Raw genomic sequence first — 56118 nt, 5'->3', positions numbered from 1 at the left:
TCTCACCAGCGGTGCATGGTCGCCGAGGTCATGGGCCGTCACGTCGGCTGGATCGCGCTGCACGCCGGCATGGCCGCCGGTGCCCACGTGATCTGCATCCCCGAGGTCCCCATGTCCATCGACGAGATCACCGAGCTGGTCACGCGGGCACACGACCGCGGCCGCGCTCCGCTGGTCGTGGTGTCGGAGGGCTTCACGCTCACGGGCATGGAGGAGGCCTACAGCGACAAGGGCCTCGACGCCTTCAACCGCCCGCGCCTCGGCGGGATCGGCGACCTGCTGGCCCCGGAGATCGAGCGGATCACCGGCATCGAGACCCGCGCCACGATCCTGGGGCACATCCAGCGCGGCGGCTCGCCCTCGGCGTTCGACCGCGTGCTGGCCACGCGCCTGGGCCTGCACGCCGCCGACGCGATCGTCGACGGCGCCTGGGGCCAGATGGTGGCGATGCAGGGCACCGACATCGTGCGCGTGCCCTTCGCGGATGCGCTGGGCGAGCTGAACACGGTGCCGCGCTACCGCTACGACGAGGCCGCCGCGCTGTTCGGCTGACCCGCCGCGGCTCAGGCGTCGGCGAGGCCGAGCGTGTCGAGCAGCCAGGCGAGCTCGAACGCGCGCTCACGCCAGGAGTTGTAGCGCCCGCTCACGCCCCCGTGCCCGGCGACCATCTCGCACTTGAGGAGCACGTCGGTCGCCCCGGCCTCGCGGAGCCGGGCCACCCACTTGGCCGGCTCGACGTACAGCACTCGCGTGTCGTTGAGTGATGTCACGGCGAGGATCCGCGGGTAGTGCACACCCTCGCGCACGTTCTCGTACGGCGTGTACGACTTCATGTAGGCGTACACCTCTGCGTCGTGCAGCGGGTCGCCCCACTCGTCCCACTCGATCACGGTGAGGGGAAGCGACGGGTCGAGGATCGTGGTCAGGGCGTCGACGAACGGCACCCCGGCGAGCACTCCGGCGAACAGCTCGGGGGCCAGGTTCGCGACCGCGCCCATCAGCAGGCCGCCCGCACTGCCGCCCTCGGCGACCAGCTGCGCGGGCGTCGTCGTGCCCTCCGCGACCAGGTGCCGTGCGCACGCGACGAAGTCCGTGAAGGTGTTGCGCTTGTGCAGCAGCTTCCCCTCCTCGTACCACTGCCGTCCCATCTCGCCGCCGCCGCGCACGTGGGCGACCGCGAAGACCACGCCGCGGTCGAGCTCCGACAGCCGCGCCACGGAGAACCCCGGGTCGATCGAGTGCTCGTACGAGCCGTAGCCGTACAGGTGCACGGGGCGCGCCTCGGCACCAGGCTCCCCGAACGACCGCTTCCAGACGAGCGAGATCGGCACGCGGGTGCCGTCTTCCGCGGTCGCCCACTCGCGGCGCTGGCCGTAGGCGGAGGGCTCATAGCCGCCCAGGACGGCCACCTGCTTGCGCAGCACGAGCTCGCGCGTGGCGAGTTCGAGCTCGTACACAGTGCCTGGCGTCACGAAGGAGGTGTAGCCGAGCCGGAGGAAGGGGGCGTGCCACTCGGGGTTGCCGCTCACGCCGGCGGAGTAGAGCGGCTCGTCGAAGCGGAGCTCCTCGACCGCATCGGTCGCGTAGTCGAGCAGGCCGACCCGTTCGAGCCCCTCGCTGCGGTACTCCACGGTGGCGAAGTCCCGGAACGCATCGACCCCGAGGAGTCGCCGTCCCGGCTCGTGGGGGAGGATCACGCGTCGCTCGCCCTGCGGGTCCGCGACGGTCACCGACACGAGCTCGAAGTCCAGGGCGCCGTCGTTGTGCAGGATCAGCAGTCGGTCCTCGCCGTCGACCACGGCGTGCTCCAGCGAGTACTCCACACCCTCGCGACGCGGCCACACCAGCTGCGGCTCCGCGGTGATGTCGCCGGACAGGTCGACCAGGCGCTCCTCGCTCGTGATGCTCGACCCGACCGCGATCACGAGGTACCGGCGGCTGCGGGTGATCCCGGCGCCGAGCCAGAACTTCTCGTCGGGTTCGTGGAACAGCCGCACGTCGTCTGCGACGGGGGTGCCGAGGCGGTGCAGCCACAGGGTGTCCGGGCGCCAGGCCTCGTCGCGCGTGGTGTAGAGCACCCCCGTGCCGTCGGGGGTGAAGAAGGCGCTGCCGGTGTTCGGGATCTCGTCGTCGAGCGTGGTGCCCGTCGCGAGATCGCGTACGCGCACGGTGTAGAGCTCGTCGCCCTCGAAGTCGGTGGACCACAGGAGCTTCGTCGCGTCATCCGTGGTGTCGAAGGCTCCGAGCGAGAAGAACTCGTGGCCCTCCGCCTCGGCGTTGCCGTCCAGCAGCACGACCTCGCCGGGCACCGGGACGCCGGGCTCCAGGCGCGGGGGAGTCCAGTCGTCGGGTTCCGCGGCCGCGCGGCAGTGGATCGCGTACTGCGCGCCCTCCTCGGTGCGGCTGTAGTACCACCAGTCGCCGCGGCGGGTCGGCACCGACAGATCCGTCTCCTGCACGCGGCCCTTGATCTCCTGGAACAGGGTCTCGCGCAGTCCGGCCAGGTGGGCGGTCTCGGCCTCGGTGTGGGCGTTCTCGGCCTCGAGATGAGCGATGACCTCGGGGGAGTCCTTCTCGCGCAGCCATTCGTAGGGGTCTTCCACGGTGTCCCCGTGGTGCGTGCGGAACGTCGGACGGCGGGCGGCGATCGGGGCGTCAGTCACCGCTCCACGCTATCCCAGGTCGAGTTGACCGGCACGGGGGACGGTGGGAGGATTTACCGGGGCCGGTAAACGGAAGTCAAACCCACGGTGAACTCTTCGTTCGTCACGTCGATCCCGTCGACATTCCCTTTCCTCAAGACCGAAAGCGAACGGTGGAAACCGCAGCCCTCATTGTTGTGCTCGTCATCGCGCTGGCACTCTTCTTCGACTTCACGAACGGCTTTCACGACACCGCCAACGCGATGGCCACCCCCATCGCGACCGGTGCCCTGAAGCCCAAGACCGCGGTGCTGCTGGCCGCCGTGCTCAACCTCGTCGGTGCCTTCCTGTCCACGGAGGTGTCGAAGACCATCTCGGGCGGCATCATCCGCGAGGATGCGATCCTCGAGGCGGGGGCGCAACTGTTCCTGTCGCTCATCTTCGCCGGCCTCATCGGTGCGATCACGTGGAACATGCTCACCTGGCTGCTCGGCCTGCCGTCGAGCTCCTCGCACGCGCTGTTCGGCGGCCTCATCGGCGCCACGCTCGTCGGCGCGGGCCTCGGCGGCATCGACTTCGGCGCAGTGCTGTCGAAGATCGTGCTCCCCGCGCTGATCGCCCCCATCACGGCGGGCATCATCGCGTTCGCAGCCACCAAGATCGCGTACTCGGTCACGCGCCGCTACGACGGCAAGCCGGACGGACGCGACGGCTTCCGCTGGGGTCAGATCTTCACGTCCTCGCTGGTCGCGCTGGCGCACGGCACGAACGACGCGCAGAAGACCATGGGTGTCATCACCCTGGCCATGATCACGATCGGCTGGCAGTCGGGAGCCCACCACGAGCCCGAGCTGTGGGTGATCGTCGCGTGCGCCTTCACGATCGCGCTCGGCACGTACCTCGGCGGGTGGCGCATCATCCGCACGCTCGGCAAGGGGCTGACCGATGTCAAGCCGGCGCAGGGCTTCTCCGCCGAGAGCTCGACCGCGGCCACGATCCTCGCGTCCAGCGCGCTGGGCTTCGCGCTCTCCACGACCCAGGTGGCGTCCGGCTCGGTCATCGGCTCGGGGCTGGGTCGCCGCGGCTCGACCGTGCGGTGGCGGACGGCCGGACGCATCGGCGTCGGCTGGCTGCTGACGCTGCCGGCCGCCGGCGGTGTCGGCGCCCTCGCGGCCCTGCTGGTCGTGTGGCTCGGCCCATGGGGCGTCGCGATCGATGCGGTCCTTGCGCTCGCGATCATCCTGGGCCTGTTCCTGCGGTCGCGGCGCAACGCGGTCACGCACGCGAACGCGATGAGCGATGTGGCGGAGTCGGGTCTCGCGATCGAGCTGCCGGACACGCCCCCGCCCACGCGCCGTCAGCAGCGCATCGAGCGCGCGAAGGCCGAGGCCAAGGCGCGTGCCGAGGCCAAGGACCGCGCGAAGGCCGAGGCGAAGAACAAGGCCAAGAAGAAGGCGGAGGCCAAGGCCGGTGCCAAGGCGGCGAAGACCGGCGCTGCACCCGTCGCCCCGGCCCCGGCACCGGAGTCGGCCGCCGACGAGGCCACGATCACGCGGAACGGGGACTCGGCATGAGCGTCACGATCGACTGGCTCGCGTTCTTCCAGGTGTTCGCCGCCGCCCTCATCGGCGCCGCGGCCATCGTCACCTTCTACGCGCTGGGACTGCGGCTCCTGGTCCGCAGCGGCCGGGCCCCCGTCGTGAGCCCCGCCGAGTTCACCGACGCGATCACCGTGATCTCCGAGAAGGAACTCAAGCGCGCGGCAAAGCAGGCGGCCAAGGCGGCGAAGAAGAGCCCGCTCACCGAGGGACAGAAGACTCTCGCGCTCGTGGGTGCCTACGTGTGCTTCGTGCTGTGCGGTGCGGCGGTCATCGGCGGCATCCTCCTCCTCGTCCTCGGACACTGAGACACCGCGGCCCTGGCGCGTCCGGACCTGGCGTCGGGGCGTGACCCTAGGCTGAGGTCATGTCCGCGGCACCCGGAACCCCGTACGTCTTCGGCAGGCACGACCCGGCCTCCCACGTCCTGATCCACGTGAGCGACCCGCACTTCCTCGCGGGAGGGGCACTGCTCGGCGGGAGCTACGACGTGCAGGCCTCGTTCGACCGCACCCTCGCGGCGATCCGCGCCGTGCATCCGGCGCCCGCAGCCATCGTGGTCACGGGCGACCTCGCAGACCTCGGTGAGCCCGACGCGTACCGGCGACTGCGAGCCGCGCTCGAGCCGGTCGCCGCGGACCGGGGCACACCGATCGTGTGGGTCGCGGGCAACCACGACGAACGCCCCGCGCTGCGCCGTGAGCTTCTCGACCGGGAGCCGACGGAGGAGCCGGTGACGGGCGTGTGGGAGCTGGACGGACTGCGGCTCATCGCGCTCGACACGAGTGTCCCCGGATGGCACCACGGAGACCTCGACCCCGGTCAGCTCGAGTGGCTGGCCGGACTGCTCGCGGAGCCGGCGCCGCACGGCACGCTGCTGGCGATGCACCACCCGCCGCTGCCGAGCCACCTGCCGCTGTTCGACATCCTCGAGCTGCGCCACCAGGACGAGCTCGCGGAGGTGATCCGCGGCACCGACGTGCGCGGGATCCTCGCGGGACACCTGCACTACTCCTCGCACGGGGTGTTCGCCGGCGTCCCGGTGAGCGTGGCCTCGGCGACCTGCTACACGATGAACGTCGCCCGGCCGGCACCCGACGTGAACGGCATGGACGCGGCGCAGTCGTTCCAGCTCGTGCATGTGTATCCCGACACGATCACCCACACCGTCGTCCCGGTGGTCGACGCTCCCACGGGCGACTTCTTCTCCTCCGAGTGGCTGGAGCGGATGGCCGCCCTCACGCCGGAGCAGCGGCTCGACGCGTTCTCCCGGAAACCGCCGCGCCGACCGGCGTAGACTGGTCGCATCCCCCACTTTTCCATTCGCCACGACCCACGAGGATGTGACATGGCTTCTGCCGCGCCTGCACTTACACGTACCGAGACCGATTCGCTGGGGAGCATGGAGATCCCCGTCGACGCCTACTGGGGGATCCACACGGCCCGCGCCGACGCGAACTTCCCGATCTCCAAGCGGCCGATCTCCGTGTACCCCGACCTGGTGATCGCTCTGGCGATGGTCAAGCAGGCCAGTGCGCGGGCGAACAAGGAGATCGGCGTGCTCGATGCCGAGCGTGCCGACCTGATCGACCGCGCGGCGCAGCGGGTGATCGACGGCGAGTTCCACGAGCAGTTCACGGTCGGCGTCATCCAGGGCGGTGCCGGCACCTCGACCAACATGAACGCGAACGAGGTCATCACCAACATCGCGCTCGAGATGGCCGGACGCGAGAAGGGCGACTACGCGTTCCTCTCGCCGATCGACCACACCAACCGCAGCCAGTCCACCAACGACGTGTACCCGACGGCGGTCAAGATCGGGCTGTCGCTCACGCTGCGGTCGCTGCTCGACGAGCTCGACGCCCTGCGCATCGCGTTCCTGGGCAAGGCGAGCGAGTTCCACGACATCCTCAAGGTCGGGCGCACCCAGCTGCAGGACGCGGTGCCGATGACGCTCGGCCAGGAGTTCCACGGCTTCGCCACGACGCTGGGGGAGGACCACAGCCGTCTCACCGAGAACGCCTCGCTCATGTTCGAGATCAACATGGGCGCCACGGCGATCGGTACCGGCATCACCACGCACGTCGACTACGCGCCGGCCGTGCTCAAGCACCTGCGCGAGATCACCGGGCTCGACCTGGAGACGGCGACCGACCTCGTGGAGTCCACGAGCGACACCGGCGCCTTCATGTCGTTCTCGTCGTCGCTCAAGCGCAACGCCATCAAGCTCTCGAAGATCTGCAACGACCTGCGCCTGCTCTCGTCGGGTCCGCAGGCGGGCCTCGGCGAGATCAACCTCCCCGCCCGCCAGGCCGGCTCGAGCATCATGCCGGGCAAGGTGAACCCGGTGATCCCCGAGGTCGTGAACCAGGTCGCGTTCGCCGTCGTCGGCGCGGACACCACGGTGACCATGGCGGTCGAGGGCGGACAGCTGCAGCTCAACGCGTTCGAGCCGGTCATCGCGCACTCGATCTTCCAGTCCATCACCTGGATGCGTCAGGCCATGTGGACCCTGCGGGTGAACTGTGTCGAGGGCATCACCGCCAACCGCGACCGCCTCGGGGCGATGGTGGGCGCGTCGGTCGGCGTGATCACGGCGCTCACCCCCTTCATCGGCTACGCCGCCGCGGCCGCGCTCGCGAAGACCGCACTGCTCACCAACCGCAACGTCGCCGATCTGGTGGTCGAGGCGGGCCTCATGTCGCGCGACGAGGTGACCAAGCAGCTCTCGCCCGCGCGCCTGTCGGGCCTCGAGGCCGTGACGGCGGCCATCCCGATCGTCACGCCCGACGACCTCATCCAGATCTGACCCGCTGCACGCCGAACACGCAGAAGGGGACGGGAGCCGCGGCTCCCGTCCCCTTCCGCGTGTCCGGTGTCAGCCGAGGATGCGGCAGTGCGTGGTGAGCTCGCCGATCCCGTCGATGCCGACCGTGACCGTCGAGTGGTCGCGGAGGAAGATCTGCGGGTCGCGCGAGTAGCCCGCACCGCCGGGGCTGCCGGTGGAGATGAGCGTCCCGGGCAGCAGCGTGAGCGACTGCGACAGATGCGCGATCAGCTTCGCGACCGAGCGCACCATCTGGTCGGTGCTCGCGTCCTGCACCGTGTGCCCGTCGACGACCGTCCAGATGTGGAGGTCCTGCGGATCGGGCACCTCGTCGGCCGTGACCGCGAAGGGACCGGTGGGCGTGAAGCCGTCGAACGACTTGCAGCGCGACCACTGCGCCTCGGAGAACTGGATGTTCCGCGCGGTGATGTCGTTCACCACGGTGTATCCCCACACGTGCGACAGCGCGTCGGCTTCGCTCACGTCTTTCGCGGGGGTGCCGATCAGCACGCCGAGCTCCGCCTCGTAGTCGACGGCTTCGCTGAGGCTGCGCGGCCAGGAGGTGACGTGATCGTGCCCGGTGAGGGAGTTGGGCCACAGCGTGAACACCGTGGGCGCCGCGTCGGTCTTGAGTCCGAGCTCGCTGGAGTGCGCGGCGTAGTTGAGGCCGACCGCGAGCACGGCGGGCGGGGCGAGCACGGCGGAGTCGAAGCTCCAGTCGCCCAGCGGGTGACGCGGAGCGGTGCCGTCGGCCAGGGCGGTGCGCAGCTCGTCGAGGGCGACGTCACCCCGCTCGATCAGCTGCTGCAGTGTGGCAGGAGCGTCGGACAGGAGATCGGAGACGAGGATGGCGTCCGTGTCGTCCACCACGGCGAGGACCGCGCGGGGGGAGTCGGGACGGCGCAGATGAGCGAACCGCATGGTTCTACGCTACCGGGTGGCCGCGGCGGGGCGGATGGAGGACTCGACCAGACCCGGGCGGTATTGCTTGTGCCCCATAAGCTTTGGCTATGACTTTCGGAGGACCGGCCGACCCCCAGCAGCCCGGGCGATACACGCCGCCGCCCGCCCAGCAGCCCACCCCGTCGGCGTACTCCGCGGCGCAGTATGCGCAGTCGCCCTATCTGCCGGCGACCTACGGGCAGCAGCCCGGCTATGCGTCCGCACTGGCGCAGCCGACGCCGTACACCCCGCCGGCGCCGGTCGCGCCGTCGCCGGCGGAGTCGCTGCCCGCCCTGCCGGTGACCACGAAGAAGGGCAGGACGGTCTCGCTGTGGCTGTTCGCCTTCCTCGGGTTCCTGCTCCTGGCGCTGATCGGCTACTTCGGCTGGGCGCTGGGGCCGACGGCGTCGGCCGTGGGGCTCGTTCTCGCGCTGATCCCTTTGGCGATCGTGTTCCTCGGGGTGCGGATGATCGACCGATGGGAGCCGGAGCCGAAGCGTCTCGTGATCTTCGCGATCGCGTGGGGCGCGGTCGCGGCGGTCGGCCTCACGCTCCTGGTCGACGTCGGGATGACGATCCTGCTCGGCCCGGTGCCGGAGGCGGTGGCCGCGGTCGTACAGGCGCCGATCGTGGAGGAGTTCTGGAAGGGCGTCGGGGTGTTCCTGGTCTTCCTGCTCGCCCGCCGTTCGTTCGACGGCCCGGTCGACGGCGTGGTGTACGGCGCGCTGGTGGGGGCCGGGTTCGCGTTCACCGAGAACATCCAGTACTTCGCGGTCAGCCTGATCGAGGGTGGCGGCGAGCAGCTCGGCGCCACGTTCGTGGTGCGCGCGCTGCTGTCGCCCTTCGCGCACGCCATGTTCACGTCGCTGACGGGGTTCGCGATCGGCCTCGTCGCGCGCCGGCACGCCTCCGCCGGGGCGGCCCTCGGCGCGGGACTGCTCGGGTGGTTGGGCGCGGTCTTCCTGCACGCGCTGTGGAACGGCTCGGCGACCTTCGCGGACTTCTTCGGCCTCTACTTCACGCTGCAGGTCCCGCTGTTCATCGGCTTCATCCTGGGCATCATCGCGCTGCGGCGGGAGGAGGCGCGGCTCACGCGAGCCCGGCTCGCCGAGTACGCCGCCGCAGGATGGTTCACGCCGGAGGAGGTCACGATGCTCGCGACGCCGTCCGGTCGCAAGGCGGGATTGACGTGGGCGGCGCAGCTGCGCGGCGACCGTCGTCCGCTCATGCGCGAGTTCATCAAGGACGCGACGGCGCTGGCGGCGGTGCGGCAGCGGGCGATCACCGGCCGCGACCCGCTGGCGGTCGAGGACGAGAGGGCGCTGCTGATCCGCACGCGCGCGACGAGGGCCGCGCTGCTGGCCTACTGATCCGCCCTGAGCAAGACTCAGCGCCCGGTGCTGCGGCGATGCCTGCATGTCTCCCGGGCGCTGAGTTGATCTGCCACCAGGGTGCACCCGGCCCCTCGGACGTGTCAAGGGGCAGGGCGCGAGGCCACCCGCCCGGTCGAGGTGTTCGCTGTGAGCAGGTCCCGTCGCGTTGACCGGGCGCGCGGGGGTCCGCTTGGATGGAGCCATGACTGATCGCACGAAGCCCGAGTTCGACGCCCCGACCGCTCCTGCCCCCGCAGAGCTGGTCATCCGCGACATCATCGAGGGTGATGGTGCCGAGGCCAAGCCCGGTGACACGGTGACCGTCCACTACGCCGGTGTGGAGTTCGAGTCCGGCGAGGAGTTCGACTCCTCGTGGGGCCGTGGCGAGACCATCCAGTTCCCGCTGCGCGGCCTGATCCAGGGCTGGCAGGACGGCATTCCCGGCATGAAGGTCGGCGGACGCCGCGAGCTGATCATCCCGCCGCACCTGGCCTACGGTCCGGTCGGCGGCGGACACTTCCTGTCCGGCAAGACGCTGATCTTCATCATCGACCTCGTCGCCGTGGGCTGACCCCGACGCGACATCTCGAGCGCCTCTCCTCTCGCCAGGAGGGGCGCTCCGTCTTTCCGGAATGCGTGTGCATGCACGGGAATACATTCGCGTGAATGTAGGTTGGGCTGGAGGACGCCGCGATCGCGGCCCTGTCCGTACGCCGCCTCCGCGCGGCCGATGTCTCCGAGGAGAAACCCATGACCAGCATCGACATCCCCGGCTACCGCCCCGGCACCTGGGTCCTCGACCCCGCGCACAGCGAGGTCACCTTCAGCGTCCGTCACATGATGATCTCGAAGGTGCGCGGCACGTTCGGCGTGAAGAGCGCGACGCTCGTGGCTCCGGAGAACCCGCTCGAGGCCAAGGTCGAGGCGAGCGTCGACGTGACGTCGGTGGACACGAAGGACGAGGGCCGCGACCAGCACCTCCGCTCGGCGGACTTCTTCGACACCGAGAACTACCCCACGATGGAGTTCGTGTCGACCGGTGCGCGCGTCGAGGGCGGCGACCTGCTGGTCGACGGCGACCTCACGATCCGCGGCATCACGAAGCCGGTCACGTTCGAGCTCGACTTCGGCGGCTTCGGCAGCGACCCGTGGGGCAACTACAAGGCGGGCGCCTCGGCGAAGACGGTCATCAACCGCGAGGACTTCGGCCTCACCTGGAACGCGGCGCTCGAGACCGGCGGCGTGCTCGTGGGCAAGGACGTCACGATCAACCTCGACCTGCAGGGAGCGCTGCAGCAGGACTGATCGCCGCACGGCTTCAGGAACCCCGGGTCCGTCAGGGCTCGGGGTTCTCTGCGTCATAGGAGCGGAAGCGGCGGTTGCGCCCGGCGATCAGCGCGACCAGCGCGATCACCAGGATCCCGCCGAGCAGGGGAGGGAACCACAGCGTCGTGAGCGTGGCGAGCGTGCCGGCGTAGAGGGCGCCGATGCGCGGGCCGCCGGCGACCACCACGATGAACAGCCCCTGCAGGCGTCCGCGCATCGTGTCGGGCACGGCCGCCTGCATCATCGTGTTGCGGTAGATCGAGCTGACGTTGTCGGAGGCGCCGGACAGCGCGAGGGCCACGCAGGCGGCGATGATCAGTCCGACGTGGGGTGTGTCCTCGTCGGCGGGGGAGGAGAAGGCGCCCACGAGCAGCACCACACCGAACAGCAGGATCGATGCACCATAGGCTTCGACCGCGCGTGCGATCCCGCGACCGTGCCAGCGGTACTGCACGACCCGGCCCGAGAACAGGCTCGAGGCGAAGGTGCCCGCCGCCACGGCTGCGGTGAGGATGCCGGTGGTGACCGCGCCGCCGCCCAGCAGCAGCGTGCCCAGCGCGGGGAAGAGGACGAGGGGCTGGCCGAACGTCATCGCGATGATGTCGACGACGTACTGCATCCGGATGTTGCTCGCGCGGCGGAGGAAGCGCCAGCCGTCGACGAGCGAGGCGAGACCGGGGCGGACGATCTCGCCTTCCGGACGCACCGAGGGCAGCGTCCACAGGCCGAGGAACATCGACAGCATCAGCACGACGTCGATCGAGTACGTCCAGCCGTAGCCCGTGAGGGCGACCAGCAGGCCGGCCAGGGCGGGACCGGCCATGACCGTCAGCCCGAAGGCGACACCGTTGAGCGCGGACGCCGCGGCGAGCTGTTCGCGGGGGATGAGGCGGGGGACGATCGCGGTGCGCGTGGCCATGCCGACCGAGTTGGCGGCCGAGTTGATCATGCTCAGCGCGTACAGCCACCAGATCGTCTCGGCACCGGTCCACGTGAGCGCCGCGAGGAGAGCGGTGGAGGCGAACGTCACGGTGGCGGCGATGAGGGCGACGCGACGGCGATCGAAGGCGTCGGCGAGCATGCCGCCGTACAGGCCGGCCAGGACCATCGGCAGGAGCCCGGCCACCGCGATCATCGACACCGCGAACGTGCTCCCCGTGAGAGCGAACACGTGCAGCATCACCGTGACGATCGTGAGCTGGCCGCCGATGCCCGCGAGCGTCGAGCCGATCCACATGCGTGCGAAAGCGGGGCTGATCCGCAGCGGCGTCAGGTCGATCAGATGTCCTCGTCCCGCGTTCACGCCACGCACCTCTCCCGCACTCCTCGAGCGTAGTGGAGTGCGCGGGAGCGCTGGTCGGCCGTGTCGCTCGGGGCTCGCCCGGGCTGGTAGACTCGTCAGGTTGCCGTTCGATCGGCCGCGGATAAAGAGAGCTCACGCATCAGGCGTCGGGCGCCGCGCAACAAGCAGAGAGGGGATCGAATCTATGGCACTGGAAGCAGACGTCAAGAAGGCGATCATCGAAGAGTACGCGACGCACCCCGGTGACACCGGATCCCCCGAGGTGCAGGTCGCAATGCTGACGCAGCGCATCAAGGACCTCACCGAGCACCTCAAGGAGCACAAGCACGACCACCACTCGCGTCGTGGTCTGTTCCTGCTCGTGGGTCAGCGCCGTCGTCTGCTCGGCTACCTCCAGGACATCGACATCGAGCGTTACCGTTCGCTGATCGAGCGTCTCGGACTCCGCCGATAAGGCAGAGCGAACCCAGCGTTCAATCGCGCAGAACATTCTTGAGAAGGCCGCCCCACGGTGTGGGGCGGCCTTCGTCATGTGCAGATGCGTTGTAGCTCTGGTTGCCACCCGTGCAACTTTCCGATAGGAAAGTCATGGAGCTTTCCAAGTGGAAAGCGGGGAGGTCGCCATGGAGCAGAAACCGATCGCAGGTCAGGACGCTCTGGTGCCCCCGGACTCGGAGACGGCCCGGCGGTACCTCGAGGCGGCGGAGGCGGTGGTGGACCGCCGCGAACATGCAGTCGACCGACGTGCTCTCGCCCGGCTGCAGATCGGCAACGCCGTGGTCATGGCTGCGTATTTCGTCGCCTTCGCGCTTGTTCTCCGGCGAGACGACGTGCTGGCGTCGCAGATCGTGCTGTTCACCCTTCTGGTCTGGGGACAGCTGTCCACGGGGATGGCGCAGCGCACGGGCATGCAGTGGCGGATGACGCGTTCGCGGTGGCCGCTGCTGGTCGGCGGCGCAGCGATCATCATCGGTGCGCTCGTGGTGTTCGGCTTCGCTGCTCTCGATACGCGACTTCCTGTCGGGGTGGTGCTCATCCCGGCAGTCACGGTGCTCGTCGGAGTCGGAGGGCATGGCGTCGCGCGGCTCATACGGGCTGCGGGCGACCTGGGTCGTCCCCGTCCGGCTCCCCGTTCGTTGCCGCACCGGCTTCGATGGGGCACCGTCCTCATAGGCGTCGCGTTCGCCGTGCTGACGATGCTCGCAGGATCGCCGGACGACGTGCTGAGGAGCATCATCACCCTGCTCGTGATGCTGTGCCTCGTGGGGTGGATCGCCGCCTCCGCCTCAGACTTCGGTCTACCCGCAGTCGGCGCGTCCTGGCGCTGGCCGCACATCACTGTCTTCTTCATCGCCGCCTGCATGCCCGTCGGCATCGTCCTGGGATCCGGATCGCTCGGCAACGCAGGACTCGTCGGCGTGTGCGCGGGCGCCGGCGTGCTCGCGTCCTTCGTGGCGGTCTCCTTCGTCGCGGGGCACGGCGAACGTGCGTGAGCCCGCGTCTGTCCCACACCCGCGCACGCGGCTGGACGACAACTTTGCCTCGCCCATCCGGTTCTCCCTCATGGCCGGACTGGGCGACGGGATGGAACTCGACTTCGCGGCCCTGCGGGAGATGCTGCAGTGCGGCGACTCGCCCCTGAGCAAGGCGATCGCGCACCTGCAGGCCGCCGGGTACGTGGTCGCGCGCAAGGGCGCGGTCGGGGGGCGCTCGCGCACCTGGGTGCGTTCGACGAAGGCAGGGCGCGATGCCTTCGCCGCGCACCTTCAGGCACTGCGTGAGATCGTGGCCCTCGGTGCCGGGCAGGAACTGTGACGCCCGTCAGACGGTCACGAGGTCGGGGTGATGGATCGCCGCGACATCGGGGTGCGCACGAAGCCGGGACTTAAGCGCGTTCTCGCCGTAGGTCGCGTGGATCCGATTTCCCGGGTCATCGGTGACCCCGGTCGCCTGAGCGGCGAGGTCGGCGGGGAGCTCGAGCAGCGGGAGCTGCTGATCGAGTGCGGGGTTGAAGAAGAACGGGATCGAGATGCGCTCCTCGGGTGCCCGCGGTGAGATCACGCGGTGGTTCGTTGCCTTGAGGTAGCCGCCGGTGGCATACTCCAGCAACTCTCCGATGTTGACGACGAATGCGCTGGACACCGGGGGAGCCGAGACCCACTCGCCGTCACGCTCGACCTGGAGGCCCCCCTTTCCGGGCTCGACCCACAACAGCGTCAGCACACCGGAGTCCTTGTGCGCTCCGACGCCCTGCTGTGGTTCCGGCTCGTCCGTGCCCGGGTATCGCACGATCTTGATCAGGGTCGACGGATCGCGGAACGTCTCGTCGAAGTAGGTCTCGTCCGCGCCGAGAGTGACAGCCCAGGCGCGCAGGAGTTTGCGTGCGATCTCTGTCAGGGAGTCGTGCCACTCCGCGACCACGGCCTGGAGCTCGGGCTGGGCCGCTGGCCACAGGTTCGGGCCGATCAGGCGGTTGAAGGCGGGGCCGTCGCTCACGGGCTCGCGCTCCGGGCCGATGTCGATCTGCTCGCGCCAGTCGACCTTGCCCTGGGTCCGCTCGCCGCCGACCCGGGTGTAGCCGCGGAAGTGGGGGCTGTTGACGTTCTCGATCGCGAGCTTGTCCTCTTCGGGGAGGGCGAAGAAGTCGAGTGCGGCGCGGTGCAGGCGCGCCTCCAGCTCGGGAGAGACGCCGGTGCCGGTGAGGTAGAAGAAGCCGACGTCGTGGGTCGCGGCACGCAGCTCGTCGCGGAACCGCGCCGCGGCCTCGGGGCCCTGGTCGAGCTGGGAGAGGTCAAGGATCGGGAGCGAGAGTTCAGCCATGGACCGAGGGTATGTCGAGGTTCTCGGGCCGCGGGCGAGTGTTGCGTCGCGTTACTCGGGCGGGTGTCCCGGCACCGGCGGATGTCATCCGGTCGGGGGAACGGGTGTCGCGGTGCTAGAGTCTCGTTGGTAAGGGATGCCTTACCTCAGTCTTCATCAGAGGGACACCGTCCGTGCTCGCCACCTTCCTCATCGGCCTCCGCGAGGGGCTCGAAGCCGCACTCGTCGTCGGCATCCTCGTCGCCTACCTGCGGCGTCTCGACCGGCGTGATGCGCTCCCGAAGCTCTGGGCGGGCGTCGGTCTCGCGGTCGGGCTCGCTCTGGCCATCGGCGCGGTCCTCACCTTCGGCGCGTACGAGCTCACGTTCACCGCCCAGGAGCTGATCGGCGGCGGGCTGTCCCTGCTCGCGGTCGCGATGGTCACCTGGATGATCTTCTGGATGCAGCGGGCCGGACGCACGATGAAGGCGACCCTCGAGGGCGGCGTCGACCGCGCGCTCACCGCGGGCGGACTCTGGGCGCTCGTCGCGATCGGCTTCGTCTCCGTCGCCAGGGAGGGTATCGAGACCACCCTGCTGCTGTGGTCGATGGTGCAGTCGTTCGGCGACGCGCCCTCCGCGCTGCTGGGCGCGCTGCTCGGTCTGCTCGCCGCGGTGGCCCTCGGCTGGCTGATCTCGCGGGGCGCGCTGCGCCTCGACCTGCGCCGGTTCTTCGCCTGGACCGGCGGGTTCCTCGTGATCGTCGCCGCCGGCGTGCTCGCATACGCCGTCATGGATCTGCAGGAGGCGGGGGCGCTGCCCGGTCCGTTCACGGCCGCCGCGCCGATCGACGCGGCCACCGGCGCGGTCGCCGTGGGGGCGGCCGGCTTCCCGTTCGGCTGGGCCTTCGACGTGTCGTCGGCGATCGCGCCCGGTGGACCCCTCGCCGCCGTGCTGCAGGCCACCATCGGCTTCATGCCGGCCATGACCTGGCTCCAGGTGACCGCCTGGGTCCTCTACCTCGCCATCGTCGGCACGTTCTACGTGCGTGGCCTCCGCCCGCGGCGTCGCTCCGCGGCACCGACGCCGCGCCCTCGCACCGAGGCGACCCCTCTCTCACAGCAAGGAGCAGCATGACCATCTCGTCCCGGTCCCTGGGGGTGCTGGCCGTGACCGGCGCAGCCGTCCTCGTCCTGAGCGGCTGCGTCGCGAAGGAGGACACCGCGGCCACGGCCGCCTTCGACGTGTCGTCCACCGACTCCGACTGCGCGGTCTCGGCCGCCACCGCGGAGAGCGGCACCCTCACGTTCGACGTCTCGAATGACACCGACCAGGTGTCGGAGTTCTACCTGCTCGCGGACGACGGCCTGCGCATCGTCGGCGAGGTCGAGAACATCGCGCCGGCGGCGTCGCGTACGCTCACGGTCGTGGTGCAGCCCGGTGACTACTTCACGCTGTGCAAGCCGGGCATGGTGGGCGACGGCGTGGGCAAGGCCGCCTTCACCGTCACGGGCGACCCGGTGGCCGTCGACGGGCCGGACGCCGAGCAGAAGACGAAGGCGGTCGACCTGTACGCGGCGTTCGTGAAGGATCAGGTCGGTCAGCTCGTGCCGGCGGTGGAAGAGCTCGTGGCCGCGTACCAGTCCGGCGACGACGCGACCGCCCGCACGCTCTTCCCGCAGACCCGCGCCTTCTACGAGCGCATCGAGCCCGTGGCCGAGGCGCTGGGCGACCTCGATCCGCGCATCGACTTCCGCGAGGTCGACGCCGTGGCCGACGGGCTCGACTGGACCGGCTTCCACCGCATCGAGAAGGACCTGTGGGTGCCGGCGCAGGACGCCCTCAACGCCGACGGGGAGACGCCCGCGTGGCAGGGCTGGGCCCCGTCCACGCCCGAGGAACGCGCCGACTACGGCGACCTGCTGCTCGCCGACGTGCAGGAGCTGTACGACTACGTGCACTCCGACGACTTCACAACGACCCTGGAAGACCAGGGCATCGCGGGTGTCTCCAATGGCGCGATCGCGCTGCTCGACGAGGTCGCGACCGGCAAGATCTCCGGCGAGGAGGACTGGTGGTCCGGCACCGACCTGTTCGACTTCGCGGCGAACGTCGAAGGCTCCAAGATGGCGTTCTCCCTGGTGCAGGACTTCGCCACGGCGCAGGGCGACGACGGCGCCGCGCTGGTCGACGAGATCGAGTCGGGGTACGCCGCGCTCGAGTCGTCGCTCGCCACGCACGGCTCCCTCGCGGACGGGTTCGTCGGGTACGCCACCCTTACGGCGGACGACAAGCGCGAGCTGACCGACCTGATCAACGCCCTGGCCGAGCCGCTGTCGCAGCTGACCGCGACGGTGCTCGACTGACGGGACCGCAGAGGCGCCGGACATGACCGAGAGCGAACCGATCCGCGAACCGGAGGACCGGGCGGAGGCCGCACGCGTCGACGCTCCCGCGGGGCTGAGCAGGCGCGGACTGCTCGGTCTCGCGGTCGGCGGCGGGGTCGCAGGTCTCGCGGTCGGCCTGGGGGCGGGACTGACCGGCGGCGTCGCGCTCGGACGCGCCCGCGCCGCCGAAGACGCGCAGAACAGCTACGACTTCTTCGGCGTGCACCAGGCCGGCATCACCACGCCCGTGCAGGACCACCTGCACTTCGCGAGCTTCGACATGATGCCGCGCACCGACCGCGACGACCTGATCTCGCTGCTCCAGGACTGGAGCTACGCGGCCTCGCGCCTCACGCAGGGACTCGAGGTCAGCGCGAGCGGTGCCGTCGGCGGCAGCCCGGAAGCCCCGCCCGACGACACGGGTGAAGCGCTCGGTCTGCCGTCCGCCGGGCTGACCATCACGATCGGGTTCGGTCCGAGCCTGTTCGAGAACGAAGCCGGCGACCGCTACGGCATCGCGGCGCAGCGTCCCGCAGGGCTGGAGCGGCTGCCCGCCTTCCTCGGCGACGACCTCGACCCCGAGATGTCCCACGGCGACCTCTGTGTGCAGGCGTGCGCCGACGACCCGCAGGTGGCGGTGCATGCGATCAGGAACCTCAGCCGGATCGCGTTCGGGCGTGCGCGACTGCGGTGGTCGCAGCTCGGGTTCGGCAAGACGTCCCGCACCACGGCGGCGCAGGCCACGCCGCGCAACCTGTTCGGCTTCAAGGACGGCACCGCAAACATCCTCGCCGACGACACCGCCGCGCTCGACGAGCACGTGTGGGTCTCCGCCGCGGACGATCCGGGCTGGCTCGCAGGCGGCTCGTACCTGGTCGCCCGGCGCATCGCGATGCTGATCGAGACGTGGGACCGGGTGCGACTCTCGGAACAGGCCACCATCATCGGCCGCGACAAGGGCGAGGGCGCCCCGCTCTCCGGCGGCGACGAGTTCACCGAGCCCGACTTCCACGGCGGCGCGATCGACGCCCACAGCCACGTGCGGCTCGCGCACCCGACGCAGAACGACGGCGTGCGCATCCTCCGCCGCGGCTACAACTACGTGGACGGCAACAACACGCTCGGACGGCTCGACGCCGGGCTCTTCTTCCTGTCGTATCAGCGCGACCCCGCGCAGTTCATCACGCTGCAGCGCCGGCTGGCGACCGACCGCATGAACGAGTACATCCGCCACGTCGGGTCGGGGATCTGGGCGGTGCCGGCCGGCGCGAAGCCCGGCTCCTACGTGGGCGCCGAGCTCTTCGCCTGACTGGCCCTAGGACCCGAGCCGCGCGGCCTCCAGCACCTCGACGACGGACGAGGCCAGCGCGTCGGCTCCCGCGTGGTCGTCGGCGCTGATCGTCACCACAGCGTCATCGAGGAAGATCATCAGCTGCCCGTAGGCGCCGTGCAGCCGCCAGGCCCGTCCCGGTCCGCCCCACCCGGCGAGGGCGTAGCGGTCGTAGCCCGGGTTCACGCCGGCGACGACGCCGTCGCGGTGCATCGCATCGATGTGCTCCGGCGACACGAGCCGACGCCCCTCCCACGCGCCGCGGTCGCGGATCAGCCGCCCGATGCGCGCCATCTCCTCGGTGCGCAGCGCGAGACCGCCGCCCGCCTCGATGCGGCCGTGAGGGCAGCGGGTCCACCGCGCGCCGTGGATGCCGAGCGGCTCGAGCAGGCGGTCGTCGAGGTAGTCGCCCACGTCGCCGACGCGCGCGGCGAGGGCTGTCATGGCGGTGTAGGTGCTGGCATTGGAGTACTGGAAGACGCGCCCGCGGGAGGGTCGCCGAAGGAACTCCGCGGCGAGGTCGGGCCAGTCGGTCAGAAGCGTGGGCGACCAGGGCAGGTCGATCCCGCTCGACATCGACAGGAGGTGGCGCAGCGTCACCCGGTCGACGCCCGGCCCGAGCTCGTGATCGGGGAGGAGGTGCGCCACGGGCTCGTCGAGCGAGACCACGCCGTCGTCGGCGGCGAGAGCCACGGCGAGCACGCACACGCCCTTCGCGACCGACTGGATGTCCTCTCGCACGTCCGGTGCCCAGCGGTGCTCGGCGGTCCCGTCGCCCGCGCGCACGTGGAGGCCGTGTGCGCGGAAGCCCGTGTCCTCGATGATCGCGACCAGGCTGTCCTTCACGGAGAGGGCGTCGGCTCCGGGGGCGCCGCTCATCGGGGACGACGCGAGCCGGTCGGGTCGTTCCTGCGACCCTCGCGCGCGGCGAGCTCGGGATCGGAGAACAGCCAGCGCGGGCGCGGCTCCACGAGCGGGCGGAACAGCCGTCGCACGGGCTTGGTAGCCAGCAGCAGCGCGAGGACCACCGAGAGCGCGGTCACGAGCGGCAGCCAGAACCAGGTCGGCTCGAGGTCGCGCAGCACACCGCTCTCCCGGAAGGGATAGAGCACGAACGAGTGCAGCAGGTAGACGTACATCGTGTACTGGCCGAAGGTCGTCCACCAGTACGAGCCGCGGGGGATCAGCGCGAAGAACGCCGCGCACAGGACGACGGCGAGCAGCATGAGGGCGACCCGGATCGCGCCGGCCCACCACTGCGTGCCGACCAGGTCGGAGTAGGAGGCCTCGTAGAACAGCCATTCGCGCAGGTCGGCGGCCTGCCACAGCGGAAGCCAGTTCCAGGCGGCCCACCCGGTCGCCGCGAAGACGCCGATCGCCGCCGCGCGGATCCACCAGGGGCGGAAGTCCAGCAGGCGCAGCCGGTTGACGATGTCGTGCTCGCGCAGCCACCAGCCGAGCGTGAAGAAGGGGAGGAGGCCCAGCGTGCGGGACAGTGAGAAGGTGCTGTCGACGTTGGAGAGGTAGCCGGCGCCGATCGAGATCACGACGGTCCACAGCAGCGGCCAGCGCAGCAGTGCGAGGTAGGGGAGGACGAGGCGGAAGATCGCCAGCGCCAGGAGGAACCACAGTGTCCAGCTCGGTTTGGTGAAGTTCGGGGTGGCCTGACCTTCGACGAGCCACTTGGTGAGGGTCCACAGCGTCTCGAAGATCACGTAGGGCAGGACGATGTCGGTGATCACCCTGGCCATCTGCGTCTTGGTGGGCGAGCCCGACTTGGAGAAGTAGCCGGAGATGATCGCGAACGCCGGCATGTGGAACGCGTACAGCGCGAGGTAGAACGCGAACGCGATGTCGGAGTCGTAGATGAGCCGCTGGATCGCATGGCCGAGCACGACGAGGACGATGCACGCGTAGCGAGCGTTGTCCCAGAAGGGCACGCGCCGGCGCTTCCGCGGGACGGACCCGGTGGCGGGCCCCGTGATGTCGGCCCCGGTGGTGCTCATCCTCCGAGGCTACAGGCGCGGGAATAAAGTTGCCGTGCACGCGTTGACACGATTACATTCAAATGAATAGAACCGGGTGGCACGATCATCGGGTTCGGAGAACACGGAGCAATCATGAGCGAGCAGTCAGGCGCGCAGGCGATGCAGTTCGGCATCATGTCGGTCAGCGACATCACCCGCGACCCCACCACGGGCGTCACCCCCAGCGAGCAGGAGCGCATCAAGGCCACGCTGGCCATCGCCACCCACGCCGAGGAGGTGGGCCTCGACGTCTTCGCGATCGGCGAGCACCACAACCCGCCGTTCTGGTCCTCCAGCCCCACCACGTTCCTGGCGGCGCTGGCCGCGCAGACCGAGCGGCTGATCGTCTCGACGTCGACCACGCTCATCACCACGAACGACCCCGTGCGCATCGCCGAGGAGTACGCGATGCTGCAGCACGTGTCCGACGGCCGCATGGACCTGATGCTCGGGCGCGGCAACACCGGCCCGGTGTACCCGTGGTTCGGACAGGACATCCGTCAGGGCCTCCCGCTCGCGATCGAGAACTACGCCCTGCTGCACAAGCTGTGGCGCGAGGACGTCGTCGACTGGGAGGGCAAGTTCCGCACCCCGCTGCAGGGCTTCACGTCGACCCCGCGCCCGCTCGACGGCATCCCGCCGTTCGTCTGGCACGGATCGATCCGCACCCCGGAGATCGCGGAGCAGGCCGCCTACTACGGCGACGGGTTCTTCGCGAACAACATCTTCTGGCCGAAGGAGCACTACCAGCGCCTGATCGAGCTGTACCGCCAGCGCTTCGAGCACTACGGCCACGGCACGCGCGAGCAGGCCATCGTCGGGCTCGGCGGGCAGGTGTTCATGGCCGCGAAGTCGCAGGACGCCGTGAACCAGTTCCGGCCCTACTTCGACAACGCCCCCGTGTACGGCCACGGCCCGAGCATGGAGGACTTCACCGAGATGACGCCGCTGACGGTCGGTTCGCCGCAGCAGGTCATCGACCGGTACGCGGGCATGCGTGAGCACTTCGGTGACTACCAGCGCCAGCTCTTCCTGATCGACCACGCCGGCCTTCCGCTGAAGACGGTGCTCGAGCAGCTCGACATCCTCGGCTCCGAGGTCGTGCCGGTGCTGCGCAAGGAGCTCGCGAAGGACCGTCCGGCCGGCGTGCCCGACGCCCCGACGCACGCGGCGCGCGTGAAGGCCGAGTTCGGCGACGGCCCCACGCGTCAGGCGCGACCCGGCGCCAACCGGGGCGACAACCTCACGGGCGACTCGCCCTACCAGGACACCCCGGCACCCGCGGGTGCCGCGTTCGGACTCGGCCGGAAGGAGGCCTGACATGACCACGCGTCGCATCGCCGTCGTCTCGGCCGGCCTGTCGAACCCCTCGTCCACGCGGATGCTGGCCGACCGGCTCGCCGCCGAGACCGTCAAGGCGCTCGCCGAGCGCGACATCCAGGCCACGGTCGACGTGATCGAGCTGCGTGACTACGCGCACGACATCACCAACAACCTGCTGACGGGCTTCGCGCCGCCCGCCCTGGAGACCGCGATCAACACGGTCGTCTCGGCGGACGCGCTGATCGCCGTGACGCCCATCTTCTCGACCAGCTACTCCGGCCTGTTCAAGTCGTTCATCGACGTGCTCGACCCGGACGCGCTGACCGGGAAGCCCGTGCTGATCGGCGCCAACGCGGGCACCCCGCGGCACTCGCTCGCAATCGACTACGCGATCCGCCCGCTATTCGCCTACCTGCATGCGGAGGCCGTGTCGACCGGCGTGTTCGCGGCGTCCAGCGACTGGGGCGGCGCGGGCGACGACGTGGCCCCGCTCGCCAAGCGCGTCGAGAAGGGTGCCAGGGAGCTGGCCGAGGCGGTCGCCCGCCGCGAAGCCGCCACGGTCGTCGACCCGTACGACCCGGCGACCTATCTCGGTGAGGGTCGATCGTTCGGACACATGCTCGGCGGTCTCGCCGGCGAGTGACCCCGCGCCGACGTCCGCGCCCCGTCCCCGTGGAGACACGGGGACGGGGCGCGCGTCACCGCCCAGCCGGTCCCCGCCGCCAGGTGTACTCGGTCTCGGGTCGACCGCGCGTCCCGTAGCGGGCACCGCGCACCGCCACGCCGTCGACGACCAGGTGCTCGAGGTAGCGGCGCACGGCCACGCGTGACAGTCCGAGGCGCTCGGCGGCCTCGCGCGCGGAGAGCGGTCCGCGGGCGCGCAGCTCCGCCGTCACGCGCTCCAGCGAGGTCGCCGACAGGCCCTTCGGCAGGACGATGGCTCCGGTCGACCGACTCAGCAGCGCGTCGATCTCCGCCTGCGTCGCCGGGCCCGTCGTCCCGTGCGCCTGGGCACGATACGCCCGGTACTGCTCCAGCCGCTCCCGGAACACCGCAAACGCGAACGGCTTCACGAGGTAGTGGAAGACGCCGAGTGCCGCCATCTGCCGCACCGTCTCCGCGTCGCGCACGCCGGTGATCGCGATCACGTCCAGCGCCGCACCGCTCGCGCGGAGCGCGCGCAGCACCTCCAGTCCGGATCCGTCCGGCATCGTCACGTCGAGCAGCATCAGATCGAACGCGCCAGCACCGGGTCGCTCGCGCACGGCCGTGAGAGCCGCGCGCGCTCCCGTGCACTCACCGGCCACCGCGAAGCCGTCCAGCCGCGCGAGGTAGGTGCGATGCAGCTCGAGGGTCAGCGGGTCGTCGTCGACCAGGAGGACGCGGATCACGACCTGCTCCCGCGTGGCGATGCCGACGGGAGGGTCACCCGGAACACCGTCGGCGGGCCTGCCACGGTCACGTCCCCGCCGGCCTCCCTCACGACGGAGCGGACGAGGGCCAGCCCGATGCCGCGCCCGTGCGGCCCCGCGGGCTTCGTCGTGTACCCCTGGGCGAAGATCCGCTCCCGCTGATCGACCGGGATCCCCGGGCCGCTGTCCGCCACCTCCAGCACGATGCCGCCGCGATCGCCGCGCCGCAGCGACACCCGCACCCAGCGGTCTGCGGATTCCGCCGCGGCATCCATCGCGTTGTCGACCAGATTCCCGAGCACGGCCACCGCGTCGACGGGCGCCAGCGGGGTGCGCGGGGTGTCCGGGGCGATGTCCATCCGCCAGTCGATGCCGCGCTCGCGCGCCTGTGCGGCCTTGCCCAGCAGCAGTGCGCCCACCGCGGGGTCGCCGTGCTGCCGCGCCGTGACCTGGTCCACGAGGGACTGGCTCTGCCTGGACGTCTGCGTGAGGATCTCGATCGCCTCGTCGCGGCGGTCGAGTTCGAGCAGCGCCACCGCCGCGTGCATGCGGTTGCCGTGCTCGTGCGTCTGCGCCCGCAGCGCTTCGCCGAGGGTGCGCACCGACTCATAGGAGGAGACCGCGTCGCGCAGCTCCCCGGGCGGCAGGTCGCCCGCGAACCGCCGCGTCACCCGACGGGCGAGCAGGGCACCGCCCACCCCGAGCAGCACCAGTCCCGCCGTGATGGCGAGCGACAGCGGCAACCGCCGCACCAGGGTCTCGGAGATGGTCTCGGTCGTCACCCCCGTGGCGACCCAGCCCACCAGGGTGCCGTCATCATCGACAACAGGGACGATCGTCCGCACGGACGGACCGAGCGTGCCGCGGAACTCCTCGGTGAGCACGCGCGGGGTCGACGGGACCGTCCCGAGGTACGGCGCGCCGATCTGAGTCGGATCGGGATGGGTGAGGCGCAGACCCTCCGGCGTCATGATCGTGACGAAGTCCAACCCCGCCCTGTCGATGACCTCCAACGCGTACGGTTCGAGCGACGCGCTCGCGCTCGCCGTATCGCCGCGGGTGAGCAGTGCGACCACGTCCGGTGCGGAGGCGAGGGCGGCGGCTGTGGCGGCGGTGAGCCGTTCGGCCTCGGAGCGGACGGCACGCTGCGCCTCCACCACGAGGAACAGCGCGACGAGCGCGCCGACGACCACGGCGGTCACCACGAGCGCCGCGAACACCCGCGACGCCGCGCTGCGGCCGGGGGAGGCGTGCGCCATCCCGTTCCTCCGATCGTCGACGGGTCCGGCAGGGACCAATACGACCACAAATGGCGTCGTCGTGCGAGCGCGGAGACCGTGGAAGGGGTCGAGGGCACAGAGGCCACCGGCTCGGACGACGACGTCGACACGAGGAGGACGCATGGCGCTCACGACGGGATTCTCCCTTCCCCGGTTCCACTGGCGGCGAGGCAAGCAGGCCTGGGACCGCCACACCTGGCTGTACGTCTCGGTGATCATCGCGGTGGTGCTCGGCGCGGTCGTCGGGCTGGTCTGGCCGGAGGTCGGGCGCGGGTTCGAGCCGCTGGGCACGGGATTCGTCGCGCTGATCAAGATGATGATCGCGCCGATCATCTTCTGCACGATCGTGGTCGGTGTCGGTTCGATCGCGAAGGCGGCGACGGTCGGGAAGATCGGCGGTCTCGCGCTGCTCTACTTCATGGTCATGTCAACCTTCGCGCTCGCGATCGGCCTGATCGTGGGGAACATCATCCACCCCGGCTCCGGGCTCGACATGGCGAACGCCAGCTATCAGACGGAGACCACGGAGGCCACGACGACGCAGGAGTTCCTGCTCGGGATCATCCCCGCGACGTTCTTCTCCGCCTTCACGGGCGAGAGCGTGCTGCAGGTCCTCTTCATCGCCCTGCTCACCGGGTTCGCGCTGCAGGGGCTGGGTGAGCGCGGAGCCCCGATCATGGAGGCGGTCAAGCAGCTGCAGAAGCTCGTGTTCCGGATCCTCGGCATGATCCTGTGGCTGGCCCCCATCGGCGCCTTCGGGGCGATCGCGGCCGTCGTGGGCAAGACGGGGGTGGCCGCGATCTGGAGCCTCGGGATCCTGATGGTGGCGTTCTACATCACCTGCATCGTCTTCATCCTCGTGGTGCTGGGGACGCTCCTGTGGGCGGTCACCAGGGTCAACATCCTGTCGCTCATGAAGTACCTGGCCAGGGAGTACCTGCTGATCGTCGGCACGTCGTCGTCGGAGTCCGCGCTGCCGCGCCTGATCGCGAAGATGGAGCACATCGGGGTCTCCAAGCCCGTCGTCGGCATCACCGTGCCCACCGGCTACTCGTTCAACCTCGACGGCACCGCGATCTACCTCACGATGGCGTCGCTGTTCATCGCGACCGGGATGGGCCAGCCCATGTCGATCGGGGAGCAGATCGGCCTGCTGGTGTTCATGATCATCGCGAGCAAGGGGGCGGCGGGCGTCACGGGAGCGGGCCTGGCGACGCTGGCCGGCGGGCTGCAGGCGTACCGGCCCGACCTCGTCGACGGCGTCGGCGTCATCGTCGGCATCGACCGGTTCATGTCCGAGGGGCGGGCGCTGACGAACTTCACCGGCAACGCGGTCGCCACGCTGCTGATCGGCACCTGGACCAGGCAGATCGACCGCGACCGCGTACGCCGGGTCCTGAGCGGCGAGCTGCCGTTCGACGAATCACGACTCGACGGGGTGGACGCCCACGCGGCGCCGCACCCGCAGGCCACCGACGTCCAGGGACTGCACGAGGCCGCCGTCACCGAGATGTCCGCGAAGGAGGAGCGCGCGCGCAACCGGGCCCTCGGCGGATGACACGGGCGGGACAGGGATGCGGGAGCCGGTGATCACCGGCTCCCGCATCACCGCGGTCAACCGCTCTTGCGTCGGAACTCGCGTCGCGTCTGCGGGGCGTTGGCGGCGTGGACGGCGGAGTCGCCGTCGAGGTGGGCCTCGCCCTGCCGGTGGTGCGCGTTCTTCTTCTCGAGCGCTTCCTTGAACTTGCGCTTCATGTCCTCCGAGGAGGAGGCGCCTTCTTCGGTGCTCATGCCCCCGAGCCTAGGGCACCGTCGTCGCGCGCGGGGAGTCGGCCGCGGCGTCGCGCGGCGACCCGGTCCACAGCGAGTCCGAGCGCCACGGCCACGACGATCGACACCGGCACCGCGACCAGCGGCCCGCCGGGGAGCACCGCGGCGATCAGGGCGCCGACCGCGGCCTGGTACACCGCCCACCCGGTCGCCGCGACGACCACCAGGGGGAAGTAGCGCAGGGGTCGCACATGCGAGGCTCCGGCGACGAGGTTCACCGCGAGCCGCGCGAAGGGCACGAAGCGCGCCGTGAACAGCACCGTGGCCGCGCCGCGGTCGAGGCGCCGTCTCGCGCCGTCCAGCGCCTGCCGCACGCGCGGCGCGCGCATCCACCGCCATCGCCGGGTCCCGACGAGCCGTCCGATCAGGTAGCAGCAGGCGTCACCGACGGCGGCGGCCGCGGCGGCGCACAGAACCACGGCCCAGAGCGGAGGACTGCCCGTCGCGACGGCCAGTGCGCCGAGTGCCGTCACCGCGATCTCGCCGGGGATCACGACGACGAACGCGTCACCCAGTACGAGCAGGCTCATGACCACGAGGCTCCACGGGCTCGCGAGGGCGTCGGCGAACAGATCGGTCGGCACGACGCCCAGCGTGCACGGCGCGGGTGAACGGCAACCGACGGGAAGCTGGCCGGTGACCCCCGGTCCAGCATCCGGTGAACATCTGGTGCACCGGTCCGTTTCCAGGCGGTGGCCGCCCGAGCCGCGGCCATCCTGTGGGTGTGAGAGTCGCGATCGTCACCGAGTCCTTCCTTCCGCACATGAACGGCGTGACCGGATCCGTGATGCAGATCCTCCGCCATCTCGAGCGCCGTGGACACGAGGCGCAGGTCATCGCGCCGGCGGCGGAGGGCATGCCGCGCGAGCTCCACGGCGCTCGGATCACGGCGGTGCCGAGCATGCCCCTTCCCGGCTACCGCGACGTGCGGGTGGGCGCGTCCGCCCCGGCGCGGATCATCGCGAGCTGGGCCGACTTCCGACCGGACGTGGTGCACCTGGCGTCGCCGTTCGCCCTCGGGTGGCGGGGCGTGCTCGCGGCGGAGCGGCAGGGAGTCGCCGCGGTGGCCGCATACCAGACCGATGTCGTGTCCTACGCCGAGCGCTACCGCGTGGCCGCGACAGCGGGGATCGCGCAGGCGCACGTCACCCGGCTCCACCGGCGGGCCACCCTGACGCTGGCTCCGTCTGCCGAGTCCGCCCGACAGCTCGCTCAGCTCGGCGTCGACCGCCTCCGCCGCTGGGGGAGAGGCGTGGACGCGGAGCGGTTCCATCCGACGCGCCGCGACCCCGCTCTGCGTGCACGGTGGGGTGAGCAGACCGTGATCGGCTATGTCGGGCGTCTGGCCCCGGAGAAGCAGGTGGAAGACCTGGCCGTGCTCGCCGGGATCCCCGGTACCCGTCTCGTCGTGGTCGGCGACGGCCCGAGCCGTGCGCGCCTGCAGCACCTGCTCCCTGACGCCCTGTTCCTGGGCCACCTCGACGGCGACGCGCTCGCCGCGGCCCTGGCGTCGTTCGACGTGTTCGTGCACCCGGGGGAGAGCGAGACCTTCGGGCAGACTCTGCAGGAGGCGCACGCGAGCGGCGTCCCCATCGTCGCGACGGGGCGCGGGGGACCGCTCGACCTCGTACGCAGCGGAGTCGACGGCTGGCTCTACCCTCCCGGTGACCTGCGGGAGCTGCGCCGGCGCGTGGGCGAGCTCGCGGCCGATGCGCACACGCGGCGCGCGTTCGGCCGCGCCGGTCACGAGAGCGTCCAGGCGCGCAGCTGGGCGGCCGTCGGGGATCAGCTCCTCGGGCACTTCGCGGAGGCCGAGGAGCTGCACAGGACGGACGCGGCGGCGCGAGCCCGTCGGCTCGTGCGGCCCGAGCCCACGCCACCCGTGCCGCCGGCGCGCTGGCGCAGATACGTCGCGCTGGGCGACTCGCTGACGGAGGGCCTGTGCGACCCGGGCGCGGATGGGGCGCTGCGGGGCTGGGCCGACCGACTGGCGCTGCTGCTCGCAGCGCGGGGCGGGTTGCACTACGCCAACCTCGCCATCCGGTCGAAGCGCGTGCAGGACGTCTGTGGGGAGCAGCTCGAGCGCGCGCTGGAGCTCCGACCCGACCTGGTCTCGATCCTCGTGGGCGCGAACGACCTCGTGAAGTACCGTGCCCCCGTGCCGACGCTCGCGGCACAGGTCGAGGGCGCGATCGTGCGACTGCGCGCCGGCGGCGCCGAGGTCGTGCTGGTGACGCCCTTCCTCCCCGGACGACGCGCGGCAGCCCTGTACGCGCGACGCTTCGCAACTTTCGCGACCGCGCTCGCCGGGGTGGCCGCGCGGACCGGCGCCATCCTGATCGACACCGACCTGCACCCCGCGCTCGCGGAGCGACCGCACTGGGGGGAGGATCTCGTGCACCTCAGCAGTCGCGGGCACCGGTTCCTCGCCTATCGCGTCGGCGAGGTGCTCGGGGTGCCCCACGCCGAGGCCCTCGGCGCGCTCGACGCCGTGCTGCACGAGCACGAGTCGATCGGAGCCGGTGCGTGGTGGCGGCGGTACGCGCTGCCGTGGGTATGGCGTCGCCTGCACGGGAGGGCCGCGGGTGACGGCCGCCGCGCCAAGCACGACGACTACGTCTACCTCGGTCGCTCGTCCGTCGAGCGCGGCGCGCCGGTGGGCTGAGCGCGGGGGTGGCGCTCAGCGACGACCCATGCCGCGGTACGTCCAACCGGCCGCACGCCACGCCGCGGCGTCGAGGCAGTTGCGGCCGTCGACCACGACTCGTCCGCGCACGAGCGACCCCGCATGCGCGGGGGAGAGCGCACGCCGGTACTCGTCCCACTCCGTCACGACCACCACGGCGTCGGCCCCGCGGAGGGCCTCGTCCCGGTCGCTCGTGTATCCCAGCTGCGGGTGCAGGGCCCTGGCGTTGTCGATCGCCGCGGGGTCGGTGACCACGACGTCGGCGCCGAGGCCGCGCAGGCGCACGGCGACATCGAGCGCAGGGGAGTCGCGCACGTCGTCGCTGAAGGGTTTGAACGCGGCACCGAGCACCGCGATCCGGCGGCCGAACACCCGTCCGGCGAGGGCGTCGACCACGAGCTGCACCGCGCGGTCTCTGCGGCGGAGGTTGATCGCGTCCACCTCGTGCAGGAAGCCCACGGCCTCGCGCCGACCGAGCTCCTCCGCGCGCGCCGCGAACGCCCGGATGTCCTTGGGCAGGCAGCCGCCGCCGAATCCGATGCCGGAGCCGAGGTAGCGTGGCCCGATGCGCGTGTCGTGGCCGAGCGCCTCCGCGAGCAGGGCGATGTCGGCGTCCGCGGCCTCGGCGATCTCGGCCATGGCATTGATGAACGAGATCTTGGTGGCGAGGAAGGCGTTGGCCGCTCCCTTCACCAGCTCGGCGGTGGCGAGGTCGGTCGCGAGGAAGGGGGTTCCCGCCTCGATCGCGGCACGGTACACGTCGCGCAGGACCGCGACGGCGCGCTCGCCCGCTGCCCCGCTGTCCGCCCCCACCACGATCCGATCGGGGGTCAGGGTGTCGTGCACGGCCCAGCCCTCCCGGAGGAACTCGGGGTTCCACGCCAGCGTCGCTCCGCGGTCGTGCACGAGTCCGGCGAGACGCGCGGCGGTGCCGACGGGAACCGTGGACTTGCCCGCCACCACGTCGCCGGGGCGCAGGTGAGGGAGCAGCGCGTCGACGGCGGCGTCCACGAAGCGCAGGTCAGCGGCCGGGCCGTGCGGCTGCTGCGGCGTGCCGACGGCGAGGAAGTGCACGGTCGCGCCTGCCGCGTCCTCGATGCGGGTGCCGAAGCGGAGGCGCCCTGCCGCCCGACCCGACGCGAGGAGGTCGTCCAACTGCGGCTCGAAGAACGGGGCCTGCCCGCGGGAGAGCGCAGCCACGCGGCCCTCGTCGACGTCGACGCCGATCACCTCGTGTCCGAGCGATGCCATGGCCGCGGCGTGCACGGCCCCGAGGTACCCGCATCCGATCACTGACATGCGCATGGCCCCAGCAGAGCCGACGCCCTGGACGCACGGTCGACGGGAGGGTGAACACACCATGACCGGCGGGTGTCGACACTTTCGACGGCGAGAGCACGCGGGATCCGAGGACGTCGCTGGTAGGGTGGATCCGGTTGACTGCGGTCGACTGTACAACTTCACATCGACTCATGGAGCGATCGGCGGAGAAGCTGGTCCCCTGTGGTGGGTTCCTCGGCGCGGTCGTCGGGTGGCTTTCTACTGGTGGCCAGCGCAGGCGAGACTCGGGGAATCCCCGCGCGCCCGAACCCCACCGCATCCGCTCCTTCATGAACACCTCGCGCGTCACACGGGCCCGCGAGGCTAAACAAAGAAGGAGAGACCTCTTGGAAGGTCCTGAAATCACCGCCACCGAGGCCGTTCTCGACAACGGCCGCTTCGGCACCCGCACCATCCGCTTCGAGACCGGCCGCCTCGCGCAGCAGGCTCAGGGCGCTGTCGCCGCCTACCTCGACGGCGAGACCATGCTCCTCTCGGCCACCAGCGCGGGCAAGCACCCGCGCGAGGGCTTCGACTTCTTCCCGCTGACGGTCGACGTCGAGGAGCGGTCCTACGCCGCCGGCAAGATCCCCGGCTCGTTCTTCCGTCGTGAGGGTCGTCCCTCCACGGAGGCGATCCTGGTCTGCCGTCTGATCGACCGTCCGCTGCGTCCGTCGTTCGTCGACGGCCTGCGCAACGAGGTCCAGATCGTCATCACGGTCCTCTCGATCGCGCCGGGCGAGTTCCACGACGCGCTGGCGATCAACGCCGCGTCCGCGTCGACCCAGATCTCGGGCCTGCCGTTCTCCGGCCCCGTCGCCGGTGTGCGCCTCGCGTTCATCCCCGGCCACGGCGAGCACGCCGACCAGTGGGTCGCGTTCCCGACGGCCGAGCAGGTGTCGGAGGCCGTGTTTGACCTGATCGTTGCCGGTCGCGTTGTCACCAAGGCCGACGGCTCCGAAGACGTCGCGATCATGATGGTCGAGGCCGAGGCGACCGAGGGCAGCTGGAACCTGATCAAGGCGGGCGCCACCAAGCCCGACGAGAGCGTCGTGGCCCAGGGCCTCGAGGCCTCGAAGCCGTTCATCGCCCAGCTCGTGAAGGCACAGGCCGAGCTCGCCGCCACGGCGTCGAAGGAGCCGGGCGTCTACCCGGTCTTCCCGGCCTACAGCGATGAGGTCTACGACTTCGTGTCCGAGCGCGCGTTCGCCGAGCTGAGCGACGTCTACCAGATCGCCGACAAGACCGAGCGCCAGAACGCCGACGACGCCATCAAGGAGCGCGTCAAGGCCGAGCTCATCGAGGCCACCGAGGCGGGCTCGCTCCCGGCCGCGGCCCCGCTGGAGTTCTCCGCCGCGTACAAGTCGGTCACGAAGAAGATCGTCCGCGGGCGCATCCTCACCGAGGGCACCCGCATCGACGGCCGCGGGCTGGCGGACATCCGCCCGCTCGACGCCGAGGTGCAGGTCATCCCGCGCGTGCACGGCTCTGCGATCTTCCAGCGCGGCGAGACCCAGATCATGGGTGTCACCACGCTGAACATGCTCAAGATGGAGCAGCAGATCGACTCGCTGTCGCCCACGACCAGCAAGCGCTACATGCACCACTACAACTTCCCGCCCTACTCGACCGGTGAGACCGGCCGCGTGGGTTCGCCGAAGCGTCGCGAGATCGGGCACGGCTTCCTCGCCGAGCGCGCCCTCGTGCCGGTGCTGCCGAGCCGCGAGGAGTTCCCGTACGCGATCCGTCAGGTGTCCGAGGCGCTGAGCTCCAACGGCTCGACCTCGATGGGCTCCGTGTGCGCCTCGACCCTCTCGCTGCTGAACGCGGGTGTGCCGCTGCGCGCTCCCGTCGCCGGCATCGCGATGGGCCTGGTCTCCGACGAGGTGAACGGGGAGACCCGTTACGCCGCGCTGACCGACATCCTGGGTGCGGAGGACGCGCTCGGCGACATGGACTTCAAGGTCGCCGGTACGAGCGAGTTCGTCACCGCCATCCAGCTCGACACGAAGCTCGACGGCATCCCGTCGTCGGTGCTCGCCGGCGCGCTGACCCAGGCCAAGGACGCCCGTCTGACGATCCTCAACGTCCTGAACGCCGCGATCGACGCTCCCGACGAGATGGCGCCCACCGCGCCGCGCGTCATCAGCGTGCAGATCCCGGTCGACAAGATCGGTGAGCTGATCGGCCCGAAGGGCAAGACGATCAACGCGATCCAGGACGAGACCGGTGCGCAGATCTCCATCGAGGAGGACGGCACCGTCTACATCGGCGCGACCGACGGCCCCTCGGCCGAGGCCGCCCGTGCCCAGGTGAACGCGATCGCCAACCCCACCAACCCGGAGGTCGGCGAGCAGTTCCTCGGCACCGTCGTGAAGATCGCCACGTTCGGCGCCTTCATCTCGTTGCTGCCCGGCAAGGACGGCCTGCTGCACGTCACCGAGGTGCGCAAGCTCGCCGGTGGCAAGCGCGTGGAGAACGTCGAAGACGTCCTCTCGGTCGGTCAGAAGATCCTCGTCAAGATCACGAAGATCGACGACCGCGGCAAGCTCTCGCTGGAGCCCGTGCTCGACGACGCCCCGGCCGCTGAGCAGGCGCCGTCGGACGAGGCCGCGGCGGAGTAACTCCGCCCGTTCGTCTGGAGCCCGGCTCTCTCCGCGAGGAGGGGGCCGGGCTTCGTCGTCGGCGATGTGATCAAAACGTTATCGGAAGTTTCCGCGCCGTTCCCCGGATTGGTCGGGACGTCGGCTGCGGTCGCATACCCTCGAAGTACGCACCGGGGGGTGCTAGTCAGGCAGCGAGGCAGGTCGGCACGCACCGATCGATGCGGGGGTGAGAGTATGCGGTTGTTCAGCGTAGGCGCAGGAACAGCGGCTGATCGCGCCGCGCAGGAACACGAGGACCACCCGTCCGCCCCCATCCCCATCGTCGGCCCCGGCGTCGGCGAGGCCATCCGGCTCCCGCTCGGGGAGACCGGCTTCGAGACCTTCCCGCTCATGCTCGGCGCCGCCGAGTTCGGGTGGAACGTCGACCTGGAGACGAGCCACGGCATCCTGGACCGCTACGCCGAGATCGGCGGGAACGCCATCCACACGGCCGACGGCTTCTCCGGTGGTCGCAGCGAGCACATCCTCGGACAGTGGCTGCGGTCGCGAGACCAGCGGGACCGGGTCGTGTTGAGCGTCCGCATCGGCGCTCACGCCGACAACCCCGGACTCGGCTCGGTCAACCTCGTCCGCGCCGTCGAGGGATCGCTGACGAGGTTGGGCGTGGAGCGCATCGATGTGCTGTACCTCGACGCGACGCTCGATGCGACGACCAACCTGGAAGACACGCTCGCGACGGTCGAGTGGCTGATGGAGGCCGGCAAGATCGGCGCCGTCGGTGCCTACGGACTGAGCCCGGAGCGACTCGTGGAAGCGCGCATCCTGGCCTCGGCCGGATACCCCCGCATCACGGTCATCGACGCGCCGTACAACCTCGTGCGGCGTCAGCCGTTCGAGGGCGACCTGCGGCTGGTGGCCGGAGCGCAGAACCTCGCGGTCACGCCCTCGCACGCTCTCGAGCACGGCTTCTTGTCGGGGCGTCACCGCAACAAGGCGCTCACCTCGCGCGGCGTGCGCGGGGAACAGCTGCGCGGCCACCTCAACCGGCGCGGCATCAAGATCCTCCGTGCACTCGACCAGGTGGCCGAGGAGCTCGGGGTGCCCGTGGCCGCGGTCTCGATCGCCTGGCTCCTGGCGCAGCGCACGGTGACCGCGCCGATCGTGAACACGTTCGCGGCCGAGCAGGTGGACGAGCTCATGCAGGGTGCGGGTGTGGCACTGTCACGGAGTCAGGTGGCCGAGCTCTCCCGCGCGGGCAACTGAACGTCGGCCCACCCGTGACATAGGGTGGAGGAGAGGTCCGGCGGGAGCTGGCGATGAAGCGAGCGAGCGAGTTGTGACGCACTACATATATCTGGTCAGACACGGTGAACATCAGGATGCCGAGCACGGCCTCGCCGACGGACCCCTGTCGCCGCGCGGCCAGCGGCAGGCGGAGCTGATCGCCGACCGCCTGTCCGGGCTTCCGCTCGATGCGGTCTGGCACTCGCCGCTCCTGCGGGCGAACGAGACGGCGAGGGCGATCGCCGGACGTCTTCCGTCGGTCGATCCCGAGCCGACGGCGCTCCTGTTCGACTGCGTGCCCACGGGCATGACGGAGGAGACGCCCTCGGTGTTCGAGCCGTTCTTCGGTTCCGTCACGGAGGCGGAGATCGAGGCCGGCCGCGCGCAGATGTCCGATGCGGTCAACGAGTTCCTGGTCCGCAAGACCGGCGAGGTGCACGAGGTGCTCATCACGCACAACTTCGTGATCTCGTGGTTCGTGCGCGAGGTGCTGGCGGCGCCGGAGTGGCGCTGGATGACGTTGAACCAGTCGCACTGCGGTCTCACCGTGATCGCGCAGAAGCAGGGGCGTCCGTGGACGCTGCTCACTCACAACGACACCGGACACCTGCCCGTGGAGTTGCGCACCGGGATCCCCGACGCGCTCCTCGTGTGACGCCGCGCCTCAGCGCGCCGCGGCTGCGGTCGCTCGCCCGGCCATAGGCTGGACGCATGACCACGAAGGTAGCCCTCGTCGGCGGAACCGGAAAGCTCGGGACGATCATCGGCTCGGTGATCGCGGAGCTCGACGGCTTCGCGGTGACGCGGGTCCTCGGTTCATCGAGCGATCTGTCGGAGTTGCAGGGGGCCGACCTCGTGGTGGATGCCTCCACGCCGCAGATCAGCGTCGACGTGGTGCGCACCGCGGTGGAGCAGGGCAGCAACGTGCTGGTGGCGACGTCGGGCTGGTCGGCCGAGCGCATCGCTCTGGTGCGTCCGCTGGTCGACGCGGCGGGGACGGGTGCGGTCTTCATCCCGAACTTCTCGCTGGGATCCGTGCTCGGCTCGGCGCTGGCCGCCGCTGCGGCACCGTTCTTCGGATCGGCGGAGATCATCGAGGCGCACCGCGAGACGAAGATCGATTCGCCCAGCGGCACGGCGGTCCGCACGGCCGAGCTGATCGCCGCGGCGCGGGCAGAGCAGGGTCCGGTCAGTGCGCCGCACGCGGATCAGCGGGCCCGCGGCCAGCAGGTCGCAAGCGTCCCGATCCATTCCCTCCGCCGTCCCGGCGTGATCGCGAAGCAGGAGGTGATCCTGTCGGGCCCTGGCGAGTCGCTCACCTTGACGCACGACACCACCGACTCGGCCCTCGCGTACGCCCCGGGCATCCGGCTCGCCGTGCCGTATGCCGCGTCGGCGACCGGAGTGGTCGTCGGGCTGGAGAACATGATCGACCTCGGTCTGCGCTCGTGATGTCGCGGATCGGCGTCGGCCTGATGGCGGCGGCGCTCCTGGTCTACCTGGCGGTGGCGGTGTGGCTGGCGGTGATGTTCATCTCCGTCGGCACCCCGGTGTCGATCGGCATGGGCATCACGCTCCTCGTGCTCGCCCCGCTCGGAGCCTGGGCGTTGGTCAGGGAGATGCTGTTCGGGTTCGGGGCCGACCGGCTCGGTCGGATCCTCGATGCCGAGGGGGGCATGCCGCCCGTAGAGACCGAGCTCACGCCCAGCGGCCGCCTGGCCCGGGCGGACGCGGATCCTCTGATCGCCCGCTACACCGAGGCCGCGGCGGCCGCTCCGAGCGACTGGCGCGCCCGCTACCGTCTCGGCGTGGTGCAGGACGCCGCCGGACGACGCAAGGACGCGAGGGCGAGCATCCGCGAGGCGATCAGGCTCTTCCGCGCCTGATTCCGACGTCGGATGCCCGCCGCCTGGATGATCAGGCGAGAGTGGCCTCGAGGGTGATGTCGATCCCGGCCAGCGCCTGCGACACCGGGCAGCCGGTCTTGGCACCCTCGGCGATCTCCTGGAACGCGGCCGGGGTCAGGCCGGGCACCACGGCGTTCACGTTGAGGTGGCTGCCGGTGATGCCGACACCGGGCTTGAACGTGACGGAGGCACTGGTGTTGACGCGCTCCGGGGGCGTGCCGTTCTCGGCGAGTGCGTGCGACAGCGCCATGCTGAAGCACGAGGCGTGGGCTGCGGCGATCAGCTCCTCCGGAGTGGTGGTGGTGTCGCTGCCTTCGCTGCGGGCCTTCCAGTCGAGCGGGAAGGTGCCGAGGTGCGACGACGAGAACGCGACCGTCCCCGATCCCTCGGTGAGCGATCCGGTCCACGTGGCGGCGGCTTCACTGGTGACGGGCATGGGGGTCCTCCGGTTCTCGCGCTGCGGGGTGAGCAGCGGCGCTCCGGGCCAGCCTATCGAGCCGCCGGTCGCCGGGGAACCGGGTCAGGCGGGCCTCGTGTTCCGTCCGAGCAGGCCGGTGCGCTGGAGGACCAGGTAGAGCTGGCAGCCCAGGCAGAACGAGAACGCGGCGTTCAGGAACGCGGCGACGAAGGCCGCCGCGGTGGCGACCGGCAGCGCCCAGGGGACGCCCGCGAGGTGCAGGGCGAGGCCGGCACCGACCACGACCAGCCCGACCCCCTGCGCGAACCGTGGAGGTCGCGGGTCCTCCAGCTCGGAGGGTGGCGCGAGGCGCGGGCGGACGACCCTGCGGAACAGCGCACCCCATGGAGTGGTCGGCGGTGACACGACGCTCCAGAGGAAGAGCAGTGCGATCACGAGCGCGACCAGGAAGCCGGGGTCGGTCAGTCGCTCGAGGGGTGAGGCGGCGACGATCGCCCAGTCGCCCGCGGGCTCGATCCGGTGGGTGGAGACGCCGGTCAGCGCCAGGAACGTGGCGATGAGCAGCAGGACGCTGGTGATCGTCGCGGCGAACCGTGGTCCTCGCGGGTCGATGCCGGCGGGAGCGGACATGAGACCTCCGGGTGTGGTCACGCCGCAGCGACGGCGTCGGTGAGGGCGTGCCGCTGCGGCACGCCGTGGAAACGGGCGACGACCTCGCCACTGCCGTCCACCACGAGGGTGGTCGGGGTCTGCAGCACGCGGTAGCGGCTGGCGAGGTCGGGACGCGTGGTGAGGTCGATCTCGACGTGGCGCAGTCCGTCCTGTTCCGCGGCGTAGCTGCCCAGGAGTCGACGGACGTGCGGGCACTTCGCGCACAGCTCGGTGCTGAACTGCACCAGCGTCGCGCGTTGGCCGAGCGGAGCCCCCGCGTCGGCCGGATCGAACCGGACGACTCCGGCGCGACGGCGAGCGCCCTCGCGGTGACGCAGTACGGCTCCCACGGCGACCGCGACGCCGAGCAGCACTGCCACGACGGCGAGGGCGAGCACGGGCGACATGCGTCGAGACTAAGCGCGCGCGAGTCATGGGGGCCCGCATGTTTCCGCGGATGACGCCCCGGCGGCACAGCGCAGATCCGCCCTCGGGGCGAGCGGGCCGGGTATCCTGACTCCCATGAGCGCCCCCGTCCCGACCCCGTACGAAGACCTGCTCCGCGACGTCCTCGAGACGGGGACGCACAAGAGCGATCGCACCGGCACCGGGACCACCAGCGTCTTCGGCCGTCAGATCCGGTTCGACCTCTCCCAGGGCTTCCCGCTGATCACGACCAAGCGCGTGCACTTCAAGTCGATCGCCTACGAGCTGCTCTGGTTCCTCCGCGGCGACTCCAACGTCGGCTGGCTGCAGGAGAACGGCGTGACGATCTGGGACGAGTGGGCGGACGCGGAGGGGGACCTCGGACCCGTGTACGGGGTGCAATGGCGTTCGTGGCCCACCCCGGACGGGGGCAGCATCGACCAGCTGTCCGAGGTGATCGAGCAGATCCGTCGCACGCCGGACTCGCGACGCCTGATCGTGTCGGCGTGGAACCCCGCCGCCATCCCGGACATGGCTCTCGCGCCGTGTCACGCCCTGTTCCAGTTCTACGTGGCCGACGGCAAGCTCTCCTGCCAGCTGTACCAGCGCAGCGCCGACATGTTCCTCGGCGTGCCCTTCAACATCGCGTCCTATGCCCTGCTGACGATGATGATCGCGCAGCAGGTCGGGCTGGAACCGGGCGACTTCGTCTGGACGGGCGGCGACTGCCACGTGTACGACAACCACGTCGACCAGGTGCGCGAGCAGCTGACGAGGAAGCCCTTCCCGTATCCGACGCTGCGCTTCGCCCGCACCCCGGAATCGATCTTCGACTATCGCTACGAGGACTTCGTGGTGGAGGACTATCAGCACCACGCGCCGATCAGGGCGGCGGTGGCGGTATGACCTGGGTCGGGCTGATCTGGGCGCAGGCCCACGGCGGGGTGATCGGCGCCGAGGGCGGCATGCCGTGGCACGTTCCCGAAGATCTCGCGCACTTCAAGGAGATCACGCACGGAGCCCCGGTCATCATGGGGCGCAAGACCTGGGATTCGCTGCCCGAGCGGTTCCGGCCGCTCCCCGGCCGCGACAACCTCGTCGTCACGCGCCAGCAGGACTGGGCGGCGGACGGGGCCTCCCGTGCCGCGACCGTGGCCGAGGCCGTGCGCGGTCGGGACAGGGTGTGGATCATCGGCGGGGCGGAGATCTTCCGCCAGGTGATCGGCGACGCCGACAGGCTCGAGGTCACCGAGATCGACCTCGACGTCGACGGCGACGCGTTCGCGCCTCCGACGACGGGGTGGCGGCTCGTGGACGAGGGGGAGTGGCAGACCTCGCGCAGGGGCGTGCGGTATCGCTTCCTGGGATACGAGCGCTGATGCCCACCGCACTCATCACGGGAGCCAGCGCCGGCCTCGGCGCGGAGTTCGCGCGTCAGCTCGCCCGACGTCGGGGAGACCTCATCCTGGTCGCCCGCTCGGCCGACGCGCTCGAGGCCCTCGCGGCGGAGCTGCGCAGCGAGTATGGCGTCGCGGTCGAGGTGCTCGTCGCCGACCTGTCGGAGGAGGAGGGCGTCTCGCGCGTCGCCGAGCGCCTGCGGGACACGTCCGATCCGGTCGATCTGCTCGTGAACAACGCCGGCTTCGGGCTGCCGCTGCAGTTCGCGGACAACGACATCGACGACGAGGTGCGGCACCTGCGTGTCCACGTGGAGGCATCGATGCGCCTCATGCACGCCGCACTCCAGAGCATGCGCGGCCGCGGAGGACGCATCATCAACGTCGCGTCGGTCGCCGGGTTCATCTCCCGGTCGACGTACTCGGCATGCAAGGCGTGGCTGATCGGCTTCAGCCGCTGGGCGAACGCGGAGTACGCGCGCGACGGCGTGACGGTCACGGCGCTCTGCCCCGGCTTCACGCACACGTCCTTCCACGAGCGCATGGGCCTCGCGGTGGGGCAGGAGGGGGTTCCGGGTCTCCTGTGGCTCGACGCCCCGTCGGTGGTGCGCACCGGTCTTCGCGATGCCGCCCGTGGGAAGCCCGTGTCGATCCCATCGCTCCGCTACAAGGTCGTTGTCGCGGTCGCCCGCGTGCTCCCGCAGTCGCTGACCTCCGCCGTGGCGCGGCGCGGGCGCGTCTGAGGGTCTCAGCGGAAGCGTCCGAGCCGGATGCCGGCCAGGGCGAGGGCGGCGATGGTCTCTCCATCGGTGATCCGTCCATCCGTGGTCATCGCGAGGGTGTCCGCGAACGGCACCCACGAGACCGACTCGATGCCCTCCTCGGCCCGGGTGCCGGTCGCTTCGTCCACACGACGGATCGCGCGTGCCAGGAACACGTGCTCCGTCGCGACGGCGATCCCGTTGAGGGCGTTCATGGTGCCGAGCTCGGTCCAGTCGTCGGCCGTGTGACCGGTCTCCTCGAGGAACTCGCGGCGGGCGGCCACGAGCGGTTCTTCGCCGTCGGTGCCCCCCGCAGGGATCTCGAGCGACGGCCCCACGGTGTACCGGTCAAGAGTGACGAGGCAGACGCGGTCGTCGGCGTCGACCGCGACCACGAACACGGCGGGGTGCTGCATCTCGACGACGCCGTAGATCCCTCGGCCGCTCGGACCGGTGACCTGGTCCTCGCGTACGCGGATCCAGGGGTTCTCGTAGGCGAGGCGCGACGCGTGCGTGATCCATCCCATGGCGTGAGCCTAGGCGGCGCGGTCCGCGGCCGCGCCACGTGACCCGATACGCTGGTGTCATGACGCACTCGGGCAACCCTTTCGGACAGGTTCTCGTCGCGCTCGTCACTCCGATGACGGCCGACGGCGAAGTCGACTGGCCCGCCGTCGAGAAGCACATCGATGACGTGATCACCGCGGGAGCGGACGGCATCGTCGTGACGGGAACGACCGGCGAGACCTCGACCCTGACGGACCCCGAGAAGCTGAAGCTGGTCGAGGTCGGCAAGTCGGTCTCCGCCGGCCGCGCCAAGATCATCACCGGCGGTGGATCGAACGAGACCGCGCACGCGATCGAGCTCTACAAGGCCAGCGAGAAGGCCGGTGCCGACGGCATCATGATCGTCACGCCGTACTACAACAAGCCGACGCAGGCCGGCATCCTGACGCACTTCCGCCTCGTCGCGGACGCCACGGACCTTCCGGTCATCCTGTACGACATCCCCGGTCGTACGGGCGTTCCGATCAAGTACGAGACGATCCTCCGCCTCGCGAAGCACCCGAACATCCTCGCCGTGAAGGACGCCAAGGGAGACTTCTCCGAGGTGAGCCGCGTGCTCAACCAGACCGATCTGATGTACTTCTCGGGCGATGACGCGAACGTCCTGCCGCATCTCGCGATCGGTGCGACAGGGCTCATCGGGGTCACGGCCAACATCACGGCCACGCCCTACCGCACGATCGTGGATGCGGTGAACCGGGGCGACCTCGCCACCGCCACCGCCGAGCACAAGCGCCTCGAGCCTCTGGTGCGCGCCGTCATGACGCATGTCCCCGGCACGGTCGCGGCGAAGTACATCCTGCACGGGCTCGGTCGCATCTCGAGCCCGCGCGTCCGGCTGCCTCTGGTGGGCCCGGAGGAGTGGGAGGCCGCGCTGATCGAGGACGAGCTCGATCTGGTCGCCGGGGTTCCCGGTGCGGACTTCTCGAACTTCCGTCCCGACCGCAACGCGGCCGCGGGCGGCGCCCTGCCGAAGGTGCACGGCACGACGCGCTGAGTCGCGTCCCCATGAACGAACGGACGCGCGAAGTGTCCGACTGAGGAGACAGCATGTCCATTCCCCTGGCCGAACCGTCCGCTCTCGACGAAGGAACGCTGCGGGTCATCCCGGTCGGCGGCCTCGGCGAGGTCGGCCGCAACATGACCGTGTTCGAGTACGACGGCAAGATCCTGATCGTCGATTGCGGCGTGCTGTTCCCCGAGGAGCACCAGCCCGGCGTCGACCTGATCCTGCCCGACTTCGAGCCCATCCGCGACCGTCTCGACGACATCGTCGGCGTGGTGCTCACGCACGGGCACGAGGACCACATCGGCGCCGTGCCGTACCTGCTGCGCCTGAAGAGCGACATCCCCCTGATCGGCTCCGGCCTGACGCTCGCGCTCGTCGAGGCGAAGCTCAAGGAGCACCGCATCAAGGCGTTCACCCTCACCGTCAAGGAGGGGCAGAAGGAGAGGGTCGGGCCGTTCGACCTCGAGTTCGTGGCCGTCAACCACTCCATCCCCGACGCGCTCGCCGTCGCGATCCGCACGCCGGCGGGCATGGTGCTCGCGACGGGCGACTTCAAGATGGATCAGCTGCCGCTGGACGGCCGGATCACCGACCTGCGCGCGTTCTCGCGGCTGGGGGAGGAGGGCGTCGACCTCTTCCTCGTCGACTCCACGAACGCCGACGTCCCCGGGTTCACCCCGACCGAGCGCTCGATCGGGCCGGTCCTCGACCAGGTCATCGGCAAGGCCCCGCGCCGCGTCATCGTCGCCAGCTTCTCCAGCCACGTGCACCGCGTGCAGCAGGTGATCGACGCCGCGCACGCGCACGGACGGCGCGTCGCCTTCCTCGGTCGCAGCATGGTGCGCAACATGACCATCGCCGAGCAGCTCGGCTACCTCAAGGTGCCCGCGGGCGTGCTGATCGACTTCAAGAAGGCCCGCGACCTGCCCGACGAGCAGATCGTCTACATGTCGACGGGGTCGCAGGGCGAGCCGATGGCGGTGCTCAGCCGCATGGCGAACCTCGACCACGCGATCGAGGTGAGCGAGGGTGACACGGTCATCCTCGCCTCGAGCCTCATCCCCGGCAACGAGAACGCGGTCTACCGTGTGATCGACGGCCTCACGAAGCTCGGCGCGAACGTGGTCCACAAGGCGAACGCGCGGGTGCACGTGTCCGGCCACGCGGCGGCGGGCGAGCTGCTCTACTGCTACAACATCCTCAAGCCGAAGAACGTCCTCCCGGTGCACGGGGAGTACCGCCACCTGATCGCCAACGCCAAGCTCGCCCAGGACACGGGGATCCCGGAGGAGAACACGATCATCGCCTCCAACGGCACCGTGATCGACCTCAAGGACGGCGTGGCCCGCGTGAGCGGACAGCTCGATCTCGGGTTCGTGTATGTGGACGGCTCCACGGTGGGCGAGATCACCGACGCCGATCTGAAGGACCGGCGGATCCTGGGCGAGGAGGGGTTCATCTCGGTCATCGTCGTGGTGGACGCGGCGACCGGTCGCATCATCTCCGGCCCCGAGATCCACGCCCGCGGCGTGGCGGAGGACGACTCGGTCTTCGACGACGTCGCGCCGAAGATCGTCGCCGCGCTCAAGGAGGCTTCGGGCAACGGCGTGCGCGACACGCACGCCCTCTCCCAGGTCGTGCGCCGTACGATCGGCCGCTGGGTTAACCAGAAGCTCCGTCGCCGTCCGATGATCGTGCCCCTCGTCATCGAGGCCTGACCCCGGATAGCCGCGGAAAGCCGCGTCATTGCGCGGAGATGTCGGCTGTTGGACGTAGCGTGGGAGCATGGCCAGGAGCACCACGAAGACCGAGCGCGCGTCGACGACCGCGTCGTCGCGCCCCAAGCGGCAGTCGGCTTCCAAGGCGGCGCCGGCACCCAAGAAGTACGTCGACGAAGCGGACAAGCCTCCGGTCGCCGTCCGCGCCTGGAACGGCCTGGCGCACGCGGTCGGCGGGCTCTTCCGTGCGTTCGGGCCGGAGACGCTCGAGAAGGACGACCGTCGCGACGGCTTCCCGTTCTTCCTGGTGATCCTGGCGGTGCTGGGCGCCGTCAACGAGTGGTTCTTCATCGGCAACGAGATCGCGGCGAACATCAGCGCCTATTCGGTCGGTCTGTTCGTCGGCCGGGTCGCGTTCATCATGCCGGTGCTGTTGCTCCTCCTGGCCGGCTGGCTCTTCCGGCACCCCTCCTCCGTTCACGACAACGGGCGCATCGGGATCGGCTTCGGCCTGTTCGTGCTGGCGCTGTCGGCGATCTTCCATGTGGCCGGACCGCGGCCCCATCCGAACCAGGGGATGCCGGCTCTGAGCGAATCGGGCGGTCTCCTCGGCTGGCTCCTCGGACAGCCGGTCTCCTACCTCACCGACATCCCCGCCTACGTGCTGCTGTCGCTGCTGGTCGTCCTCAGCATCCTGATCCTGACCAAGACTCCGCCGAACCGCATCGGTTCGCGTCTCGGCGACCTCTACGCGTGGATGTTCGACGCGGAGCGCCCGGAGAAGCCGACGAAGGACGCGGCGGCGATCGACGAGGCCGACAAGGTCGACGATCCCGACGTGCTGCCCTGGTGGCGCCGGAACAAGACGGGCCGCGAGGAGGATCCGGACGAGGGAACGCTCGGTTCCGACGACATCACGGCACTGCTCACCACGAACGAGCCGACGCCCGCGTACGACCAGGCGGTCACGGTCGCCAATCCGTCCGAGGCAGCCACCGAGGTGCTCTCCGATGTGCGGTCCATCGCCGACTCCCTCGCTGAGCAGCAGACCACGGCCCTCCTCGACGACGAGTCCGACACGGGCGAGATGCCCGAGCTCCCGGGGCTCGACGGCTTCGGCACCGAAGGGCCGGGGGAGCGGGGGCCACAGGCTCCGGTCGCTCCGTACATCCTTCCGTCGCCCGGCGTGCTCTCCGAGGGGCCGCCCTCGGTCGCGCGTTCCGACGCGAACGACCGCATCGTCGAGCAGATCACCAGCGTCCTCGACCAGTTCAAGGTCGACGCGAAGGTCACCGGCTTCTCGCGCGGCCCGACGGTCACGCAGTACGAGGTCGAGGTCGGTCACGGCGTCAAGGTCGAGAAGATCCTGCAGCTCAGCAACAACTTCGCCTACGCCGTCGCCTCGAACGACGTCCGCATCCTCTCTCCGATCCCTGGCAAGAGCGCGATCGGCATCGAGATCCCGAACACCGACCGGGAGACGGTGGCCCTCGGCGACGTGCTGCGTTCCGCCGCAGCGCAGAAGAGCACTCACCCGCTCACGATCGGCGTCGGCAAGGACGTCGGTGGCAACTTCGTCGTCGCGAACCTCGCCAAGATGCCGCACCTCCTCGTCGCCGGCTCCACCGGCTCGGGTAAATCGAGCTTCGTGAACTCGATGATCACGAGTCTGCTGATGCGCGCTCGCCCGGCGGATGTGCGCATGGTGCTGATCGACCCGAAGCGCGTGGAGCTCACGAGCTATGCCGGGGTGCCGCACCTCATCACCCCCATCATCACGAACCCCAAGAAGGCGGCTGAGGCGCTGCAGTGGGTCGTGAAGGAGATGGACATGCGCTACGACGACCTCGCGTCGTTCGGCTTCCGTCACATCGACGACTTCAACCGGGCGGTCCGCGCCGGTGAGGTCGAGGTGCCGGTGGGCAGCGAGCGGGTGCTCAAGCCCTATCCATATCTCCTCGTCGTGGTGGATGAGCTCGCCGACCTCATGATGGTCGCGCCGCGTGACGTCGAGGATTCGATCGTCCGCATCACCCAGCTGGCCCGTGCCTCCGGGATCCACCTCGTCCTCGCCACGCAGCGTCCGAGCGTCGACGTCGTCACCGGTCTCATCAAGGCCAACGTGCCGTCCCGGCTCGCGTTCGCGGTCACGAGCGTCACCGACAGCCGCGTGATCCTCGACAGCCCCGGCGCCGACAAGCTGATCGGTCAGGGAGACGCGCTCTTCTCGCCGATGGGCTCGTCGAAGCCCTTCCGCCTGCAGGGTGCGTGGGTGGACGAGAAGGAGATCGACGCCGTCGTCAAGCACGTCACGCGTCAGGCTCGACCGGAGTACCGCGCCGATGTGCAGGAGGCGATGGAGCCGAGCAAGAAGAAAGAGGTCGACGAGGACATCGGCGACGACCTCGAGCTCCTCCTCGCCGCGGCCGAGCTCATCATCTCGTCGCAGTTCGGATCGACGTCGATGCTGCAGCGCAAGCTCCGTGTCGGGTTCGCGAAGGCCGGCCGGCTCATGGATCTGCTCGAGTCGCGTGAGGTCGTCGGCCCGTCGGAGGGGTCGAAGGCCCGCGACGTGCTGGCCACCCCGGAGCAGCTGCCGCAGGTCATGGCTCGCCTTCGCGGCGAGGACGTGCCCGCGTCCGCTCCGAGCGCCGGCGCACCGGCCGCCGCACCTCCGTCGCCCGAGCGCGACCCGATCGCGGGGCAGTACGACGGGCTTCCGGTCGTGGAGGCGGAAGGCGATGAAGACGCCTGGGGCCTGACGGGACGCGACTGATGGCCATTCCCCGGCAGCTCCCCAACGCGATCACGGTGACGCGGATCCCGCTCGCGGTGGTCTTCTTCGTTCTCCTGCTCCTCGGGGGCACCTATGGAATCTCGGATCCGGTGGTGCGCTGGATCGCCGGCATCCTCTTCATCGTGGCCATCTCGACCGACTGGGTCGACGGGTATCTCGCGCGTCGCTACGACATTGTGAGCGACTTCGGGAAGCTGTGGGATCCGATCGCCGACAAGCTCCTCACGGGGGCCGGTTTCATCGGGCTGGCCATTCTGGGCGAGGTCAACTGGTGGATCGTGATCGTGATCCTCGTCCGCGAGTGGGGTATCACGATCCATCGTCTGGTGGTCGCGAGCGAGCATGTCGTCGCTGCCGCCTGGATGGGCAAGATCAAGACCGCGTTCCAGGGCGTGGCCCTCGGCTGGGCGTTGTTGCCGCTTCACGTGTGGATCGGTCTCGGTCCGTGGACGACCATCACCTTCGTGCTCATGCTGATCGTGCTCGTCCTCACGGTGGTCAGCGGAATCGACTACATCGTGGCGCAGGTACGCGGTTCGCGACAGCGGTCATGACGTCGTTCACCCCTGAGATGGTCGTGGGCGCCCTGCGCGCGCGCGGCTGGACGCTCGGGGTCGCCGAGTCGCTGACCGGCGGCGCGGTCTGCGCGGCGCTGGTCGCCGTTCCCGGAGCCTCCGCCGTTCTCCTCGGCGGCGTGGTCGCGTATGCGACGCCGGTCAAGCATTCGCTGCTCGGGGTAGACGCCGAGCTGCTCGCGACACAGGGACCCGTCCATCCCGAGGTGGCGCGGCAGATGGCCGAGGGGGTTCGCCACGCCGTCGCCGTCGACGGACGGTCGGCGGACGTCGGTATCTCCACCACCGGGATCGCCGGGCCGCAGTCGCCGGACGGTCAGCCGGTCGGGACCGTCCATCTGGGCGTCGTCACTCCGGAGGGCACTCGCACGGAGGCGTTCGTCTTCGACGGCGACCGAGCGGCGGTGCGCGCGCAGTCGGTGGCGATGCTGGTGCGAATGCTGGCTGAGGCGGTCGGGGAATACGAGCCGACAGCCGAAGGTTGATACCGATGTGCTCACATTCAAACCACAGAGTGCAAGGGTAGATTCTGTGCAGGCCAGGAGGGCTAGACTGGCTGTCTCTTCGAGGGGAACCTCGATCGAACACATGGGGAGGAGGTTCCGATGATTCTTGTACGACAGGAAATCGGCGATGTGCTGAGGGACTTCCGCCTGCAGAAGGGGCGCACCCTCCGGCAGGTCGCAAGCAAGGCGTCCGTCGCGCTCGGCTACCTCAGCGAGGTCGAACGCGGACAGAAGGAGGCGTCGAGCGAGATCCTCGCCTCGGTCGCGGAGGCCCTCGACGTTCCCATCTCCACCATCATGCGCGAGGTCGGGGATCGCATCTCCGTCCTCGAAGGCATCCAGGTCTTCCCCGACGTCGTTCCCGACGAGCTGGTCGCCTCGGTCGAGCCCGAGCTCTCGCTGCACTGACCACTCGGCCGGGTGACGATGCGACGTAGCGAATTCCTTCGCGCCGTCGACGCGGAGTTCCAGGCGCGAGGGCCGTCACTGGTGAACGACCTCAGTCTGACGGCGGTCAACGGCCGTACCGCGAGTGAAGCGCTGGCGGACGGCGTGCCGCCCCGGGAGATCTGGCTCGCCCTGTGCGAGGAGATGGATGTTCCGCTGTCTCGGCGGCACGGCGTCGGACGGCTGGAGCCGCGGAGCCGCTGAGTTGCTGCTCTCGTTCTCCGGGCTGTGCGGAACTCCGACACGCCGCGTTGCGCTGTTGTCGAAAATCTGTTCGAACCGGGCGTAGTCTTCTGCACAAGTGGTTTCGATGCCTGGATCATCACAGACCTCGGGTGGGCCGATGCAATGTCGGTGGCTCGTCCTAGCGTGAGGACCAGGCTGAAGAAGCCACACGCCTTGTCGGAGAGTTCCTTCCAGCCGGAAGAGCCGCGACAGCCTACAGGCGGCATCACACGCGCAGAAGGAGCACACCATGCCATCACCCGCCGACCGCGAGAAGTCCCTCGAGACCGCCCTCGCGCAGATCGACCGTCAGTTCGGAAAGGGCTCGGTCATGCGGCTGGGCAGCGATGAGCGCGCCCCCGTGGCAGTCATCCCCACCGGCTCCATCGCCCTCGACGTCGCCCTCGGGGTCGGAGGCCTGCCGCGTGGCCGCATCGTGGAGATCTACGGCCCGGAGTCCTCGGGTAAGACCACACTCACCCTGCACGCCATCGCCAATGCGCAGCGCGCGGGCGGTATCGCGGCGTTCATCGACGCGGAGCACGCGCTCGACCCCGACTACGCCGCGAAGCTGGGCGTCGACATCGATTCCCTGCTGGTGTCGCAGCCGGACACCGGTGAGCAGGCGCTGGAGATCGCCGACATGCTCGTGCGGTCCGGTGCCATCGATCTCATCGTCGTCGACTCGGTCGCGGCCCTCGTGCCGCGAGCCGAGATCGAGGGTGAGATGGGCGACTCCCACGTGGGTCTGCAGGCCCGGCTCATGTCGCAGGCGCTGCGCAAGCTGACGGGTGGGCTCAACCAGACCAACACCACGATGATCTTCATCAACCAGCTGCGCGAGAAGATCGGCGTCTTCTTCGGATCGCCCGAGACCACCGCCGGTGGAAAGGCGCTCAAGTTCTACGCCTCCGTGCGCATGGACATCCGACGGATCGAGACCCTCAAAGACGGAACCGACGCCGTCGGCAACCGTACGCGGGTCAAGATCGTCAAGAACAAGATGGCCCCGCCGTTCAAGCAGGCGGAGTTTGACATCCTCTACGGCGTGGGGATCTCTCGCGAGGGCAGCCTGATCGATTTCGGCGTGGAGCACGGGATCGTCAAGAAGTCTGGCTCGTGGTACACCTACGACGGCGACCAGCTGGGGCAGGGCAAGGAGAACGCGCGCACGTTCCTTCTCAACAACCCCGACATCGCCCTCGCCATCGAGACGCAGATCAAGCAGAAGCTCGGCATCGGTGCGCAGCCCGCGCCCGCGTCTGCGGACGAGCTCGCTGAGCGTCGCCCGGCCTGATGAACGAGCAGCGTGGGGGCGATCCGGAACGGATCGCCCCCATCATCCCGCTCTTCGGAGGGGCGCCGTCTCGGCAGCCCTCACGACGGCCTACCCCGCCCGATCATTCGGGGGTGGACGCGCCGGCATCGACTGACGGCGCCGCGTCGTGGCGCTCGACCTGGCATCAGGCGCCGTCCGACTTCCCGCAAGAACCCGACGCGGGCACGCCGAGCGAACGGCATCCCGCACGCGGTCGACGCGGGCGATCGACAGCGGGCACCCCGGTCCCTCGGCTGCGCGCGATCGACGAGGGGACGCTCGGCAGGGCGGATGCCGAGCGGGGAGACGAGGACGGTCCCACCACGGAGGAGGTCCGTGTCGCGGCCGAAGAATCTCTGCTCCGCAAGCTTCGCACCCGCTCGTTGTCCGTCTCCGAAGCGCGTCTGGTCTTGAGAGGCCACGGGGTGGAGGCGAACGACGTCGACGACCTGATCGAGGATTTCTGCCGTCGCGGTTACCTCGACGACGCGGTGCTCGCCGAGATGCTCGTGACCTCGGGCGCCGAACGCAAGGGGCAGGGGCGTGTCGCGCTGTCCCGAGCGCTCGCCCAGCGCGGCATACCGCGAGAGGTGATCCATGCGGCGCTGGAGGAACTCCCTGACGACGATGCGGAGCGGGCGCTGGAGTTCGCTCGCACCAAGGCGCGGTCTCTCAGCCGGCTCGACGCCGATACGGCGCTTCGTCGCCTCACGGGTCAGCTGGCGCGGCGCGGTTATGCCGGATCGGTCGCGATGACCGCCGCCAAGACGGCGCTGCGCGAGGCGTCGTCCGGTGGTTCCGGGTCCGGCGTGCGCTTCGTGGATTCCGACTGAGGGCGCCGCCCTGAGCGCGGTGACGGGGCTCGTACAATGGACAGATCATGACTATCCCCCGCAGTGAACCGACGATCATCAGCGCCTCATCGGCGGCCGTCGACGACGACGGGCGACAGCGATCGTATGAGGTGCGTACCTTCGGGTGCCAGATGAACGTGCACGACTCCGAGCGGCTGTCCGGTTCGCTCGAGAGCGCGGGCTACGTCCCTGCGCCCGCGGGCAGTGAAGCCGACGTCGTCATCATCAACACCTGCGCCGTGCGCGACAATGCGGCGGGCAAGTTGTACGGCACTCTCGGACACCTCGCCGCGGTGAAGCGTCGGAAGGCGGGCATGCAGATCGCCGTCGGTGGCTGTCTCGCACAGATGGACAAGCAGGCGGTGCTCGACAAGGCGCCGTGGGTCGATGTCGTCTTCGGAACGCACAACATGGGCTCCCTGCCCGGCCTCCTCGAGCGCGCCCGCCACAACGGAGACGCGGAGCTGGAGATCCTCGAGTCGCTCGAGGTGTTCCCGTCCACGCTTCCCACCAAGCGCGACTCCGCCCACAGCGGTTGGGTGTCGATCTCGGTCGGCTGCAACAACACCTGCACGTTCTGCATCGTTCCGAGCCTTCGTGGCAAGGAGAAGGACCGCCGCCCGGGCGACATCCTCAACGAGATCCGGCTGCTGGTCGAGGACGGCGCGATCGAGGTCACCCTGCTCGGCCAGAACGTCAACTCGTATGGTGTGGAGTTCGGAGACCGCCAGGCCTTCGGCAAGCTGCTGCGCGCGGCCGGGCAGATCGAGGGCCTGGAGCGGATCCGATTCACGAGTCCGCATCCGGCCGCCTTCACCGACGACGTGATCGACGCGATGGCCGAGACACCGAGCGTGATGCCGCAGCTGCACATGCCGCTCCAGTCGGGCAGCGACCGCATCCTCAAAGCCATGCGGCGTTCGTACCGCAGCGAGCGTTTCCTGGGCATCCTCGATCGGGTGCGGGCACGCATCCCGCACGCGGCCATCACGACCGACATCATCGTCGGGTTCCCGGGTGAGACCGAGGAGGACTTCGAAGACACGATGCGGGTGGTCGAGCAGGCACGCTTCTCCGGAGCCTTCACGTTCCAGTACTCGATCCGGGAGGGCACACCGGCGGCGACGATGGCGGATCAGGTTCCGAAGGCCGTGGTGCAGGCCCGCTACGATCGCTTGATCGCACTGCAGGAGCGCATCTCGCTGGAAGAGAACCAGAAGCAGGTCGGCCGCGAGATCGAGGTGCTCGTGTCGACCGGGGAGGGCAAGAAGGACGCCGAGACCCACCGCCTGACGGGCCGAGGCGAGGACAACCGTCTCGTGCACTTCGAGGTCCCGCCGGGGTCGGAGCTTCCGCGCCCGGGTGACGTCGTCACGGTGACGGTCACGCACGCCGCGCCGTTCCACCTGCTGGCCGATGACCCCACCGGCGCGCCTCTGCGCATCCGCCGGACACGGGGCGGAGATGCCTGGGACCGCTCGCAGGCGGAGTCGTGCGCGGTGCCGTCACCGAGTGCGAGCGGGTCGAGCGCCGTGTCGCTCGGGCTTCCGACGCTGCGCGTCGGCGTGTGACCGCGCCGCGACTCTGGGCGATCGTCGGTGCCACGGGCACGGGCAAGAGCGACCTCGCCCTGGACCTGGCCGAAGCGCTGCGGCGTCAGGGTAACCCGGCCGAGATCATCAACGCCGACGCGATGCAGGTGTATCGCGGCATGGACATCGGCACGGCGAAGTTGCCGACCGCCGACCGTCGTGGCATTCCCCATCATCTCCTCGACGTGCGAGAGGTCACGCAGGATGCTGCTGCCGCTTGGTATCAGCCGCTGGCGCGTGCCGCGGTGCGCGACATCCAGGAGCGCGGCGGAGACGCCATCCTGGTCGGCGGCTCGGGTCTGTACGTCTCCAGCGTGATCTTCGACTTCGACTTCCCGCCGCGAGACCCGGCGGTGCGGAGGCGGCTGGAGCTCGAGTTCGAGGCCGAGGGGATCACGCCGTTGCTCGAGCGACTGCGGCTCCTCGATCCGACCACGGCGGAGCGCGTGGACCCCAGGAACAGCCGACGGGTCATCCGTGCGCTCGAAGTGGTGGAACAGGGGAGTGCTACGCACGGGGCAGCGCTTCCCGATGCGCCGACGCTGTGGATGCCGCAGACGCGGATCATCGGCCTGCGCCTGGACCGCGAGCCGCTCGTGCGCCGGCTGAACGACCGGGTCGACCGCATGTGGGCGCAGGGGCTGGTGGCGGAGGCCGAGAGTCTCCGTGGGCGTGGCCTGGAGAGCGGCACCACGGCTTCCCGCGCGATCGGCTACGCCCAGGCGCTGGGACAGTTGGACGGCCGGCTCACGGAGGCGGAGGCGATCGCGGAGACGCAGGCCCTCACCCGCCGGTACGCCCGCCGTCAGGTGTCGTGGTTCAAGCGTTACCCGCAGCTCGAGTGGCACGACGTGCCGACCTCCGCGGAGCAGCTTCTCGCCGACTGACGAGTGTCGGTGCCCGATGCAAGACTGCGCGCATGGCCACTCACTTCTACACCGCCTCCAGTCTCGATGGGTTCATCGCCACGCTCGACCATTCACTCGACTGGCTGCTGAGCCAGGACATCGATCTGGAGGGGCCGATGGCGTATCCGTCGTTCGAGAAGAATGTCGGCGCCCTCGTGATGGGGGCGTCCACCTACGAATGGGTGATGCGGCACGAGGAGGGACGGTGGGGGTACACCCAGCCGACGTGGGTGCTCACGCACCGCGACCTCGAGCTGCCCACGGGGGCGGCCGTCGAACTCACCAGCGACTCCGTGAGCGAGGTGCATGCCCGCGCGGTGGCGGCGGCGGAGGGCCGCGATGTCTGGATCGTCGGCGGGGGAGACGTCGCCGGGCAGTTCGCCGACGCCGGGCTTCTCGACGAGGTCTGGGTGCAATACGCCCCGGTCACCCTCGGGTCAGGTGCACCGCTTCTTCCTCGTCGACTCGATCTGGAGTTGCTCGAGGTCGCGCGCAACCGCAGCTTCCTGTGCGGGCGCTATCGCGTCGTCCGCGACGAGGGGGGAACGAACCGTCCCTAGACTGGGAGCATGGTCGCATTCACCAAGGGGCACGGCACCGGCAACGACTTCATCATCATCGCCGACCCCGATGGGCAGCTGCCTCTGTCACAGGAGCAGGTGGCTGTGCTCTGCGACCGCCACTTCGGCATCGGCGCAGACGGGGTCCTGCGGGTCGTCCGCTCTGCGTCCCTTCCGGAGGGCGCTGCGGCGCTGGCGGAAGAGCCCGCCGCGGAGTGGTTCATGGACTATCGCAACGCCGACGGCTCGGTCGCGGAGATGTGCGGCAACGGGATCCGCGTGTTCGTGCACTATCTGGTGCGTTCCGGTCTCGCGAGTATCGAGCAGGGCGCGACGCTGCCGATCGGTACCAGGGCCGGAGTGCGCGACGTGACCCGCAGCGCGAACGGCTACCAGGTCGACCTCGGGGCGTGGCGCCTGTCGGGCGACGACCCACTCGTCCGTGCGGATGGGCTCACCGTGACCCGCCCCGGCCTCGGCATCGATCTGGGCAACCCGCACGTCGTTGTCGCGCTGGCATCCGAGGCCGAACTCGCGCTGCTCGAGCTGACGCGTGCACCCGAGCTCGAACCCGCCCTTCCTGCGGGCGCCAACGTCGAGTTCGTCGTCCCGGGTGAACCCCTGGTCCGCGACGGCATCGGCCATGTGCGCATGCGGGTCTCCGAGCGCGGCGTCGGCGAGACGCTCAGCTGCGGAACCGGTGTCGCGGCGACGGCCCTCGCCGTGCGGTACTGGGCGGGTGCGCAGGCGCCGAACAACTGGCAGGTCGAGGTTCCCGGTGGCACACTGGCCGTGCGGATGTTTCCGGCGGAGGACGGCGAGCACGTCGCGCTCTCCGGGCCTGCGCAGCTGGTCTTCCAGGGTGAGATCGACCTGCTCTGAGGCGCGGATCAGACCAGCGCGATCGGCTCCGTCGGTGGCGTGCCGTGCTTGCGCACCTTCAGGATGCGGTAGCCCTTGCCGGTCGCGGTGCGGAAGACGCTGAAGCCGGGGTGGAACGTGCTGGCGATCCACCGCTGCAGGGAGTCGGCACCCAGATTGCGCTGCACCACGAGCCAGGCATCGCTGCGCTCGTCGAGCCGGGGGATCCACCGTTCGAGAAGCCCGTGGAGCTCGTTCTTCCCCACGCGGATCGGCGGGTTGGAGCGGATGGTGCGGAAGGTCACGTCGTCGGGAACATCTCCGGGCAGCGCGGCGTTGACATTGGTGAGGCCGAGCGCGGAAGCATTGCGACGCACGAGGTCGAGCGCACGTTCATTCACGTCCACCGCCCAGACGGTGGCGTGCGGTGAAGCCAGAGCCATCGACAGGGCGATGGGTCCCCAGCCGCTGCCGAGGTCGAGAAGATGGCCGCCGGGTGGAACGGGCGGAGTGTTGGCGAGAAGGACCGCGGTTCCGGCATCGAGCCGATCCGGGCTGAAGACCCCACCGGCGGTGGTCATCTCCAGCTCGCGCCCTGCCAGGGATACACGGATCGTGCGCAGGTTCTCGGGGCTTGCCGGGGCCGCAGTGAAGTAGTGGTCGGACCCCATACGGTGAGCGTACCGGACGGTGCGGGCTAAGGTTAAGGCTCGCGAGGAAACCAGAGACAGGAACGGATGACGGAGACGAAGATCCCCTCCACCGACGACCAGACGGTCGACCGAGTGCTTTCGAACGCGGAGAAGCGATCGGAGGTCCGCGTCTTCGGCGCCGCCCAGGCCCTGCAGGACGAGGCCACGGCCGCGCACTCGCAGACCGACGGTCAGCAGTGGGACCTCGAAGATCGGCATGCGCTGCGTCGCGTGGCCGGACTCTCGACCGAACTGGAAGACGTCACCGAGGTCGAGTACCGACAGCTACGGCTCGAGAACGTCGTGCTGGTGGGCGTGTACCCGCAGGGGGCGCAGGAAGACGCGGAGAACTCGCTGCGCGAGCTGGCCGCGCTGGCCGAGACGGCGGGTGCCGTGGTCCTGGACGGCGTGCTGCAGCGGAGGCCCCACCCTGACGCCGCGACCTACCTCGGACGAGGCAAGGCGCAGGAGCTGAAGGACATCGTGGCCGCGGTCGGGGCGGACACCGTCATCGCGGATACCGAACTGGCGCCCAGCCAGCGTCGCGCCCTCGAAGACGTCGTCAAGGTCAAGGTGATCGACCGCACGACCGTGATCCTCGACATCTTCAGCCAGCACGCGAAGAGCCGCGAGGGCAAGGCCCAGGTCGAGCTCGCGCAGCTCGAGTACCTCCTTCCGCGGCTGCGCGGATGGGGTGAGTCCATGAGCCGCCAGGCCGGTGGGCAGGTCGGCGCAGGCGGCGCGGGGATGGGATCGCGCGGCCCGGGTGAGACGAAGATCGAGCTGGATCGTCGTCGCATCCGCACGAAGATGGCGCTGCTGCGCAAGCAGATCCGCGACTTCGCGCCGGCTCGCGAGGCCAAGCGGGCCGAGCGCAAGCGCAACACGATTCCCTCCGTCGCGATCGCGGGCTATACCAACGCCGGCAAGTCCAGCCTTCTGAACGCCCTGACGAGCGCCGGCGTGCTCGTCGAGAACGCCCTCTTCGCCACCCTCGACGCGACCGTGCGCCGATCGGCGACCGAGGACGGCCGTGTCTACACCCTCACCGACACGGTGGGTTTCGTGCGGAACCTGCCGCACCAGCTGGTCGAGGCTTTCCGTTCCACGCTGGAAGAGGTGGGCGACGCCGATGTCGTGCTGCACGTCGTCGACGGGTCGCACCCCGACCCGGCCGGCCAGCTGCAGACGGTTCGCGACGTGATGGGCGACGTCGGGGTGCGCGACCTGCCGGAGATCGTGGTCTTCAACAAGGCCGACCTGATCCCCGAGGATGAGCGTCTCGTGCTGCGCGGCCTGGAGCCGCACGCGCACTTCGTGTCGTCGCGCTCGGGGGAGGGCATCGACGAGCTGCGGTCCGCGATCGAGGCGGCGCTGCCCCAGCCCGCGGTCGAGATTCGTGCGGTGGTCCCTTACGACCGGGGCGACCTCGTCGCCGCGATCCACGAGACGGGCATGCTGCTCTCCGTCGAGCATCAGGAGCAGGGAAGCGCCGTGCACGCGCGGGTGTCCGAACGCCTGGCGGCCGAGCTGGCGCCGTTCGTCGCGGAGGGGTGAGCTCCGCGCTCAGCGGGCGAGGAAACGCGCCTCGACGGTTGCCGAGATGACGATCTCCTCCGGCTCGTACTGCATGGA

57 protein-coding genes (2 of these 57 running past the window's edge) are annotated in these 56118 nt (G+C 70.0%); 40 read left to right on the top strand and 17 right to left on the bottom strand.

Annotated elements, in window-relative coordinates:
• On the top strand, window positions 1–552 hold the 3' portion of the coding sequence (locus tag DW297_RS18270; protein WP_136035092.1) for a 6-phosphofructokinase. 477 nt of this gene lie to the left of the window's left edge; the window shows 552 of its 1029 coding nt (coding positions 478–1029); the start codon falls outside the window, past its left edge; its stop codon occupies window positions 550–552.
• 11 nt (window positions 553–563) lie between these two features.
• Here the strand turns inward: DW297_RS18270 and DW297_RS18265 are convergent, their stop codons facing one another.
• A complete protein-coding gene (locus tag DW297_RS18265) occupies window positions 564–2663 on the bottom strand; it encodes a S9 family peptidase (RefSeq protein WP_136035090.1) in 2100 nt (699 codons plus the stop codon).
• A gap of 152 nt (window positions 2664–2815) precedes the next feature.
• Between DW297_RS18265 and DW297_RS18260 the strand changes: the two genes are divergently transcribed.
• From DW297_RS18260 to DW297_RS18245, 4 genes are read left to right on the top strand one after another with little or no spacing between them, the layout of a single operon-like run.
• Window positions 2816–4216, top strand: a complete 1401-nt coding sequence (locus DW297_RS18260) for an inorganic phosphate transporter (protein WP_136035088.1) — start codon at window positions 2816–2818, stop codon at window positions 4214–4216.
• Window positions 4213–4548, top strand: coding sequence for a peptidase (locus DW297_RS18255; RefSeq protein ID WP_136035086.1), 336 nt, complete (start codon window positions 4213–4215; stop codon window positions 4546–4548). Before DW297_RS18260 ends, DW297_RS18255 begins: the two co-directional genes overlap by 4 nt.
• 59 nt (window positions 4549–4607) lie before the next feature.
• A complete protein-coding gene (locus tag DW297_RS18250) occupies window positions 4608–5537 on the top strand; it encodes a phosphodiesterase (protein WP_136035084.1) in 930 nt (309 codons plus the stop codon).
• Between the two features lie 51 nt (window positions 5538–5588).
• Window positions 5589–7049: an aspartate ammonia-lyase gene (locus DW297_RS18245; protein WP_136035081.1), complete on the top strand. Its 1461-nt coding sequence runs from the start codon at window positions 5589–5591 to the stop codon at window positions 7047–7049.
• 69 nt (window positions 7050–7118) lie between these two features.
• On the opposite strand, the gene DW297_RS18240 is transcribed toward DW297_RS18245, so the two are convergent.
• Window positions 7119–7988: a fumarylacetoacetate hydrolase family protein gene (locus DW297_RS18240; protein WP_136035080.1), complete on the bottom strand. Its 870-nt coding sequence runs from the start codon at window positions 7986–7988 to the stop codon at window positions 7119–7121.
• A gap of 89 nt (window positions 7989–8077) precedes the next feature.
• On the opposite strand from DW297_RS18240, the gene DW297_RS18235 reads away from it, so the two are divergent.
• The 3 genes from DW297_RS18235 (at window position 8078) to DW297_RS18225 (ending at window position 10687) form a co-directional block, all read left to right on the top strand.
• Window positions 8078–9379: a PrsW family intramembrane metalloprotease gene (locus DW297_RS18235; protein ID WP_240744686.1), complete on the top strand. Its 1302-nt coding sequence runs from the start codon at window positions 8078–8080 to the stop codon at window positions 9377–9379.
• Between the two features lie 205 nt (window positions 9380–9584).
• Window positions 9585–9953 carry an FKBP-type peptidyl-prolyl cis-trans isomerase gene (locus DW297_RS18230; RefSeq protein WP_136035078.1) on the top strand — a complete coding sequence of 123 codons (369 nt, stop codon included), beginning with the start codon at window positions 9585–9587 and terminating at the stop codon, window positions 9951–9953.
• A gap of 179 nt (window positions 9954–10132) precedes the next feature.
• The gene (locus DW297_RS18225; RefSeq protein ID WP_136035076.1) at window positions 10133–10687 is read left to right on the top strand and encodes a YceI family protein; all 555 of its coding nucleotides are present in this window, start codon (window positions 10133–10135) and stop codon (window positions 10685–10687) included.
• A gap of 31 nt (window positions 10688–10718) precedes the next feature.
• Here DW297_RS18225 and DW297_RS18220 read toward each other — a convergent pair whose 3' ends face one another.
• Complete coding sequence (locus tag DW297_RS18220) at window positions 10719–12011, bottom strand: MFS transporter (RefSeq protein WP_136035073.1); 1293 nt, start codon at window positions 12009–12011, stop codon at window positions 10719–10721.
• A gap of 184 nt (window positions 12012–12195) precedes the next feature.
• Between DW297_RS18220 and rpsO the strand changes: the two genes are divergently transcribed.
• The 3 genes from rpsO (at window position 12196) to DW297_RS18205 (ending at window position 13826) form a co-directional block, all read left to right on the top strand.
• Complete coding sequence (gene rpsO, locus DW297_RS18215) at window positions 12196–12465, top strand: 30S ribosomal protein S15 (protein ID WP_055993247.1); 270 nt, start codon at window positions 12196–12198, stop codon at window positions 12463–12465.
• Between the two features lie 169 nt (window positions 12466–12634).
• Entirely contained in the window at window positions 12635–13504 is an 870-nt protein-coding gene (locus DW297_RS18210; protein WP_136035071.1) for a hypothetical protein, read from the top strand.
• Window positions 13497–13826, top strand: a complete 330-nt coding sequence (locus DW297_RS18205; RefSeq protein ID WP_136035069.1) for a transcriptional regulator — start codon at window positions 13497–13499, stop codon at window positions 13824–13826. Before DW297_RS18210 ends, DW297_RS18205 begins: the two co-directional genes overlap by 8 nt.
• Window positions 13827–13832: 6 nt before the next feature.
• On the opposite strand, the gene DW297_RS18200 is transcribed toward DW297_RS18205, so the two are convergent.
• Window positions 13833–14831: an isopenicillin N synthase family dioxygenase gene (locus tag DW297_RS18200; RefSeq protein ID WP_136035067.1), complete on the bottom strand. Its 999-nt coding sequence runs from the start codon at window positions 14829–14831 to the stop codon at window positions 13833–13835.
• Window positions 14832–15004: 173 nt separating this feature from the next.
• Here DW297_RS18200 and efeU point away from each other — a divergent pair, with 173 nt between their 5' ends.
• From efeU to efeB, 3 genes are read left to right on the top strand one after another with little or no spacing between them, the layout of a single operon-like run.
• Window positions 15005–15946, top strand: coding sequence for an iron uptake transporter permease EfeU (gene efeU, locus DW297_RS18195; RefSeq protein WP_136035066.1), 942 nt, complete (start codon window positions 15005–15007; stop codon window positions 15944–15946).
• Window positions 15943–17175: an iron uptake system protein EfeO gene (efeO, locus tag DW297_RS18190; protein ID WP_136035064.1), complete on the top strand. Its 1233-nt coding sequence runs from the start codon at window positions 15943–15945 to the stop codon at window positions 17173–17175. Before efeU ends, efeO begins: the two co-directional genes overlap by 4 nt.
• Window positions 17176–17197: 22 nt before the next feature.
• Complete coding sequence (gene efeB / locus DW297_RS18185) at window positions 17198–18505, top strand: iron uptake transporter deferrochelatase/peroxidase subunit (RefSeq protein WP_136035062.1); 1308 nt, start codon at window positions 17198–17200, stop codon at window positions 18503–18505.
• Window positions 18506–18511: 6 nt separating this feature from the next.
• On the opposite strand, the gene DW297_RS18180 is transcribed toward efeB, so the two are convergent.
• Together DW297_RS18180 and DW297_RS18175 are read right to left on the bottom strand one after the other, a co-directional pair.
• Window positions 18512–19405, bottom strand: coding sequence for a serine hydrolase domain-containing protein (locus DW297_RS18180; RefSeq protein ID WP_136035060.1), 894 nt, complete (start codon window positions 19403–19405; stop codon window positions 18512–18514).
• Window positions 19402–20532 carry an acyltransferase family protein gene (locus DW297_RS18175; RefSeq protein WP_136035058.1) on the bottom strand — a complete coding sequence of 377 codons (1131 nt, stop codon included), beginning with the start codon at window positions 20530–20532 and terminating at the stop codon, window positions 19402–19404. The genes DW297_RS18180 and DW297_RS18175 overlap by 4 nt, the downstream gene beginning before the upstream one ends.
• Window positions 20533–20646: 114 nt before the next feature.
• On the opposite strand from DW297_RS18175, the gene DW297_RS18170 reads away from it, so the two are divergent.
• Both DW297_RS18170 and DW297_RS18165 read left to right on the top strand, forming a co-directional pair.
• Window positions 20647–21873 carry an LLM class flavin-dependent oxidoreductase gene (locus DW297_RS18170; RefSeq protein ID WP_136035057.1) on the top strand — a complete coding sequence of 409 codons (1227 nt, stop codon included), beginning with the start codon at window positions 20647–20649 and terminating at the stop codon, window positions 21871–21873.
• Window position 21874: 1 nt separating this feature from the next.
• Complete coding sequence (locus tag DW297_RS18165; protein WP_136035054.1) at window positions 21875–22519, top strand: FMN reductase; 645 nt, start codon at window positions 21875–21877, stop codon at window positions 22517–22519.
• Window positions 22520–22574: 55 nt separating this feature from the next.
• Here DW297_RS18165 and DW297_RS18160 read toward each other — a convergent pair whose 3' ends face one another.
• Complete coding sequence (locus DW297_RS18160) at window positions 22575–23267, bottom strand: response regulator (RefSeq protein WP_136035052.1); 693 nt, start codon at window positions 23265–23267, stop codon at window positions 22575–22577.
• A complete protein-coding gene (locus DW297_RS18155) occupies window positions 23264–24547 on the bottom strand; it encodes a sensor histidine kinase (RefSeq protein WP_136035050.1) in 1284 nt (427 codons plus the stop codon). Before DW297_RS18155 ends, DW297_RS18160 begins: the two co-directional genes overlap by 4 nt.
• A gap of 142 nt (window positions 24548–24689) precedes the next feature.
• Here DW297_RS18155 and DW297_RS18150 point away from each other — a divergent pair, with 142 nt between their 5' ends.
• The gene (locus DW297_RS18150) at window positions 24690–26126 is read left to right on the top strand and encodes a cation:dicarboxylate symporter family transporter (RefSeq protein ID WP_136035048.1); all 1437 of its coding nucleotides are present in this window, start codon (window positions 24690–24692) and stop codon (window positions 26124–26126) included.
• Window positions 26127–26182: 56 nt separating this feature from the next.
• Here the strand turns inward: DW297_RS18150 and DW297_RS19050 are convergent, their stop codons facing one another.
• Together DW297_RS19050 and DW297_RS18145 are read right to left on the bottom strand one after the other, a co-directional pair.
• Window positions 26183–26359, bottom strand: a complete 177-nt coding sequence (locus DW297_RS19050) for a DUF5302 domain-containing protein (protein WP_168387276.1) — start codon at window positions 26357–26359, stop codon at window positions 26183–26185.
• The gene (locus DW297_RS18145; RefSeq protein ID WP_240744684.1) at window positions 26356–26982 is read right to left on the bottom strand and encodes a DedA family protein; all 627 of its coding nucleotides are present in this window, start codon (window positions 26980–26982) and stop codon (window positions 26356–26358) included. Before DW297_RS18145 ends, DW297_RS19050 begins: the two co-directional genes overlap by 4 nt.
• A 140-nt stretch (window positions 26983–27122) precedes the next feature.
• Here DW297_RS18145 and DW297_RS18140 point away from each other — a divergent pair, with 140 nt between their 5' ends.
• Window positions 27123–29063, top strand: a complete 1941-nt coding sequence (locus DW297_RS18140; RefSeq protein WP_136035046.1) for a GDSL-type esterase/lipase family protein — start codon at window positions 27123–27125, stop codon at window positions 29061–29063.
• A gap of 15 nt (window positions 29064–29078) precedes the next feature.
• Here DW297_RS18140 and DW297_RS18135 read toward each other — a convergent pair whose 3' ends face one another.
• Window positions 29079–30389 (bottom strand): UDP-glucose dehydrogenase family protein, encoded by a 1311-nt coding sequence (locus DW297_RS18135; RefSeq protein WP_136035045.1) that lies wholly within the window; start codon window positions 30387–30389, stop codon window positions 29079–29081.
• 362 nt (window positions 30390–30751) lie between these two features.
• On the opposite strand from DW297_RS18135, the gene DW297_RS18130 reads away from it, so the two are divergent.
• The 5 genes from DW297_RS18130 (at window position 30752) to DW297_RS18110 (ending at window position 36180) form a co-directional block, all read left to right on the top strand.
• Complete coding sequence (locus tag DW297_RS18130) at window positions 30752–33028, top strand: polyribonucleotide nucleotidyltransferase (protein ID WP_136035044.1); 2277 nt, start codon at window positions 30752–30754, stop codon at window positions 33026–33028.
• 216 nt (window positions 33029–33244) lie between these two features.
• Window positions 33245–34273 carry an aldo/keto reductase gene (locus tag DW297_RS18125; protein WP_136035041.1) on the top strand — a complete coding sequence of 343 codons (1029 nt, stop codon included), beginning with the start codon at window positions 33245–33247 and terminating at the stop codon, window positions 34271–34273.
• Between the two features lie 73 nt (window positions 34274–34346).
• Window positions 34347–34949 (top strand): histidine phosphatase family protein, encoded by a 603-nt coding sequence (locus DW297_RS18120; RefSeq protein ID WP_136035039.1) that lies wholly within the window; start codon window positions 34347–34349, stop codon window positions 34947–34949.
• Between the two features lie 56 nt (window positions 34950–35005).
• Window positions 35006–35746 (top strand): 4-hydroxy-tetrahydrodipicolinate reductase, encoded by a 741-nt coding sequence (gene dapB, locus DW297_RS18115; protein WP_136035037.1) that lies wholly within the window; start codon window positions 35006–35008, stop codon window positions 35744–35746.
• On the top strand, window positions 35746–36180 hold the full coding sequence (locus DW297_RS18110; protein WP_136035035.1) for a hypothetical protein: 435 nt from the start codon (window positions 35746–35748) through the stop codon (window positions 36178–36180). Before dapB ends, DW297_RS18110 begins: the two co-directional genes overlap by 1 nt.
• 31 nt (window positions 36181–36211) lie before the next feature.
• Here DW297_RS18110 and DW297_RS18105 read toward each other — a convergent pair whose 3' ends face one another.
• The 3 genes from DW297_RS18105 to DW297_RS18095 form a co-directional block, all read right to left on the bottom strand.
• Window positions 36212–36637 (bottom strand): OsmC family peroxiredoxin, encoded by a 426-nt coding sequence (locus tag DW297_RS18105; protein WP_136035033.1) that lies wholly within the window; start codon window positions 36635–36637, stop codon window positions 36212–36214.
• Window positions 36638–36721: 84 nt separating this feature from the next.
• On the bottom strand, window positions 36722–37249 hold the full coding sequence (locus DW297_RS18100; protein WP_136035032.1) for a DUF4395 domain-containing protein: 528 nt from the start codon (window positions 37247–37249) through the stop codon (window positions 36722–36724).
• Window positions 37250–37266: 17 nt separating this feature from the next.
• The gene (locus tag DW297_RS18095; protein WP_136035030.1) at window positions 37267–37677 is read right to left on the bottom strand and encodes a thioredoxin family protein; all 411 of its coding nucleotides are present in this window, start codon (window positions 37675–37677) and stop codon (window positions 37267–37269) included.
• Between the two features lie 115 nt (window positions 37678–37792).
• Between DW297_RS18095 and DW297_RS18090 the strand changes: the two genes are divergently transcribed.
• From DW297_RS18090 to DW297_RS18080, 3 genes are read left to right on the top strand one after another with little or no spacing between them, the layout of a single operon-like run.
• On the top strand, window positions 37793–38602 hold the full coding sequence (locus DW297_RS18090) for a thymidylate synthase (RefSeq protein ID WP_136035028.1): 810 nt from the start codon (window positions 37793–37795) through the stop codon (window positions 38600–38602).
• Complete coding sequence (locus tag DW297_RS18085; RefSeq protein WP_136035026.1) at window positions 38599–39075, top strand: dihydrofolate reductase; 477 nt, start codon at window positions 38599–38601, stop codon at window positions 39073–39075. The genes DW297_RS18090 and DW297_RS18085 overlap by 4 nt, the downstream gene beginning before the upstream one ends.
• Window positions 39075–39836, top strand: a complete 762-nt coding sequence (locus tag DW297_RS18080; RefSeq protein WP_136035024.1) for an SDR family NAD(P)-dependent oxidoreductase — start codon at window positions 39075–39077, stop codon at window positions 39834–39836. Before DW297_RS18085 ends, DW297_RS18080 begins: the two co-directional genes overlap by 1 nt.
• Window positions 39837–39841: 5 nt before the next feature.
• On the opposite strand, the gene DW297_RS18075 is transcribed toward DW297_RS18080, so the two are convergent.
• A complete protein-coding gene (locus DW297_RS18075) occupies window positions 39842–40381 on the bottom strand; it encodes an NUDIX domain-containing protein (protein ID WP_136035022.1) in 540 nt (179 codons plus the stop codon).
• Window positions 40382–40440: 59 nt separating this feature from the next.
• On the opposite strand from DW297_RS18075, the gene dapA reads away from it, so the two are divergent.
• The 13 genes from dapA to dapF all read left to right on the top strand — a co-directional run bounded on the left by dapA (window position 40441) and on the right by dapF (window position 53812).
• Window positions 40441–41418: a 4-hydroxy-tetrahydrodipicolinate synthase gene (dapA, locus tag DW297_RS18070; protein WP_136035020.1), complete on the top strand. Its 978-nt coding sequence runs from the start codon at window positions 40441–40443 to the stop codon at window positions 41416–41418.
• Between the two features lie 53 nt (window positions 41419–41471).
• Window positions 41472–43148: a ribonuclease J gene (locus DW297_RS18065; RefSeq protein ID WP_136035018.1), complete on the top strand. Its 1677-nt coding sequence runs from the start codon at window positions 41472–41474 to the stop codon at window positions 43146–43148.
• 67 nt (window positions 43149–43215) lie between these two features.
• Window positions 43216–45924, top strand: coding sequence for a DNA translocase FtsK (locus DW297_RS18060; RefSeq protein WP_136035016.1), 2709 nt, complete (start codon window positions 43216–43218; stop codon window positions 45922–45924).
• On the top strand, window positions 45924–46499 hold the full coding sequence (pgsA, locus tag DW297_RS18055) for a CDP-diacylglycerol--glycerol-3-phosphate 3-phosphatidyltransferase (protein WP_136035015.1): 576 nt from the start codon (window positions 45924–45926) through the stop codon (window positions 46497–46499). Before DW297_RS18060 ends, pgsA begins: the two co-directional genes overlap by 1 nt.
• Window positions 46496–47005 carry a CinA family protein gene (locus tag DW297_RS18050; RefSeq protein WP_136035013.1) on the top strand — a complete coding sequence of 170 codons (510 nt, stop codon included), beginning with the start codon at window positions 46496–46498 and terminating at the stop codon, window positions 47003–47005. The genes pgsA and DW297_RS18050 overlap by 4 nt, the downstream gene beginning before the upstream one ends.
• Window positions 47006–47125: 120 nt before the next feature.
• Window positions 47126–47434, top strand: coding sequence for a helix-turn-helix domain-containing protein (locus tag DW297_RS18045; RefSeq protein WP_136035011.1), 309 nt, complete (start codon window positions 47126–47128; stop codon window positions 47432–47434).
• Between the two features lie 18 nt (window positions 47435–47452).
• Window positions 47453–47677 (top strand): DUF3046 domain-containing protein, encoded by a 225-nt coding sequence (locus DW297_RS18040; RefSeq protein WP_136035009.1) that lies wholly within the window; start codon window positions 47453–47455, stop codon window positions 47675–47677.
• A 271-nt stretch (window positions 47678–47948) separates the two neighbouring features.
• Window positions 47949–48995, top strand: a complete 1047-nt coding sequence (recA, locus tag DW297_RS18035; RefSeq protein WP_136035007.1) for a recombinase RecA — start codon at window positions 47949–47951, stop codon at window positions 48993–48995.
• A 113-nt stretch (window positions 48996–49108) separates the two neighbouring features.
• Window positions 49109–49849, top strand: coding sequence for a regulatory protein RecX (locus tag DW297_RS18030; RefSeq protein WP_240744683.1), 741 nt, complete (start codon window positions 49109–49111; stop codon window positions 49847–49849).
• A 47-nt stretch (window positions 49850–49896) separates the two neighbouring features.
• Window positions 49897–51441 (top strand): tRNA (N6-isopentenyl adenosine(37)-C2)-methylthiotransferase MiaB, encoded by a 1545-nt coding sequence (gene miaB / locus DW297_RS18025; protein ID WP_136035003.1) that lies wholly within the window; start codon window positions 49897–49899, stop codon window positions 51439–51441.
• Window positions 51438–52349, top strand: a complete 912-nt coding sequence (gene miaA, locus DW297_RS18020) for a tRNA (adenosine(37)-N6)-dimethylallyltransferase MiaA (protein WP_136035000.1) — start codon at window positions 51438–51440, stop codon at window positions 52347–52349. Before miaB ends, miaA begins: the two co-directional genes overlap by 4 nt.
• 32 nt (window positions 52350–52381) lie before the next feature.
• Window positions 52382–52930, top strand: coding sequence for a dihydrofolate reductase family protein (locus tag DW297_RS18015; protein WP_136034998.1), 549 nt, complete (start codon window positions 52382–52384; stop codon window positions 52928–52930).
• A gap of 9 nt (window positions 52931–52939) precedes the next feature.
• A complete protein-coding gene (gene dapF / locus DW297_RS18010; RefSeq protein WP_136034996.1) occupies window positions 52940–53812 on the top strand; it encodes a diaminopimelate epimerase in 873 nt (290 codons plus the stop codon).
• Between the two features lie 8 nt (window positions 53813–53820).
• Here the strand turns inward: dapF and DW297_RS18005 are convergent, their stop codons facing one another.
• The gene (locus DW297_RS18005) at window positions 53821–54462 is read right to left on the bottom strand and encodes a class I SAM-dependent methyltransferase (protein WP_136034994.1); all 642 of its coding nucleotides are present in this window, start codon (window positions 54460–54462) and stop codon (window positions 53821–53823) included.
• A gap of 66 nt (window positions 54463–54528) precedes the next feature.
• Here DW297_RS18005 and hflX point away from each other — a divergent pair, with 66 nt between their 5' ends.
• The gene (gene hflX / locus DW297_RS18000; RefSeq protein WP_136034992.1) at window positions 54529–56040 is read left to right on the top strand and encodes a GTPase HflX; all 1512 of its coding nucleotides are present in this window, start codon (window positions 54529–54531) and stop codon (window positions 56038–56040) included.
• A 9-nt stretch (window positions 56041–56049) separates the two neighbouring features.
• On the opposite strand, the gene DW297_RS17995 is transcribed toward hflX, so the two are convergent.
• Window positions 56050–56118, bottom strand: partial view of an SIMPL domain-containing protein gene (locus DW297_RS17995; RefSeq protein ID WP_136034990.1) — the final stretch only. 597 nt of this gene lie beyond the right edge of the window; the window shows 69 of its 666 coding nt (coding positions 598–666); its start codon lies off the right edge, out of view; its stop codon occupies window positions 56050–56052.

Origin of the sequence: Microbacterium sp. PF5 (genome assembly GCF_004794315.1) — a bacterium.
Taxonomy (GTDB): Bacteria; Actinomycetota; Actinomycetes; order Actinomycetales; family Microbacteriaceae; genus Microbacterium; species Microbacterium sufflavum.
This window is presented reverse-complemented; position numbering and strand designations above follow the sequence as displayed.

Coding starts and splice junctions, on each gene's coding strand:
- DW297_RS18255 (WP_136035086.1), top strand. CDS start 4,213: ATGAGCGTCACGATCGACTGGCTCGCGTTCTTCCAGGTGTTCGCCGCC.
- DW297_RS18250 (WP_136035084.1), top strand. CDS start 4,608: ATGTCCGCGGCACCCGGAACCCCGTACGTCTTCGGCAGGCACGACCCG.
- DW297_RS18245 (WP_136035081.1), top strand. CDS start 5,589: ATGGCTTCTGCCGCGCCTGCACTTACACGTACCGAGACCGATTCGCTG.
- DW297_RS18240 (WP_136035080.1), bottom strand. CDS start 7,988: ATGCGGTTCGCTCATCTGCGCCGTCCCGACTCCCCCCGCGCGGTCCTC.
- DW297_RS18235 (WP_240744686.1), top strand. CDS start 8,078: ATGACTTTCGGAGGACCGGCCGACCCCCAGCAGCCCGGGCGATACACG.
- DW297_RS18230 (WP_136035078.1), top strand. CDS start 9,585: ATGACTGATCGCACGAAGCCCGAGTTCGACGCCCCGACCGCTCCTGCC.
- DW297_RS18225 (WP_136035076.1), top strand. CDS start 10,133: ATGACCAGCATCGACATCCCCGGCTACCGCCCCGGCACCTGGGTCCTC.
- rpsO (WP_055993247.1), top strand. CDS start 12,196: ATGGCACTGGAAGCAGACGTCAAGAAGGCGATCATCGAAGAGTACGCG.
- DW297_RS18210 (WP_136035071.1), top strand. CDS start 12,635: ATGGAGCAGAAACCGATCGCAGGTCAGGACGCTCTGGTGCCCCCGGAC.
- DW297_RS18200 (WP_136035067.1), bottom strand. CDS start 14,831: ATGGCTGAACTCTCGCTCCCGATCCTTGACCTCTCCCAGCTCGACCAG.
- efeO (WP_136035064.1), top strand. CDS start 15,943: ATGACCATCTCGTCCCGGTCCCTGGGGGTGCTGGCCGTGACCGGCGCA.
- efeB (WP_136035062.1), top strand. CDS start 17,198: ATGACCGAGAGCGAACCGATCCGCGAACCGGAGGACCGGGCGGAGGCC.
- DW297_RS18180 (WP_136035060.1), bottom strand. CDS start 19,405: ATGAGCGGCGCCCCCGGAGCCGACGCCCTCTCCGTGAAGGACAGCCTG.
- DW297_RS18175 (WP_136035058.1), bottom strand. CDS start 20,532: ATGAGCACCACCGGGGCCGACATCACGGGGCCCGCCACCGGGTCCGTC.
- DW297_RS18170 (WP_136035057.1), top strand. CDS start 20,647: ATGAGCGAGCAGTCAGGCGCGCAGGCGATGCAGTTCGGCATCATGTCG.
- DW297_RS18165 (WP_136035054.1), top strand. CDS start 21,875: ATGACCACGCGTCGCATCGCCGTCGTCTCGGCCGGCCTGTCGAACCCC.
- DW297_RS18155 (WP_136035050.1), bottom strand. CDS start 24,547: ATGGCGCACGCCTCCCCCGGCCGCAGCGCGGCGTCGCGGGTGTTCGCG.
- DW297_RS18150 (WP_136035048.1), top strand. CDS start 24,690: ATGGCGCTCACGACGGGATTCTCCCTTCCCCGGTTCCACTGGCGGCGA.
- DW297_RS19050 (WP_168387276.1), bottom strand. CDS start 26,359: ATGAGCACCGAAGAAGGCGCCTCCTCCTCGGAGGACATGAAGCGCAAG.
- DW297_RS18135 (WP_136035045.1), bottom strand. CDS start 30,389: ATGCGCATGTCAGTGATCGGATGCGGGTACCTCGGGGCCGTGCACGCC.
- DW297_RS18125 (WP_136035041.1), top strand. CDS start 33,245: ATGCGGTTGTTCAGCGTAGGCGCAGGAACAGCGGCTGATCGCGCCGCG.
- dapB (WP_136035037.1), top strand. CDS start 35,006: ATGACCACGAAGGTAGCCCTCGTCGGCGGAACCGGAAAGCTCGGGACG.
- DW297_RS18110 (WP_136035035.1), top strand. CDS start 35,746: ATGTCGCGGATCGGCGTCGGCCTGATGGCGGCGGCGCTCCTGGTCTAC.
- DW297_RS18105 (WP_136035033.1), bottom strand. CDS start 36,637: ATGCCCGTCACCAGTGAAGCCGCCGCCACGTGGACCGGATCGCTCACC.
- DW297_RS18100 (WP_136035032.1), bottom strand. CDS start 37,249: ATGTCCGCTCCCGCCGGCATCGACCCGCGAGGACCACGGTTCGCCGCG.
- DW297_RS18095 (WP_136035030.1), bottom strand. CDS start 37,677: ATGTCGCCCGTGCTCGCCCTCGCCGTCGTGGCAGTGCTGCTCGGCGTC.
- DW297_RS18090 (WP_136035028.1), top strand. CDS start 37,793: ATGAGCGCCCCCGTCCCGACCCCGTACGAAGACCTGCTCCGCGACGTC.
- DW297_RS18085 (WP_136035026.1), top strand. CDS start 38,599: ATGACCTGGGTCGGGCTGATCTGGGCGCAGGCCCACGGCGGGGTGATC.
- DW297_RS18080 (WP_136035024.1), top strand. CDS start 39,075: ATGCCCACCGCACTCATCACGGGAGCCAGCGCCGGCCTCGGCGCGGAG.
- DW297_RS18075 (WP_136035022.1), bottom strand. CDS start 40,381: ATGGGATGGATCACGCACGCGTCGCGCCTCGCCTACGAGAACCCCTGG.
- dapA (WP_136035020.1), top strand. CDS start 40,441: ATGACGCACTCGGGCAACCCTTTCGGACAGGTTCTCGTCGCGCTCGTC.
- DW297_RS18065 (WP_136035018.1), top strand. CDS start 41,472: ATGTCCATTCCCCTGGCCGAACCGTCCGCTCTCGACGAAGGAACGCTG.
- DW297_RS18060 (WP_136035016.1), top strand. CDS start 43,216: ATGGCCAGGAGCACCACGAAGACCGAGCGCGCGTCGACGACCGCGTCG.
- pgsA (WP_136035015.1), top strand. CDS start 45,924: ATGGCCATTCCCCGGCAGCTCCCCAACGCGATCACGGTGACGCGGATC.
- DW297_RS18050 (WP_136035013.1), top strand. CDS start 46,496: ATGACGTCGTTCACCCCTGAGATGGTCGTGGGCGCCCTGCGCGCGCGC.
- DW297_RS18045 (WP_136035011.1), top strand. CDS start 47,126: ATGATTCTTGTACGACAGGAAATCGGCGATGTGCTGAGGGACTTCCGC.
- DW297_RS18040 (WP_136035009.1), top strand. CDS start 47,453: ATGCGACGTAGCGAATTCCTTCGCGCCGTCGACGCGGAGTTCCAGGCG.
- recA (WP_136035007.1), top strand. CDS start 47,949: ATGCCATCACCCGCCGACCGCGAGAAGTCCCTCGAGACCGCCCTCGCG.
- miaB (WP_136035003.1), top strand. CDS start 49,897: ATGACTATCCCCCGCAGTGAACCGACGATCATCAGCGCCTCATCGGCG.
- DW297_RS18015 (WP_136034998.1), top strand. CDS start 52,382: ATGGCCACTCACTTCTACACCGCCTCCAGTCTCGATGGGTTCATCGCC.
- dapF (WP_136034996.1), top strand. CDS start 52,940: ATGGTCGCATTCACCAAGGGGCACGGCACCGGCAACGACTTCATCATC.
- DW297_RS18005 (WP_136034994.1), bottom strand. CDS start 54,462: ATGGGGTCCGACCACTACTTCACTGCGGCCCCGGCAAGCCCCGAGAAC.
- hflX (WP_136034992.1), top strand. CDS start 54,529: ATGACGGAGACGAAGATCCCCTCCACCGACGACCAGACGGTCGACCGA.